Below are 57,671 nucleotides of genomic sequence, written 5' to 3'. Positions count from 1 at the left end.
GGCAGAGATAATTCAGACCGATAGCAATTGCTATCATCAGCACAGCAATAATAGTCTCATCAAAACGGTCGGCAACTGTCGGGTCTATTCCCCAATCTATCAGGATTTTGTTCATCCATTTTCCTAAATCTAGTACAAGCATAACTTCTATCCTTTTTTATTAATAACAGCAAAAGATTCATTTGGTTTAGAAAAAAAGACTGGCGTCCGATTCACAAGAAATCGGGACTGCCAGTCTTCACTGCTATTCTCTAAGCATATCTTTCAGCGATAACAATCCCATCAGGGAGTTGTTATCACTCCTATTTCATCCATTCCTACTTTCGCGGTTGTTGCGGTAGGTGTAGTAGCCTCCAACTTAATATAACACGCCTGTACTTTCTGGCCGAAAGTGACCGTTTGCGGCAGCGGGTTGTGCATGATATTACTGAACTCACCATTGGCAGGAACTTCTTTCCAGTGCTTTCCGTCCATGCTCACAAAGAATTTATAACGGAAAGCCATCGTCGGTTTCGCTTCCGCTTTCGAAGGGGCATAAGTAAAGCTGGCTAATGTCACCGATTTGCCCAAGTCAATCGTCAATGGAGAATCAGCGACTTGTTTCCAGCCGGCACGAGGCAGATTATTCCAATCTTCACCCTGAACCACTTCCTGCAAAGGAGCTGCATAATAAGCGGCCACTTGGTTAATATGAGCAGTCAGACGACATTCGTCAATCTTCACCCGTAACTGACTGGCTTTCACGACCGGGAAACGCAGCATACGTTTATATCCGATTGTCGTACCCTTGCCTACTTCTTTCCAACCGTTATCAGTCAAAGCCTCTACAACGAAAGACTCCACTCTCTGTCCTTTTGTGATATCTTCCTGAAGCATCACTAAGTTAATTTCCGAACCCGGTTCCAAAGAATAAACGGCTTCACTGCCCGAAATGGCATTCCAGTAGTTTCTCCCTTTCTTCACCCGGTTATCGGCAAATATCTGTTCACGGTAAGCTGCAAATTCCTCCAGACGATTCACGTCCGCTTCATTAATCAAGCCTTTGCGGTCGGGCGGTATATTCAATAAAAGCACGGAGTTATATCCTACCGACTGGAAATAAATATCCGATAAATGTTTCAAAGACTTCACTTTACCATCTTCCTCCGCATGATAGAACCATCCCGGACGGATAGATACATCCACTTCAGAAGGATACCAGAATAATTCCGTAGCTTTCTCCAATATCTTACGACTTCCCAAATCCTCTGCTTTACCGAAAACACCCAAGCGTTTGTTATTCTCTTGCGAACGGGTGTATATACCGGGAGTAAGCACAGTTGCAGTCCATTCCGTTTCGCGTCCCAGCCCTCTTTCATTTCCTACCCAACGGACATCGTCTCCCATAATCGCCATTACTGCTTTCGGTTGAAGGCGTTGGATGGTTTTATAGAAAGCGTCCCAGTCATACACTTGTTTTTTTCCGTTCGGGCCTTCCCCATTCGCTCCGTCGAACCATACCTCGTGCACTTCACCATAATTGGTGAGCAATTCTGTCAATTGACGGACAAAAAATTCATTGTAACGGGGAGAGTCTCCATAACATTCCGCATTCCGATCCCACGGAGAAAGATAGACGCCGAACTTCATATCATATTTATCGCAGGCTTTCCGAAGTTCTTTTACGACATCCCCCTGTCCGTTCTTCCAAGGAGAAGAGGCTACAGAATGTTTCGTTGTAGCTGTAGGCCACAGGCAGAAACCGTCGTGATGCTTTGCGGTCAGAATAACCATTTTGAAACCTGCATTTTTCAAACTCTTCACCCATTGTCCAGCATCGAGTTCTGAAGGATTAAAGAGTGCAGGGTCTTCTTTTCCGTCTCCCCATTCACGTCCGGTAAAAGTGTTGATGCCAAAATGAAGGAAAGCGGTCAGTTCCATTTGTTGCCAGGCATATTGTTGCGGAGTGGGTACCAACCGCGCTGCCATATCGACTTTCTGTTCGAGCGTTGCATCTTGAGGAAATTCAACATGCTTCACGTAGTAGTTTTCTTTTTTCTGTGCCTGCACTCCACCGATGAGGGTAGAAGACAATAAGAGAGAGAGTAGTAGTTTATTCATAGCCTATAAATTATTGCAGTTTTACAAAAATAAAATAAAGGTACGGATTTCACGATTCTCTTGGAATACTTTCTTACGATATTCCATTCAATCAGTGTAACCCCCACCTTTATATATAATCTAAATGACCTATTAATTTAGTATCTATTTCACCGGATAAAGGGTAAATTCAAAACTCTGTTTCTTTAATGTAACCAAGTATTGCGGTAACACTCCGGGACCACAAGTAGCCGTTCCCACGCCTGCCTGTTCGGCATCCAGATGCACTGTCAGCAATCCATCACGTTCCAGTTCATTGATATGGCGGGCCTTCTCTAATAATACATCCGAGAAAGGAATCATACTAAACTGGAAAGCACGATTTGATTCTACAAAGAGGCCTTCGCCGGAAGTATTTGCCAACTTCGCCCAACGTACATCGGTGCGGTTGCCCGTAGATTGCGGAGCAACATAATAATGAAACATCCGTTCCGGTGTGGTCTGATATACACCGATTTTGCCGGACTGATTGCGGTCAATGTATGTTTCATTCTCTCCACGTCCGAGGTAAGAAACCTGATCGTAGGTGTTCGATACACGGAATGTCAGTCCCAGGCGTGCCATTGATTTCACGATGGTCGTGTCGGGCTGGAAAGTAGTAAGAACTTTCAGCGCACCGTTTTTATCCAATGAATAAACAAAGTCGGCAGTTCCTATCTTTTGCGCTTTCGCATTTAGAATTTCCACCCGGGCAGTGGTCGAAGTCTTGCCCTCTTTCAGTGAAACGACCTTTTGGGTCAGATTATCCAATCCTGCATTACGCCACAGGCGTGCACCGTTCTTATCCCGGTTGTCATTATCCGTTGCCGGGCGGAAAAGGCTCAATGTCAGCGGAGCAGCTAATAATTCTTTGCCATTCAGGTTCAATGAAGTCAGCGCCCCTGTTTGCTTGTCAACAGTGAAAGTCGTTTCACCTGCTTTTTGCGGACGGTAGCCTGTGTAATTCTTATTACCGGCAAACACGAACTGATCGTATGCCACTTCCCAGTCCTTATCGATCATTGAAGATGCTTCACGACGCATCCAGCTGATATTCAGATAAGCCTCACGAATTGTATTCGGAAGTTTGACAGCGCCTAAAGCTACATCTACGGTAGCGTGCGGTGCACAATCAATCGTTTTCGTACCTTCTGCCAAGATCTTGCCATTGTCTGCCGTCACATTCCAGTTCAGTACATACTCATTCAGATTAGAGAAGTCATACCAGTTCTTGACACGAATAGTCAGATTCTTTTGATCTGCCAAAGTCGCTTTTATATTCTGATATACTTTCTTTACCTCAAGCAAATGCGGATGCGGTTCACGATTGGCGCCTACCAAACCGTTACAGCAGAAGTTACCGAAACTTGGAATTCCTTCCGGCCCGTAATCACCGCCATACGTCCAATACCATTTACCGTTTTTATCTATTTCGCGGAATGACTGGTCCACCCAGTCCCAAACGCAGCCACCTTGTGCCATCGGATTGTTTTCAAATACATCCCAGTATTCTTTCAGTCCGCCGCAACTGTTGCCCATCGCGTGCAGGTATTCACAAAGAATAAAAGGACGGTAGATGTCTTTCTTCACAAGATATGCTTTGATGTCGTCCACACTGCGGTACATACGGCAGTAAATATCCGTATTATAGTTCAATTCGGCACGTTCGTATTGCACAGGACGAGTGTTTTCTACCGATTTCAGCCAGTCGTAGGTACGCTCGAAGTTGATTCCGTTGCCGGCTTCATTTCCCAACGACCAGATAACGATAGCGGGATGATTCTTGGAACGTTCGTACATCCGGTGGGTGCGGTCCATGTGCGCGGTCAGCCAGGTAGTGTCTTTGGCAAGAGAAGCAGCCCCATATCCCATGCCGTGGGATTCGATATTTGCCTCATCAATCATGTATAATCCGTAGCGGTCGCAAAGCTGATACCAGTAAGGGTGAGTCGGATAATGCGAGTTACGCACCATGTTGATATTGTGCTGTTTCATCAGTTTGATGTCCAGTTCCATCAGTTCCTTGCTCACGGTACGTCCCAGCTGGGAGTGTTCGTGGCGGTTGGTTCCTTTCACCAATACCGGAACACCGTTGATGCAGAAACGTCCGTCTTTGATTTCCGATGTACGGAAGCCGACTTCGCAACCCGTCAGTTCGGTGACCTTGCCTTGTTCATCTTTCAGTTCGAGTATCAATGTGTAAAGATGAGGATGCTCTGCACTCCAAGCCTTTACATCAGGTAGATTCTTTTCATCAAACGTGATAAGATTGCTCAATCCACGGGATTTTATCCGGATGGCATCCTGCAGGACAGCTTTGCCTTCGGCGTCTTTCAGGGTGTAAGCAATAGAAGTGGCTCCAGGTGTAATAGAAGGTCCCTCTACGGTCACTTCAAGTCCGAAAATTCCATCTTTGTATTTCTCTTTGTCCAAAGATGCATTCAGTTTGTAGTCGGCAATGTACTGTTTAGGGGTGCTGTAAAGATACACATCACGTTCGATACCACTCAAACGCCACATATCCTGACATTCCAGATAAGCACCCGCACTCCATCGGTACACTTCCAAAGCAACCACATTTTCGCCTTCATTGAGGACATCAGTAATATCCCATTCGGCAGCTGTCTTTGATCCCTGATTGTATCCAAGCAATTTTCCATTCACCCATACATAATAGAAAGAGATGACCCCTTCACAACAAAGTACTACCCGGCGTCCTTTCCAGTCGGCAGGCACTTTGAAGGTACGGCGGTATGAGCCGACTTCATTTTCCGCATGCGGTACCAGTGGCGGATTCTTCTTGAAGTTGAACATTTTATCGTCAAATTCATACGTTTCGTTGACATAGATAGCTGTGCCATAACCCTGACATTCCCAGTTGCCGGGCACATTGATGTCCGCCCATCCTCCTGTGTAATAAGAAGATTGGTAAAAGTCCTTCGGACGATTATCGGGATTCTTCACCCAATGAAATTTCCACTTTCCGTTCAGACTCATATAAAAAGGAGACTGTTCATACCCTCCCGGCTTTTCAATGTCGGAAGCGTTGGCATAAGGCCATACGTATGTGTGAGGAGCGAGTTTGTTCAGTCCCACCGCATACTGGCTCTGCCATTCGGGTAACGGTTGTTGCTGCGCTAACGTGAAAGTAGTGGCAGCCAGTACTGCTGATAAGATTAAAGAAGTTCGTTTCTTAAAGCTAATGTTCATAAGCATGTCATCATAATTAGTTTATACAAGATTGTTTTACAAAGCACCTAATTGCTATTTTTAACTACTTGATTACTATTCTATAATCACTTCATCAAAATAGACTCTCGCTTCCTGACCGGGGCGGACATGCTCGTCGGGACATACCCCTGCACCTTCTGCCGTCACCCGGACATAACGAGCAGATACTCCGCCCATGTCTATCGAATAGTCATTTCTGAAAGTTCCTTCCTGATAGATTTCTTCCGGAGAAAAATTCAATTCTCCTATGGCATGGTAGGTACGATTATCATCAGAAACTTCTACGCGAATCATTTTCGGTTTGTGCGCTCCCATTCCATAATTCGTAATGCAACCAATGGTTAATTTATTCAGTTTTTCCTGACTCTGCAAATCTATTGTGAAAGAGATAGAATCATTCCGGATCCAGTTACACCATTCAAAATCAGTATATTTCAGGCTTCCCCGCAATCCATTGACTAATAACATTTCGTTCTTCTTATTGTCAAGCAAAGGTTTTGCCGTAGCTTTGTTCCATGTGAGTGGCAACTCTAAGGTTTCTCCCATTTGCTTGCCGTTCATAAAGGTAGCGGCTTTCACCATTTGCGTTTTCGTCACACAGATAGGTCCGTCGTAACGATGAGAAGACATTGCCGGATTACTCCCATTCAGTGTATAATAAATTTCCACATCCGGACGGATACATTCCAAACTCACTTCCAGATGTCCGTCCACTGGTGTCACCGTCTGTTGTATGTTATACATTGAGCGGGCATAAACAATTCCTTTTTCTGCAATATGCGAATTGTATACATCCATTCGTTTCAAAAATCCAGTCCAGTCCTTCGTTCCTGCAGCTGTCCAAGCCACTTCTGCCAAGGCAGCCAGACGAGGGAACAAAAGATAATCCACATCTTCCGGTTTATTACAGAATTCCGTCCACATACAGGCCTGTATCCCCATTAGCAATGATTCGTATTCCGGTTTCCAGTCTTTTTGTACAGGTTCGTAATCAAAAACATCTTTTAGGGTATTGTTACCAAAATACGTTACCGGTTCAAACCATTGCGGTCCCTGATAGCGAATCAGGTACATGATACGCGCCGGAGTCATGATGAAACGATGTCCTTTTTCAGCAGCTTTCAGGGCAGCCGTTCCCATTCCCTGCCAACCGAGAATAATGGACTCTTCGGGAAGAAAAGAGCTGTTTGTCAATTCATCCCAGCCAATCACCTCGCGTCCTTTCTTACGCAGATAATCACTGATACGCTTCATGAAATAACCTTGCAAGTCTTCCTCATTGGCTAAATGCTGCTTTCTCATCCGTTTCTGACAAAGCGGACATTTTTCCCAGTTCGTCTTTCGCGCTTCATCTCCTCCGACATGAATATAGCGGGAAGGGAAAAGTGCCAGAATTTCGTCAAAGACATCCTGCAAGAATGTAAATACGCTATCATTTCCCGCACAGTAGATAATCTCGGAATTTCGTCCTCCCAAGCCGGGAAGTACACCGATAAAGTCTTTCACAACCGGACAAGCAAACTGGGGATAAGCAGCCAAAGCAGCGTTACTGTGTGCCGGTACATCTATTTCCGGAATGACTTCTATTTGTCTGTCGGCAGCATAAGCTACAATTTCCCGAATCTCCTCCTGTGTATAGAAACCACCTATCGGAGTAAGCTCTCCACGCTTCGGGTTACGGCGTGAGTGAAAAGGTACATCTGTACGGTCTACTCTCCACGCTCCTACTTCCGTCAAACGAGGATATTTCTTTATTTCAATCCGCCAGCCGTTATCGTCCGTCAGATGAAAATGAAGTTTGTTTATTTTCAACATCGCCATACAGTCGATGATTCGCAGTACGTTCTCTTTGGGAATAAAGCAACGTACCGGGTCCAAAAGTAATCCTCTGAAACCAAAACGGGGCTCATCCCGAACTATCATTGCGGGAACGTTCCAAGCGATATTCTGTACCGGTTGCTCTGATTCTATGGCAGCAGGCAGGAGTTGGCGGATAGATTGCAGGGCATAGAAGAAACCCTTTGTATCCGAAGCTTTAATGAGTATCTGTTGCGGTGTAATCTCCAACAGATATGCTTCGGGTTTAAAAGAAGAATCCGTCACGAAACGGACTTGTCCTTCTTTGCTGCCGACATTCAAAGCCGGAGTTATTCCGGCAGCACGGGTAAACAAGTCGATAAAATTGCGGGCAATCGCAGCTTGCCCCTGATTTTCTACCGCAAATGCCGTTTTTGCAGAAAAGGTGAAGTTACCACTACCCGGCACAATCTGTGTCGGGCGTGGTACTATTGAAATTAAAGGGGATGTTAAGTTATCAGCCTGCAAGAACACTGTCAGTGGAGAAAGCAGTATGAGAATGATTAAGATGTATCTTTTCATGGTGTATATACGTTGCTGTTATTCCTTGTCTCTTTCCGGTGAGAAGCGGACAGGGTCATTGTATTGCTCCTGAAGTTTCAGCATTTCTTCTTTCAGTTCTTTCACTACCGGTTCGTATTCTGGTTGTCCGTAGAGGTTGTGCATTTCCGACGGGTCTGCCTGCAAGTCGTAGAGTTCCCACCAGTTGATATCATTATAGAAATGAATCAATTTATAGCGGTCTGTACGTACCCCGTAATGGCGTTTTACCATGTGTTCGGCAGGATATTCGTAGAAATGATAGTAGAGAGCTTTCCGCCAGTCTTTCGGATGTTCGTCTTTCAGTAAAGGAACGAGGGATACACCTTGGATATCAGAAGGAATCTCTGCTCCTGCCAATTCGAGGAAGGTGGGTGCATAGTCTATATTCTGTACCATTTCTGTGATATCACCCCTGCGGTCGAATCCTTTCGGCAGACGCATGATAAGCGGTGTACGCATGGATTCTTCGTACATGAAGCGTTTATCAAACCAACCGTGTTCGCCCATGTAGAATCCTTGGTCGGAAGTATAGACGACAAGTGTGTTATCCAGCAAGCCTTTCTCTTTCAGATAGTCGAGTACACGACCAACATTGTCGTCCAGTGATTTTACGGTCTTCATATAGTCACGCATGTAACGCTGGAATTTCCAATTGGCAAGTTCCTTGCCTTGCAGGTTCTGCCTGTAGAAATCATCTATAATCGGCGTGTAGAATTTGTCCCATGCAGCACGTTGACCTTCGTCCATACGTCCGATATACTTCTCATATAAGGATTTCAGACGGGTGTTTTTATCAGGACGAAGCATTTTGAGGTCATAAATCATGTCCATGTCCTTCACAATGCTCATCTCTTGCGCGGCAGCGGCGGGACGTCCTTCATAATCGTCAAAGAAATTATCCGGTAGCGGAAAGGTTTTATCTTCGTACAAAGCCAGATTGCAAGTATCCGCCAACCAATTACGGTGAATTGCCTTGTGGTGAATCAAAAGGCAGAAAGGTTTTTCCGGATTGCGTTTGTTTTCTATCCAGTCAATGGCGTCATCGGTAATAAGATTCGTGATGTATCCATGTTTTTGAATAGTGTCATTGTTTTGTGTGATGAAATCCGGGTTGTAGTAGTCTCCTTGTCCGGGAACAATCTGCCAGTAATCAAAGCCGGAAGGCAAGCTTTCAAGATGCCATTTACCCACCAATGCTGTCTGATAACCGATTTTCTGCAACAGTTTCGGAAAAGTTTGTTGCGAACTGTCGAATACGCAAGTGGTATTATCATAGAATTTATTGGCACAACTATGTTTGCCCGTTATCATGCAGGCACGGCTGGGGCCGCTTAAAGAATTGGCAACAAAGCTTTGAGTAAAACGTACACCGTCAGCAGCAATGCGGTCGAGGTTGGGGGTTTCCATGTAGCGTGTGTCGTAACAGCTCATCATTTGAGCTGTGTGGTCGTCTGTCATAATGTAGACGATATTCAAAGGGAGTTGCTCCGCAGGCCTTTGCTTGTTTGAGCAGGAAGCAAGGGAAGCTACGGCAGCTATTCCTGCTAAAGGAAAGAATAAGTTTGATTGCAGTTTTTCCATAAAACAACTTTATATTAGATTGTAGTGACAAAGGTAGAGACCTGTCAACAAAATCCATGTTCACAAATAACCAATTAATTTCCAATATTCTCCATTTTTGTCTGTTTCAGAAGGAAAAATGGCAAAAACACTATTTACAACTCATTTCCAATCCAGCAAATCCAAGAAAATATATACAATGATTTCTATTTATATAAAGAAAACCCGAATGAAAAGCAGAAACACTCCTCCTCTGCATTCGGGAAAAAACAACTTGTTATAACTACTATTTTTAATAGCCGAAGTTATTTTTTGTAATAGCTATATTAGTATTCATTTCATCACGCGGAATAGGGAACAACAAATTCTTTTTCAAGAAAGTCTCATCATTCAAATTTCCATTATTGTAAATACGTTCACCCCAGACTCCCGTTGCATTGGGATTATTCTCCTGCCACTTTTTAGTTATTGAGTGATTATTATTCACAGTAAGTGCTTTTTTCAAATATTCAGTTCCACGCAAGCGCATCATTTGATACATTTCAGTTTCACCGGCACCTTCAAAAAGTCTTTCAAAGAATATCTTTTCACGTACTTGATCTTTTGTTAATGTTGACTCCCATTTGGCTGGTTGTGTCGAAACCTTAGCTCCCGACTTACGTGCACGCGCCAACACGAGATCTACTGTATTAATTGCATCGTCTTTTCTATCCAATTCATTATAGACATCAGCCAACATCAATAATAAATCTGCATAACGATATAAAATTAGATTTTTATGACTGGCAATACCTGCCATATTCATATCAAAAGCTTTTGCAAAATGAGGCCATGCCGCTCTTTCTCCTGTCCTACCCGCCGCAGTACATACATTCAAAAAATCTTTCAATCCTTTACGATATTTCTCATCAAATTTGGTTTCATCATTCGTGATAGCCAAAATTTCATCCGCGCTCGGATTCTCTTTATTAGTCAATAACTCATAAGGAATTCTACCAACTAACAACTTGTTATTTTTCCAACCGGCAGGTTTTATACCGCTATCATAAGTGAAATAAGGATATTCATAGGTAGAGTCACGGGCAGACGGCACAGGCTCTACTTGAGCTACAGGTCCGATATTGTTTGTACATTTTCTCCATTTTGCCATAAATGTAGTCTCAATACGAGGATCTCCCCAATAGGTTCCCGCAAAGAAATCATAAAAAGCTTTCGTACACTTCACTCTATGGAAACTTTTACCATAAGATGATGCAGCAGGATTAAAAACCCAAGATCCCCTATTAAAAGAAGACAACTCACCATTCACCTGAAATCCCAGTTGAAATATAGATTCTTTAGAACCTTTAATCTTATCAACAAATAAATTAGAAAATTTCGATTCCAAATCATATTTACCTTTCACTCCTTCAAAATAGGTCTTTGCTTTTTCCCAAGCTGTAGCATCACCCAAACAACCTAAAGTATGATACAACTTACCTAAATATGCTTCTGCAGTCCATTTCGTTGGAAATCCATCAGAATTCGTTTCCGGCAAATATTTTGAAGCAAATTCCAAGTCACTTCGTACAACATCCAACACCTCTAAACGCGAGGAACGAGGTACAGCTACGCCGTCATGAGAAGAAGGAGTTGTCTTCAAGGGTACATCTCCCCAACATATTGCAAGGTTATAATAAGACAAGGCACGCAAGAAATGAGCCTCTGCAGCCATTTCGTCTTTATCCTCCAAAGAAGTACTTTCTACGTTGGCTATAAATGCATTCGTTTCATTAATTACTTTATACATTACATACCATGCATTTGTCAACAGATCATCTGTATAGTCACATTGCAGCCATCCACACATATCATTTGTACCCCCATTAGTCTGTGCCCATCCGAAACCACTATATCGTACCGGAATTTCTTGCCAATGCTGACCATATCCTCCACTAGTCAATGCAAAATAACCATAGCATCCATATAATGCTGCACGTGCCTTTTCAGAAGTAGAAAACTGAATTTGTGTATTCAAAGTATATTGCGGGTCTTCATCTAACCACGATTCACAAGAAGCCAATAATAAGCAGCTTGCTAATAAAAATATATAGGTAAATTTCTTCATTTTCATAATCATTTATTGTAAATTAAAAGGTTACATTCAAGCCAAACACAAAAGAACGCATATTTGGAAAAGCATTCATATCAATACCCCGACGCAGGCCATCAAATGCAAAGCTATTTACCTCCGGATCATATCCACTATAATTGGTTATAACAAATGCATTCTTTACTGAAGCAAAAATACTGGTATTCTGGAACCCAATCTTAGTCATCCACGCTTTAGGCAAAATATAATTCAGCGTAATATCTGAACAACGCAAATAACTTCCATCTTCTACATAACGATCATAAACAACACCTTTTACATTTGAAGTAGACGACGGATATAAATTAGAACGATTCTCCGGAGTCCAGGCATTATAATAAGCATCTTTTCTCAAGTTTCCGGCCTGCCTGGAAGGAGTCTGTTCGTAACGGATATTTGTATTCAGAATATCATTACCATAAACACCTGTAAAAGAAGCAGAAAGAGATATATTCTTCCATTCCAAACGTGTCTGGAAACCATAGGTGAAATCAGGATTCGGATCACCTATCACAACCATGTCATTAGGATCTACTATACCATCTTCATTCACATCCACACATTTAATATTACCAGCTGCCATATCATTTCCAACAGATGAAGTGTAATATTTGGTAGAACCATCTGATGAGATATATCCTACTTTGCCATCAACAACATCTTCTTCCTGAATAATTCCCTGTGTCTTATAACCGAAAAATAGTCCCGGAGCCTCACCCTCAATAAAAACATTTGCAGGTCCAAAATGATCGCCAATCGTCTTACCTAAATAACCACGTACTCCTTTCAAGGAACCTATATCAGAAACTTCCAAACCTAAATTCTCAATCGTAGTCTTGTTGAAACCAATATTTCCGCCTACATTCCACTTCCACCCGTTACTGCGAATAATATCAGCATTTAAACTAAACTCAAAACCTTTATTCAACAACGAGCCTTCATTTATCATCACTGTTGCAAATCCACTGGAATATGGCAGAGCACGCTCAACCAACAAATCTTTTGTGTTTTTACGGTAATAATCAAATGCACCATTCAGGCGACCATTAAAGAAACCAAAGTCAAGACCAACATTCCACGAAGAAGTACGTTCCCACTTCAAACCCTCATTTTGCAGACTTTTGATTTGCATAGACGTCAGTTTATTCCCATCTCCATCAGCATAGTCCACCTTATTTTCATAAATAGATAGAGACTGATATGGATCAATACCCTGATTACCTGTCTCACCATAACCAACACGTACCTTCAACTGACTTAGCCAATCAATGCTCTTCATATAAGCTTCCTGTTCCATACGCCATGCTAATGAGAAAGACGGGAAATATGCCCAACGATTACCCTTTTTAAATTTACTGGATCCGTCAGCACGCAATGAAGCCGTCAACAAGTACTTATCATAAGCAGATAAATTAACACGTCCTAAATATGAAAGTAATTGATAATCTTTTTGTATAGGCTGTTTTACATCCACTTTTCCTGCATTAGACAATCCTTTAGTACGTAAGTCATAGATAGAAAAAGTATTGCCTGAAACATTCTCTGTCAGAAAATGATATTCATCATAAGTGATACCCGCTGTTGCCGACAGACGAAAATCCTTAGTCAAGTCCATATTAAAGTTTAACAGGTTTTCCACTGTATAATTAGACTTATTGACATTACTGATTGCCAGTAAACCCTTCACATTTTCTCCCGGAGGTAACTGAATCCCATACCAACGTTTACGGTCATTGACAATTATATTCCCCCCTGCACGCAGACTATACGAGAAATATTTATTAATGTTCCAATTCAGATTCAAGCTTCCATTAAATGTCTTATTATTAGTAATATCATCATAATCATTTACCCAACTAAATACATTCATTTTTGATTCCAAAGCACCCGGATCATCATCAGGAACAATATAAGGAGCTGTATCAAGAACCGTACGAGCCAAAGATCCGGCAACGCCTCCGGTTGTATTACCGCCCGTCATCATATCATTCTGCTTTAATGAACCGCTCAATATCAAATTTAAAGTTACTTTTTTAGATAATTCAGCAGTTAAATTAGCACGCAAGTCACCCTGTTTTATTCCTGTATTTTCTACGATACCATTAATATCCTTAAAGTTACCGGAGATATAATATTTCATACCGGCAGTTCCTCCACTGACAGAAGCCGAGTAGACCTGTGAGAAAGCTGATGTATATGCTTCTTTTTGCCAGTTGCGATAGGTAATAACCTTATATAATTCCGGATTATTCGGATCTGCCTGATAAGCGGATTCATTACCACTAAATACGTAACGCATTTCACCATTAGGTTGCAGATAATATCGCGGTTGGTCTAATTTAGAATTAGTGTAATCGGCATACTCTTCCAAATTTAACATATCGTGCAAGTTACGTGCATTAGCTATCGTAAAGTTCGCTGTGACATTTACTTTTGCCTTTCCGGCCTTTCCCTTTTTAGTTGTAATAAGAATTACGCCATTGGCACCACGAGAACCATAAATCGCAGTAGCAGAAGCATCTTTCAAGACGGTAATATCCTCAATATCATTAGGATTTATTGCACTCAACGGATCTTGAGCTATTTGGAAGTCACCACCTCCCACAGCAGACTCGGCAAACTCACCAGTAGATGCTTGCGGCACATTATCAATCACATATAACGGCTGATTATCTCCACGTAATGAGTTAGCACCACGAATAGTGACAGAAGAAGCAGCACCCGGAGTAGACATTGAAGCTGTTACATTTAAACCTGCAATCTTACCTTGCAATAGCCCGTCAATAGATACAGCTTTTGAAGCATCATTCGCATCAGGACGAAGACTGGCTGTAGCGCCTGTTAAATCGCTCTTTTTAGCCGTTCCATAACCAACAACAACTACTTCATCCAAATTTTGTGCATCCTCTTTTAATTGAACGTTAATTTTAGTCTGATTTCCAACCACTATTTCTTGTTTGGAATAACCGATAAAAGTAAAGACCAACACTGATTTTGAGTTTGGAACGGAAATGGAGAATTTTCCATCAATGTTGGTAATTGTCCCATTAGTAGTACCTTTTACTTGTACATTGACACCAGGCATACTTTCATTTAGAGCATCCACTACCTGACCGGTAATGTTTTTTCCTTGTCCCATAGATTGCGCTGCAAACGCAAACAATGTGATGAAACATAGCAGAAAAACTTTTGATAGGTTCTTCATAGAAGTCATTTTTATAAATTATTAAATTTAAAGATTAAAAAGCTTATTCCAGATTTTTTGCTGAAATCCATACGCAAATATAGACGTGGTTACTGAATATGCATGTTCTATTTTAGCTACTATTTTTCCAATTTTGTCTAAAATCATCCATTTCATCGATATATCTAACCATCATAGACATTGTTGAACATCTTACGAATCAAAAAAAGAAAGCGGAAGTATCCATTCCTGAATATTCCCGCCTACTTTATATTTTATCCTAATATAACTACAACAATTTTCCTATGAAGATATATTATAGATTTTCTATATCAGAAGATTGAAGACCCGTATATTTGATAATTATATCAATGGATATTCCGTCCTCTCTCATCTTCCGAGCAATTTCAATTTGCTTCTTTTGCTCTCCTTTCTCCAACCCTTCCTTCATCCCTTCTTTTATTCCCTCTTTTATTCCCTCTTTTATTCCCTCTTTTATTCCCTCTAGCCTTCCTTTTTTCACTCCTTTTTCCAACCCGGCCTTCATCCCTTCCTTTAACCCTTCTTCAGCCGCTTTTCTCCGCATCTCTTCGTTTTTACGCCGTTCATCCTCCTCTACAATTTGGTTGACCCTATACCGATCTAATGCCTTATCATAAGCGATACGGTTTTCTTCCGAAAGATCGGCAACTGCTGCCAATCTCGCCAGATGTTCAAACACTTGTTCTTTCAAAGCATCCGGCATTCTATTCCAATTGCTCATATTCTTCAGTGCATAAATTAATTTATCATATAATGTATGGCAGTCCGACAAATCCTTTGTAAAATAAGGAAATTGCAAATAAATCTGCCGGAGATGCGGATTAACAATCTTCCCTGTATCACGGTCGGAAAGAACCGTATCCGTACGGAATTTAGCCTCTAAATTTTCCTCTTTGAAATTCATCAGGAAAATTCCATATATAGTAGGTAGTCTATACTGCTTTCCATAAGAGACAAGTGGTTCTCTTGCAGTCATCGGATCTTCAGGGACAGGGACTTCTTTTGAAGAAGGAGATTCTATCTGCCGACTCACAGCACGACAAACATAATAAAGTGTACGATCTAAAAAATTACTGTGCCAACGATTCTGCATCTCCACGATAATATACTCACCACTTGCTGTACGGCAATAAAGATCATAAATGATACCTTTATCACTCACATTGTCTGCATGATCTTCCTTATCCAGAAAAGTAAGTTCTGTAATATGATGTTCACCTGCAAGTAATTCGTTCAACAAAGTGATGAGCAAATTCTTACTGGCCGGTTGACCAAAAATAATTTTAAATCCTATATCAGTAAAAGGATTGACGTATTTGGACATGATATTCTATTTTTAGCAAAGGTAACTATTTAAATCCATAAACATAAAAAACAATCCCAAACTTTACGGATTTATAGCCTTTTATAGTAAGCTGTCTCCCTTTCAATTCCTCCAAACAAACAAGAGAAATGTTCTATTTTTCAGATTAAGAAAGAAAACAAAACTATTGAAGATGGTAATCCGGAATTAAAAGCATCCATATTACCACATATATATGCATATTACCACCACAATACAGCATATATTTTCAGATGATATGCGTTTTCTTTAAAGAAATAAATGATTTTCCTCGGTGAGCAATAAGCCATTCCTCGGTGAGGAACACATCCTTCCTCACCGAGAAAGCCTTCCATACTCACCGACCAAGTTATAAAAGCCCTCGGAAAAGCCTGTTTATAGGCTAGTTCATCATCATATACGCACCAAAAAAGAATGATAAAACAAACTACATACGGGCAAACAGTAAGCATATAGATAGCAATACAGAGGAATTATTTATTTTTAGACAGGAATTATCCAGGATAACAAACAATCCTACATTCTTTCATCCAAAATGCAGAGCGTTTTTTCCTTCACCACAAACAAGTGACTGATATATTAAAAACAGAAAGAATAGAATATACCCTTTTTCAGATCAGCACATTTCTAATCCCATCCTTTCAACAACCATACTCTTTCAGAGTCTGCATCAACTTCGCGCCATTGATCGGCTTCACCAGATAATCATCACAACCGGCTTTCAACGCAGCTACCCGGTCAGCATCAAAGGCATGAGCAGTCAGGGCGATAATTGGAATTTCAGCATTGAACTTCCGGATCTCCGAGGTTGCAGTACGTCCGTCCATAACAGGCATCTTCATATCCATCAGTACCAAATCCACCGGTTGGGTACGGACAATCTCAACTGCCTCCAGTCCATTCGGTGCGTGTAACAACTGGCATTTGTTTTTCAAGATAGAAGATACCAAAAAGAAGTTACTTTGAATATCTTCAACGACCAGCACTCTTTTAGGTACTTTCTTTGTTTCTTCGGAGTCAAGAACGTTTTCATTATCTGCATCCTTCTCATTATTCCGACGTGAAGAAGTCGGCTCGCTGTCAACCGAATCGAACTGGCATGGCAAAACCGCCCAAAATAAAGACCCTTTATCAAATTCCGACTCAAAGCCTATCTCTCCCCTGCAAGCCTCAACGATGGCTTTACAAATAGACAGTCCCAGTCCGGTTCCCTGTGCAAATTCATCCAGTTTCTCAAAACGATGGAATACCTTGTCTTTTTTATCTTCCGGTATACCAATACCTGTATCGCGAACGTAAAGACGAATATCTCCGTCTATCTTTTCATACCCCATTTCAATAGTTCCTTTGGAGGTATATTTGATAGCATTAGTTACAAAGTTAGTGAGAATCTGCGCTAACCGGTTTTTATCCAAACGAACGGTACAGGTTTCATAAGGATTCACGGGAACTAACCGAACCTGCGGATTTACTACACGACGATGCATCGAAGCAGCTAATTCGTTGAAATAAACAGCCAAATCAAAATCTTCGTATTTCAGTTCTACCGAGCCGGCTTCTATTTTCGAAAGATCCAGTATGTCGTTAATCAGTTTCAAAAGCAACTCATTGTTGGCATTGATAATCTGAATAAATTCTTCTTTTTCTTCTTGATCTTCCGTCACCATCAATAAATCGGAAAAACCAACGATAGCATTTAACGGTGTACGGATTTCGTGGCTCATATTTGCCAGAAAGGCGGATTTCAACTTATCGGATTGTTCAGCACGACTTCTTGCCGTTTCAAGTTCACCTATCATGTGCTGTCGCTCGGTAACATCATCTACGCGAATCACGACACCGTCAACATCTCCCTGTTCATTAAATATGGGAGTAGCAAAAACTTCTATGACATGCTTGTTATCCAGATTAAACAAGATAGACTCTACCTGACCGGATCTCCGGGCACGTTGTATCACACAGTTCTCACAAGGAGTGGTGCGATTATGGGCCGTCAGATAGCAAAGCTCCCCTTTTTTGTAAGCCTCATAAGAAAGGCTTTTACTACAAAGCGAGATATTCTCCCATTGTACGATATAATCGTTCGCAATATATGCCAATCCCGAATTAATATTGTTCAATACCAACTCATTCTGACGAATCAATTGGATCATTCTTTGTTCGCTCTCAAGGAGTTCTTTTTTTGAGCGCACCGCTTCTTCGTAAAGATTATCATATTTGTTTTGCCACAGAACACGTTCGGTGACATCCTGACTAATCACCATATAATTCGTAATTTCCGACTTTTCATTATGTACGAAAGAAACAGTAATCTCGAAGAATTTTATACCGGACAGATTAGTAGGAAAAAGATGACGCACGTCATCAAAATTATATTTTGCCATGAAACGCACTGTTTCTCCTTTTCTGACCTGTTCTTTGATTTCATCAGAGAAACTAGTGTAATTAAATAGATTATAGCCCAGAATATCCTTCTTGTCTTTTATCCCCATTGATCTCAACCGCGAATAATTGACATCTATCATGAGACCGTCCTTATCATACAACTCCAAGCCTACAGACAGGTCATTAAAGATGTTGTGCAATAAGTTGTCAGCTATCCCATTTTCCAAAGTCTGTTCCATGCAGCAAAATTTGTATAGTATTACAATATTGATTGTTTATCCAAGCAAAGTTACTTAAATATTTTGTTACATAGCAAGAAAGAGGCTTTTTAGCCTCTTTCAGTATCTTTATTTCGCATTTTGGTATAAGAAGTCTGTTGCTTTCGCTAATGTTTCCGGTTTGCCTATATCAATCAGGTGTAACTTTTCTTTCAAATAACCACCATAGTTTACTTGCCGGCAAGTGGCAAGATAGAAATCCATAATAGAGAATTTACCCTCCCAACGGGGAGAGGTCATCCATTGAAAAATGGCGGGCGAAAGTACATGGATACCACTGAATGCATATTCCCGATAAAGAGAAGGATCATACTGAAAACCTTCCGGTTTCACTTGTCCCGTGTCCTTGTTTATCCATCCGCAAAGTCTCTTGCCTGTATCAAAAAGAAGATAGCGGGAGGTTTTACGTTGGCTGGCCAGCAAAGTGGCAACAGCACCGCTTTGTAGATGGTAGTCATATAAATCTTTCAAATTCACGTCCGAAAGAATATCTACATTGTGTATCAGGAAAGGTTCATCAGAGTTTTCAAAGAAAGAACGAGCTTTCTTAACTCCCCCACCGGTGTCGAGCAACAGGTCGCGTTCGTCGGAAATATGTATGATGAGTCCAAAATTCTCATTGGCTTTCAGGAAGTCAAGTATCTGTTCGCCAAAATGGTGGATGTTAATCACTATTTCTGTGAATCCGGCAGCTTTCAGTTTTAAGATCACATGTTCCAACATCGGACGTCCGGCTATGGGAACCAAAGCCTTCGGCATGGTATCGGTGAGTGGCTTCAGCCGGCTACCCAAACCGGCTGCAAATATCATTGCTTTCATTCTTTCGGTCACTTTCTTCTTTATATTTACTCTTCTTAGATTGTTGCCTCAAACGTATGTTCAATGTTCTGTTCCCGATGCACCAGTTCGACTTTCACACCAAACTTCTGATTCAGGTGCTCTGCCAGGTGCTGGGCAGAATAAACAGAACGATGCTGTCCGCCGGTGCAACCGAAGCAGACGGACAAATTGCTGAATCCGCGTTCCATATAACGTTTCACGGAGGCATCTACCAAAGCATAGACATGATCGAGGAAACGGAGTATTTCACCATCTTCTTCCAAAAAAGTGATTACAGGTTCATCCAGTCCGGTGAAAGGTTTGTAACGCTCATACTTGCCAGGATTATTCACGGCGCGGCAGTCGAATACATAACCTCCTCCATTGCCGGTAGAGTCATCAGGAATTCCTTTCTTATAGGCAAAGCTCATTACTTTGACGGTTAGCTGCCGCTTTTTCAGGTCGTCCGTAAATTGTTTCAGTCCGGTAAGCTCCCGCAAAACGTTACAGAGATACGGATATTCCGGATATTCTTCTTTTAACAATTCACGCAGGTTTTCGATGGCATAAGGAACGCTTTGGATAAAATGCGGTTTTTTTTCAAAGTAACCACGGAAACCGTAGGCCCCCAGCACTTGCAGCGTACGGAAAAGGACAAAGTGGCGAAGCTGGCTATAAAAATAGGATTCGTCAATCGGTTGGTATTTGCGAAGAGCTTCCATATATTCTTGCAGCAGTTCTTTACGGAGGCTATCGGGATATTTCGCTTTCGCCTGCCACAGGAAAGAGGCTATGTCATAATAGAACGGGCCTTTGCGTCCGCCCTGAAAGTCGATAAACCACGGTTCCCCGTCTTTTATCATCACATTACGGCTTTGAAAATCACGATACATGAAAGTAGCGGAAGAACTGCGGAGCAAGACATCGCTCATTTTTTGGAAATCATCTTCCAGTTTGTCTTCCTGAAACTCCATGCCGGTAGCTTTCAGGAAGCAATATTTGAAGTAATTCAAATCCCACAGAATAGAGCGTTGGTTGAACTCCGGTTGAGGATAACAGCGGGAAAAATCAAATCCATCCGCCCCGGCAAATTGAATAGCAGGAAGCAGACGAATCGTTTTGCGAAGCAACTCTTTTTCCTCTTCGGAAAAGACACTGGTAGCACGTCCTTTCTCTATGGCATGGAACAACAGAGTATCGCCCAAATCTTCCTGCAAATAATAGGTTTTATCTTCCGAGGCAATGCGCACTTCGGGAACAGGCAGTCCACATTTGCGGAAGTGTCCTGCCATATAAAGAAATGCCTCATTCTCATCAATAGAAGCCCCGTAGACTCCAATCAATGTTTCTATACCCGTCAGCCGAAAATAACGGCGGTTGGAACCGGAAGACGGTAATTCTGTTATGTTTTCAGCGGGAACGCCCGTATATGACTGATAAAGTTTCTGTAGTTCTTCGGTAATCATAGTCGTATATTTTCGAGCAAAGATAAGCATAAAAACTAAAAAATAAGAGAGGGGATTTAACTAATATTCATCCGAATACACTATCTTTGTTTCAGTTTAACTGACCTGATCTCATGAGAACAAAAACCTTTTTACTACTATGCATTGCATTTATCACACTGTTTATCGGCGTTTCCACTCTTCAAGCCGGTCATTATTACTATAAGCAAATCTCCCTAAAAGATGGTCTTCCCTCTACCGTGAGATGTATTTTAACGGACAAACAAGGATTTGTATGGATAGGAACCCGTTCCGGATTAGGGAGATATGACGGACACGAACTTAAAAAATATATTCATCAGGCAAATAACCCTCATTCCATTCCTCACAATTTAATCTACCAGATGATAGAAGACGAACAAAACAATATCTGGATTCTGACAGACAAAGGAGTGACACGTTATCAGAGGCAAAGCGATGACTTTTTTATACCGACTGATGAGACAGGAAATAATATCATCGCCTATTCCGCCTGCCTGACTGATAACGGAGTGTTATTCGGTTCGAAAAATAAAATCTTTTTCTATAATTATCAGGATACCTCTTTACGCCTCCTACAAACATTTGACTTAGAACCCAATTATAATGTGACTCTACTAAATCTATGGGATAAACACACATTACTCTGTTGCAGCCGGTGGCAAGGACTACTCCTGCTCGACCTGAATACCGGAAAATGCCGACGTCCTCCTTTCGATTGCGGAAAAGAAATCATGAATGTACTCATAGACTCACAAGAAAGAATCTGGGTAGCTCCCTACAATGGAGGGCTGAACTGTCTGACACGCGACGGTAAACTACTGGCTACATATACTACCCACAACTCCTCTTTAAGCAACAATGTCATACTAAGTCTCGCCGAACGGGAAGGAGAAATCTGGATTGGAACAGACGGAGGAGGCATTAATATTCTCGACCCGGAAACAAGACGTTTTTCGCTGTTGGAGCATATGCCCGGAAGTGACAACTACTCACTCCCCGCTAACTCTATTTTATGTCTGTACAACGACTGCAACAATAATATGTGGGCAGGTAGCATCCGTAACGGACTAATCAGCATCCGGGAAGTTTCCATGAAAACGTATACAGATGTACCTCCCGGCAACGACCGCGGACTAAGCAACAATACCGTTCTAAGTCTTTTCCAAGAATCCCAAGACCAAATTTGGGTCGGTACAGACGGAGGAGGCATCAACAGCTTTAACCCACTCACAGAGAAATTTATCCATTACCCTTCCACCTGGGAAGACAAAGTAGCCTCTATCTGCCAGTTTACTCCCGGCAAATTATTAATTTCTCTTTTCTCACAGGGAGTATTTATTTTCAACCCGGCAACAGGAGAAAAACAGCCTTTCACCATTGTTGACGCTAAAACGACAGCACTCTTGTGCAATCGAGGCAAGGCTGTAAATCTACTTCGGAACACTCATCACAATATTCTGTTCCTTGGAGAACATATCTATATATATGATTTGAATACACGCACTTTCAGTACCGTTATAGAACAAGAAGAGCAGGAAATTATCGGTGCTCTCTTACCGATCGACAATTATAAGAATATCACTTATCTAAATGATACGAAGCACATATATGAACTGGACAACCATACCAACCGACTGAAAGCCCTGTACAGATGTTGGAAAGATACAACGATCAACTCTGTTGCACGAGACGAAGAGGGAAATTTCTGGATTGGAAACAACTACGGATTGGTACACTACAATCCTGCCACCCAAATACAGACACCGATCCCGACCTCTCTATTTAGTGAAATCACATTGATTGCATGCGACCAGCAAGGAAAAGTATGGATAGGAGCCGACAGTATGCTTTTCGCCTGGCTCATCAAAGAGAAAAAATTCGTTCTATTCGGTGAATCAGACGGTGTAATCCAAAACGAATATCTTTCCAAACCTCGTCTATTAAGTATGCGGGGAGACATCTACATGGGTGGAGTGAAAGGGTTACTGCATATTAACAGCAAAATACCATTAACCACTTCCGAACTTCCCCAACTCCAATTATCAGATGTCATCATTAATGGAGAGTCAGTAAATAACGAATTAACGAATCATCCAGCAGGGATTTCTGCTCCCTGGAATAGTAATATCACTATTCGAATCATGTCGAAAGAGAAAGATATTTTTCGACAGAAAGTGTACAGATACCAAATAGAGGGGCTGAATGACCAGCAAATCGAATCATACAATCCCGAACTGGCCATACGTTCACTTCCTCCGGGAAGTTATAAAATCATGGCGTCCTGTACCGCCAAGGATGGCAATTGGATTCCCAGTCAGGAAGTACTGGAATTGACCATCCTTCCTCCCTGGTATCGGACATGGTGGTTTATTCTTTGTTGCGCCGTTTTTATTGCTGCCGCTATTATCGAAGCTTTCCGAAGAGCATGGAAACGTAAAGAAGAGAAGTTAAAGTGGGCAATGAAAGAACATGAACAACAGGTCTATGAAGAAAAGGTACGCTTCCTTATTAATATCAGTCATGAGTTGCGTACACCTTTAACGTTAATATACGCACCACTTAACCGGATGTTGAAATCCCTTTCTACCGAAGATACACAGTATTTGCCAATAAAAGCGATCTACCGTCAAGCGCAGCGAATGAAAAACCTTATTAATATGGTACTCGATGTACGCAAGATGGAGGTTGGAGAAAGCAAATTGCAGATACAACCGTATGCTCTCAATCAATGGATTGAACATGTATCCCAAGATTTTATCAGCGAAGGGGAAGCAAAGAACGTCCATATCCGTTATCAGCTTGATCCACATATCGATACTGTAAGTTTTGATAAAGATAAGTGTGAGATTATTCTAAGTAATCTGCTTATCAATGCCTTGAAACACAGTCCGCAGGATGCAGAAATAACAATTATGTCGGAGTTGCTTTCCGAAAGAAATAGCGTACGTATCTCCATCATTGACCGGGGAAACGGATTGAAACAAGTAAATACACAGAAACTCTTCACCCGTTTCTATCAGGGTACAGGAGAGCAGAGCGGCACAGGGATCGGACTGTCTTATTCCAAGATTCTGGTAGAACTACACGGAGGTTCCATTGGTGCACAAGATAATCAGGATGCCGGTGCGACATTCTTCTTTGAACTGCCCTTAAGACAACAATCGGAAGAGATCGTCTGTCAGCCGAAGGCATATCTGAACGAATTGATGAACGATGATAGCAAAGAACAGTTACCGGAGGAAAATACGTTCGATACGAGTCCTTACAGTATTCTAGTGGTGGATGACAATCCGGATTTGACGGATTTTCTGAAAAAGTCACTGGGAGAATATTTCAAACGGGTAGTGATTGCTTCCGATGGTGTGGAAGCCCTTCAACTGACCAGAAATCATGCTCCGGATATTATCGTCAGTGACGTGATGATGCCGAGAATGAATGGATATGAACTTTGCAAAAATATAAAGGAAGATATTACGATCAGTCACATTCCTATCATTCTGCTGACAGCAAGAAATGATAAACAAAGTCAGTTGAGTGGCTACAAGAATGGGGCGGACGCTTATCTGACTAAGCCCTTTGAGATAGAAATGCTAATGGAAATCATTCGCAACCGATTGAAAAACCGCGAATCTATCAAGAAAAGATATTTGAATACAGGATTAGTCCCTGCGCCGGAAGAGAGCACTTTCAGCCAGGCAGATGAAACATTTCTGCTGAAACTGAATAAAATTATTCAGGAACATCTGGATAGCAGCAATCTGGACGTCACTTTTATCTGTAAGGAGATAGGTATGAGCCGGGCTTCCCTTTACAATAAGCTAAAAGCTCTGACCGATATGGGAGCCAATGATTACATTAATAAATTCCGGATGGAGAAAGCGATCACATTAATCACCAGTACGGACATGTCGTTCACGGAAATTGCCGAGAAGGTCGGCTTCACTACTTCACGCTATTTCAGTACGGCTTTCAAACAATATACAGGAGAAACGCCAACTCAATATAAGGAGAAGAGAAAACAGGAACGGAAAAAAGAGTAATGAGCAGCTACCCGAAAAAACAAATATTCTTTAGGCACGGAATTCTAAGACCTGAGCAAATAATCCGTGCCTGAAAATTTTAATATACTGCAAGTTTCATTACTTACTTAACCATTGACTTTCTTATAGTCTTCCAGAAACTTCTTCAATCCCGAATCCGTCAACGGATGATTCAATAAACCCTTGATAGCACTCAACGGACAAGTAGCAACGTCCGCTCCCACTTCCACACATTCGATAATATGTTTCGTATTGCGGATAGAAGCAGCGAGCACTTGTGTCTTGTAATCATAGGTACGATACATACGTACAATATCTCCCACAAGCCCTACTCCATCTTCACAAATATCGTCCAGACGACCGACAAAAGGCGAAACATAGGTAGCTCCGGCTTTAGCTGCCAGTAATGCCTGTCCTACTGAAAAGACTAATGTACAGTTAGTACGGATTCCCTTTTCCGTGAAATGTTTGATCGCTTTAATGCCATCGGCAATACAGGGGACTTTTACTACAATATGCGGATTGAGCGCGGCAAGTTCTTCACCTTCACGAATCATTCCTTCATAATCGGTTGCTATCACTTCGGCACTGACATCTCCGTTGACAATCTTACATATCTTGATATAATGTTCACGCTGATTCTGCGTTCCTTTGATACCTTCTTTCGCCATCAGCGAAGGGTTGGTAGTCACTCCGTCAAGTACTCCGAGGTCATAAGCCTCCTGAATTTGCTCCAAATTAGCTGTGTCAATAAAAAATTTCATACTCTTAATTTTTAATGGTTAACGATCTAATAGTCAAAGATAATAATTTATTTCCATTCATCTCTGATTATGCAATCGTTATTGACGAATCAAGATATACATCCTGAATAGTATTCAATAATTCCACCCCTTCGTTCATTGGTTTCTGGAACGCTTTACGTCCGCTAATCAATCCCATACCTCCTGCACGTTTGTTGACTACAGCTGTAATGACGGCATCACGCAAATCGGAAGAACCGTGAGATTCTCCACCGGAGTTAATCAAACCAACGCGTCCCATATAGCCGTTGGCTACCTGGTAGCGGCAAAGGTCAATCGGATGTTCGGAAGCAAGTTCGGTATACATACGCTCGTCGATCTTTCCGAAACCGATAGCTTTGAAGCCACCATTATTAGTCGGAAGTTTCTGTTTCACAATATCAGCTTTGATAGTCACTCCCAAACGGTCGGCCTGTCCTGTCAGGTCGGCGGCAGCATGATAATCGACAGCACCTTTCTTGAAATCATTATTGCGCAGGTAACACCAAAGAATGGTTGCCATCCCCAGTTCGTGAGCATATTCAAAAGCTTCGGCTATCTCCACGAGCTGACGGCGACTCTGTTCCGAACCGAAATAGATAGTGGCGCCTACCGCTACTGCTCCCATATTCCAGGCTTCTTTAACGGTACCAAACAATACTTGGTCGAAACTGTTAGGATAAGAAAGTAATTCATTGTGATTCAACTTAACGATAAAAGGTATTTTATGGGCATATTTACGTGCTACGGATCCAAGAATCCCAAAGGTAGAAGCTACTCCATTACAGCCTCCTTCAATAGCCAGTTTTACGATATTTTCCGGATCGAAATAGATCGGATTGGGGGCAAACGATGCTCCGGCAGTATGTTCGATGTCCTGATCGACAGGAAGTATAGACACATAACCGGTATTTGCCAGGCGGCCATGTCCCAACAACGTTTGCAGACTGTTCAATACTCTGATGCTCCGGTCCGAATCAATCCAGATTTTATCTATTGTATCGGGAGACGGAACATGAATCAATGATTTATCAATGGTTTCGCAAGTGTGGTCCAGGTAATAACAGGCCTTATCTCTTAATAATTCTACTACTTTACTCATAACTTCTTTTTTTAATGTGTAACTTTTCTATTTTTTCTTTCCCTGATTGGCTACTGCTTCCATCAGTTTTTTGATCTCTTCCGGGTTTCCCAGGAAATAGTCATTAGCAACGTTCAGGTTTTCATCAAACTCAAATACGTAAGGCACAGCCGTAGGTAGATTCAGCTTGACAATATCTTCATCGGAGATGTTTTTTAGATGCTTGATGATGCCTCTCAAACTATTGCCATGAGCGACCACCAACAGCGTATGAGCTGTTTTCAGACTAGGAAATATATCACTTTCCCAATAAGGCATAATACGTTCAATGGTATCTTTCAACGATTCAGTACGAGGCAACTCCGCATCGGGTACTTCATGATAACGGTAATCAAAACGGGGATTTCTCAAATCACTTTCTGAAAGAGGATGGGGAGCTATATCATAGCTACGACGCCACACTAGCACTTGTTCTTCTCCATATTTCTCGGCAGTCTCGGCTTTATTCAATCCCTGCAATTCACCATAATGCTTTTCATTCAAGCGCCAGCTTTTCTCTACAGGTATCCAGTCCAGATTCATCTTATCGAGAACACAGTTCAAGGTTTTCACCGCACGCTTCAAATAGGAAGTATAAGCCTTATCAAAATTGAAACCATATTCTTTCAATGTCTCTCCGGCTTTTTCAGCTTCGGCAACTCCCTTTTCTGTCAGATCTACATCTGTCCAGCCCGTAAAACGATTTTCTTTATTCCATGCACTCTCTCCGTGACGAAGTAATACTATCTTTTTCATTTCTAAAATTCTCCTTTCTTCTTTTTATATATACAACAGATTGTTTCTTCACAAAGTTCACTAGAAAATAAATAGTTGTCAATACCCAGAAATAATGATTCTTTCTACAAAGAAGCGGGATGCAGTAATCAGGGATATAAAAAAATACCCTCCTCTAATTCTAAGCTTGCATTATGGATGATGATTCATCAAAGCAAGGTTATCATTAGAGAAGAGTAAGTCTGTAAAAGTAAAAAGAGAGAGTTTATATATACAAGAAAATCTGTTCTACTTTTCTATTTTTTTCTATTCTTCGTTTTCCTCAAAGCTATTTATCAGAAGACCGCGTATCAGCATCTTTTCCATAATATCCTTCTTTTATTTTCTGAACGTTGCGCAGCAATACTGCATAATGCCGGTAATTGAGATCTCCCTCCTTAGAAGCAGCAAGTTGCTCTTTTACTGACTCTTCAATCTTATCTAAATGCTGTTCTACAAAAAGCTGAATATCAGAACGGCTGATTGCCAGATTTGCATTGGCACCATCTTTGCTACTAGGTTTAATCATTCCTTCGACAAACCCCAGATAAGTCCGGTGCAACTGACGGCGGAAATTATTCTCCAGTTCATTGGGATCATTCAACGGTTTCCATATTGCAGTAAATACATCGTTCAAATAATCATCGAGTGCATACGATTCCGAAGAACACAATGAGGTTGAGTAAATATTATACAACATTCCCGGTGCAAGTAGCAAAGCTACAACAGAGCTTTGGCGGTCACGAATCTCATCCACCGGTTTGACTCCGGTACGACTCACCACTTCATCAGGGTAGAGCCAGAGTGGAGCTACAAACAAATTGCGTCCCAACCATTCAACAGCTTCTTTCTGCAAACTGCGTGGCAGATAATCATGCACTTTGAGATCCGGCAAATTATTGGTATAGCGTCCTCCTATGTTCTTCTGCACTTGCAGGGTATACTTCAGATGTTGGGCACGAACCGAATTATAAATGGTGGTTAAGTCAGTGTACTCTCCGTCAGGCTGTGCTGTCCAGGTCAGTATGTTTTCCATCACTCTTTTCAGGTTCTTTATACCGTATTCATTGGCTTTCATATTATTGTCGCCCAAGTCCTCACTCTGGCTACGGGGATCAAATCCCTTTCCTTCATCACCAACAAACCACAAGCGATGATCTCCCCGCAGTTTTTTGGTTACTTCGGCACGTAATACGTCTTTTTCTTTATAAGGATCCTTAAATTCCGGACGATAGCGATATCCCCATTGGATAGCCCATTTGTCATAAACACCGATACGAGGGAACAATCCTTTTTCGGAAATCCGATCTTCCGGTTGGGCTACATAATTAAACCGCGCATAATCCATGATCGATACCGTATGACCATTGGCTTCTACCCAAGCTTTATCACGCAGTTTCTCTACCGGAGTAGCCGAACTGGCTGCCATATTGTGCCGTAAGCCGATACTATGCCCCACTTCATGTGAAGAGACAAACTGAATCAGACTGCCCATTAATTTGTCGTCAAAAGTCATCGTGCGTGCGCGCTTATCCAGTGGCCCGCACTGCACCATATACCACTTTTTGAGTAAGTTCATTACGTTGTGATACCAACAAATATGACTTTCCATAATTTCTCCACTACGCGGATCGACAATACGCGGACCGTAAGCATTCTCCGTTTCGGAGGGTAGATAACGTATCACACTATAACGCGCATCGTCCAAACTCATATTGGGATCGTTCGGCCATTCTTTAGCTATTATAGCGTTCTTGAATCCGGCAGCTTCAAATGCTGTATTCCAGTCTTCGACACCTGCTTTAAGATAAGGTATCCACTTCTTCGGTGTTGCCGGATCAATGTAGTAGATAATGGGATTTTTCGGTTCGGAGAGTTGTCCCCGACGGTAACGTTCCGGATCTTTCGGTTCCAACCGATAGCGCTGGATGATGGCTCCACGATCGGTAGTCTGCTGGTCGTCCGAAAATTCGGTCAACGAGTTTTGGAAAAATCCCACCCGGTCATCGGCAAACCGTGGCTGCATCGGTTCTTTGGGTAACATCACGATGCTTGTATTCAGTTTCACAGTCACCGAACCAGTCTGTGCAGCCGGTAGTCTACCAGCACTAATACTATAAGTACGCAAAGTCACTGCCTCCACGTTGATAGGATAGGTTTTTATCGTATCCATAAATGTGCGGTCCTGGGCTAAAGTACCAATGCCAAGAATGGAACGGTCGCTTGAGGTAAAGCCACACAATTTATTATCACCTAAAAAGAGTTTTGATACATCAATGAGCTGTGCCTGAGTCTCCGGATTTCTACCGATTACATCAAATTTATAGATTACAGGATCTACAGTCGATTGTTTCAATGCCTCGGCAATGTTATCACCCGGACGGGCAAACTGTGATTGCACATATTCGCGTAAAAAGAGAGTCTTATCATCATGCTGTTCCCAATAAACAACACTCCGGTTCACCTCTTCTCCGCTAAGCATTTTGAAACCCTGTGGCACTGCTTTAAACCGGGTCACAGCCAACAACAACCGTCCTAAAAGAGTATCCGGCACTTCAAAATACCAGTTATCTTTGATGTGGCGTACCGTAAACATACCCTCACATTCACTTCCTCCATCTTTCAACAGTTTTTCATAAGCCGTTACTTTCTTAACAGTGTCTTTCTTGACCGTATCTTCCTGTGCTACCAGTTTCTTCTTTCCACTTTCCAGAAGAGATATACCACTGGTACGAGCTCCCACACCTTGCAAGGACAGGAACGCCAACACAGCCATCATCAAAATCTTTCGCATAGTTTTCTCTTTATTTTTTTTATTCGTTAGTGTTCATTGTCAGGTTCGGATTTTTTTCACGGGCAGCCAACGGGAATGGAATGATATACAACCGTGAATCCGGCTTCAACGTATATGTCTTTTTCTCGACATCCGTAGATACCAGCGGGAAAGTACGGGTGATTGTCTTTGCGTAATCAGCTTCCGTATTGTATCGTTTCAAATCCCAGAAGCGACTAAATCCGGAGATTAACTCCTTACGGCGCTCATCAATGACTGCCTGCACCATCGCACGTTCGGTAGCAGGTTCCGGCAATACAGCTTCGGCTCTCTTGATTCGTTTTTCACGCAACTGATTCAATGTTTGGACAGCTCCCGGTATATCTTTCAGCCGTGCTTTCGCTTCTGCCAGAATCAGGTAAACTTCGGCAGTACGCATTCCCACAGACATAGGCTGAAACTTAGAATAAGTAATCGAAGTATTCCACAAAGCAGCTCCTGAACCTTCGTCAAAGTAGTATATACTGTTGTCACTCGTTTTAAAGAATTGGTTCAAACGTTCATCATTCTGCCCGAAAAGTTGTACCATCTCCGGGCTAAGCATACCATAACAAAAGGCCAAAACTTCAGTAGGACCACCCATATAAGCATAGTTCAGCACTTCCGGGTTACCGCCTTTGGCATAAGTAGTAACCTTAGTCGGACCTCCTTTAGCTCCCAAATCAATATAATCAATCAGGGTATTATTCAACTTCAATGATTCTTCGGCAGCTTCTTTCGCTTTTTTCCAATCTCGATGGAACAGATAAACACGGGCAGCCAACGCATATCCAAAAGCTTTTGACGGATGATATACATTCACCGGCTCTTCCTGTAAATAAGGAAGCGCTTCTTCTATATCCTTAATAATAAAATCGTATACTTGAGCAACCGTAGATTTGGTTGGAGTAGCCTCCAAATCATATTTATCAATGATAGCAACTCCACCGTCAGTGGCTGCAGTTTCCGGATTATATGCTTTCGCAAATGTATTTATCAGAATAAAGTGATCCCAGGCACGCATGATCTTTGCTTCCGCTTTTGCCAATTCCTTAACATCTTTATCACCCAGACTAGCATCAACCAATGAAATTACGATATTTGACCGTAGGATATATGTATAACAATTTTCATATAAATTGTTATCACTTAGCTCTTTCCGGTTAGCTGCCTCATTAAAAGTCATGTTAATACCATCCCATGAAATAAATTCATTACCTATGATATTCGATTCTTTCGACCAGACATTATCGCTCAACAAGGCAAAAGCTGCCGGATGGTAGGCCCGGTTGGGCAGGGCTATCAATTCATAATAAGTATCAGTAGAATCCACCGTTTTCTTGCCTGTAGGAGTAATATCCACATAGTTTTCACAGGCTGCAAAACCCAATATGAGAATAACTGGCAATATATAAAGTAATTTACGCATATCTTATATCTTTTAAATGGTTAGAAACTTGTTGATAATCCGATGGAGTAAGTCTTGGGAGAAGCGATGCCACGTGTACCGTCATTCATTCCATAGCTTTCCGGATCAATATCACTTCCTGCCTTACACCAGGTAAACAGATTATTTACCTGCACTTTCACTTTCAGAGAAGAGAGGCGGAGGTGTTGGCAAACCGTAAACGGTAAGTTATACCCTACACTCAAGCTACGCAATTTTACATAACCTGCATCTTTCACATTGATGTCACCGTATTGCCACCAATCTTGGAAAGTGCTGGCATAAGTTTTCACCTGTGCCGGTATATCGAGGTACATACGTACCTGTGCATTCGAATCATCCGCAGTCCAACGGTTGGCAATTCCTTTCAAGGTTTGAGTACCTAACTGGTCATCCATTTTTAATACACTGTTACGCAGCTTATTACCACCAGCATACACAAAGAATGCATTCAAATCAAAATTCTTATAGTTGAATCTTAACCCCACTGACCCGCTGAATTTCGGAGTCAGCGAACCAAGGTTCACCAAGTCATCAGTACCTTTGAGCGAAGAACCAGAAGTGATACTGGCTACCGTGCCGTCTTCATTAAATTTCACCAGATCATTTCCATCTTTATCCACTGCTACCGGATATCCATTCTCGATACGATGTATACGGTAAGCCCATAACGTATTATAACTAGTACCTTCCATAAAATAGTTCAGCGGACTCTTTATAAAGAGGCTCGCATTGTCGGATTCACTATGATCCACCTTCAACATTTTGTTCTTATTATGGTCAAAGTTAAAATCTACAGCGAAGTTCCAGTCTTTCTTACGTATGATATTGGCTGAAAGGGAAAGCTCTACACCACGATTACGCATCTCACCATTATTTACTACACGTGAGCCAGCTCCTAAAGTCGGATCCATATATCGGCGTACCAACAAATCAGATGAGTGACGATTATAATACTCCAGAGTACCACTTATCAGATTCTTGAAAAGACGGAAATCTAATCCTATATTGTAAGTAGCCGTTTTCTCCCAGCGAAGCTTCGGATTCGGCAGATCATCATCCTCGTAAGTCAGATAAGTCGTTTTGATGGGATTGCTCTGTGTTTTTTTCTTTACAACAAAATAGGTAGTCGAAGCTTGATCTACATTACCGTTAATACCGTACGTCATACGTAGTTTAAGGTAATCCAGCCAGGAAATCTCTTTCATGAATGATTCTTCCGACAGAATCCAAGACGCACCGACTGACCACAAAGGATGGCGCTGATTACGTATATCGAGCCCGAACAAATCGGCTTGATCCCAACGAATACTTCCGGAAAGATTATAACGTGACAGATAAGAGTATCCTGCATTTGCATAAAAAGACGCATAACGATGGCGTGACTCGTGCAAAGTAGCAGACAGCCCCGATAAAGTAATCGTTCTGTCAGAAAGAGCACTGGTTCCTACACCGTCACGATAGGCTTGCCAATTCATAAAATCAGAAGTTAATGTTTGCGGATCGTAGCCATACAACAATTGGCGGGCAGGTGTCGGAATCTTATTTTCACGAAATTCCAGACCGGCAATGGCAGTTACTGCATGGTCCTTCCAAGTTTTATCAAAGTCTATTTGGTTTCGTACCGTGTAACGCTTACTTTCAACTTCTGTCTGAGAAAAACGTCCCCCTTGCGGCAATTGTGCTTTTCCATTTGTATCAACCATACTGTTATGTAGCATACGCATTGCATAAGTATTTTCCGACTCAAATAGTTCACTCTTACCTTTATTCCATTCATATTGATACATGAAGTTGTATTTGAACATTTTCAGGAAACGAACCTGTAAACTTACAAACGGACGAATACTAACATCATGTGACTTTGTTATGCTTTCCTCCAATGCATCAAGTACATTGAAACCAAACGTTCTATAAGGTGAGACACCTTCAGCTTTTCTTACAACACTCCCATTATAGGAAGGATATGCACCTACATTCACATAAGGAGAAGTATAATGGTTACCGTCGGCATCCAATATCCGCTCATATCGTTGTTGCAGGGTATAGCTGGTATAACTGCTATTCGGAGTATGACTACGTCCCATACGTACGTCCACTCCGGCATTCAGATTCAACCAGTTTGTGACCGCATAATTCGATTTATAGTACAAAGAAATTTTATTGCTTTTACCGCTAATAACGCGCTGACTATCCTTTTCATAATTGAAAGAAAGGAAATGATTGCTATTTCCGGCTTTCTGTGATACAGTTACATTATAGCGCTGGGTTATAGCCGTACGCCAAGCATTATCACGATATTCCTTATAATAATCATTATTACGCCATTGTCCCAACGTAGCATTTACTTCACTACTGGTAATATCTCCATTGGCCTGATCCAGATAGAGTTGGAACAAGGGATTATAATAATTGTACTGAAAAGAAGATAAAAAATTCGCCGCACTTCCTTTTTCCGCTACATTAGCATCAAAAACAGCTGTTTGATAATCAATAATATCACTTGTTGAAGCTAAGTTCAAGCTCTTGAAACTTGGTTTGGTAGTGATAAACCAGTCTGCATTAATACTCACGTGCGCACCTTCTTTCTGAGCTTGTTTCGTGGTCACTACAATAACACCATTGGCTGCCAAAGCACCATAAATACTAGCAGCGGCAGCATCTTTCAAGACTGTGATACTTTCCACATTATAAGGATTTGTCTCGCTCAAGCTTAAATTGGTTGGCATATCGTCCACAACGATCAGCGGATTTGTTCCTACGTCATCCGAGAACGTACCTACTCCACGAAGAATAGGACTCATATCACCCGTATTCGGATTAATATTCATACGCAAACCTGCTATCTGCCCTTCCAGAGATGAGGCCAGGTCACTGTGCATTTGTCTGTTCAGTTGTTCGGAATCAACGAAACCGAAAGCTGCAGTAGAACGTTCACGGCTAATACGCTGATAGCCCGTCACCACAACATCCCCCAATTGTTGCTTGTCCTCATGCATTATCACCCGGACATTGTTACGGTCTTTAACAGAAACCTTTTCCGACTGCATACCGACGAAAGACACTTCCAATGTATGTACATCCACCGGAACTTTACAAATAAAGTTTCCCTCTGCATCTGCAATAGCACCAAAAGGACTATTGAGCACTTTGATATTTGCTCCCGGCAAAGGATTACCACCCTCATCCACTACCTGTCCCCCAACATTTCTGAACTTACCTGAAGCAGTTGTCGAGGTAGCTTTCACTTTACGGACAGTGATGAAATTTTGTTTCACATCATACTCAAAAGGCTTTCCTTCCAGAATCTTCTGAAGTGCTGCAAAAGGAGCCATCTGATATATACTCACAGTTACACGATAGGGTGCAACGTCTTCACTGGGAAAATTCACCTTATAACCAGATACATTGCTGAACTGTTTCAAGGCCGAACCGAGCGGTTCGTTTTTCATCTCTAAAGAAATCTGCCTGTTTTCTGCATTCTGCGCCCATCCTTGCAAGGCTGTTGCTGTAAACACCAGCAATAGAAAGGCAGTTCTCATCCACACAAGCTTTTTTTTAGTTCTTTTTTCTAATAATGTAATTTGTTGCTTTTTCATAAGAGTTGTATTTGTATAGTTAAATCTGCTTGATTGTAATGGTCCCGTCCTGATAGTCCACCTGCACTTTCTCCAACTTATTCAACAGTTCCAATGCTTCATCCAAATGGGTATTTTTATTAGCCCAGAAGTTCAACCTGATATGGTACAGTTCGCACCGCTCAAAATCGATATTCACATTATACCATCTTCCCAAAGCACCCATGATTTCTTCCAACGGCACATCCTCAAAGTAGAACATTCCCTCTGTCCAAGCTGTATATGTAGCGATATTCACTTCTGATACTTTTTCCTCTCCGGTTTCCGTATAGGTCAAATCCTGTCCCGGACGTAATGTTACCGACTTATTGTTAACTGTGTTTGTGACCTGCACCTTACCATTCACCAAAGTTACATGACGATCTTCAACACTATAGGAACGCACGTTGAATTTAGTTCCCAGCACCATGGTATTCATGCCATTAGCACATACAATAAACGGATGTTCGGCATCTTTTGCCACTTCAAAGCAAGCCTCCCCTTCTAGTTCCACACGTCGTTCTTTTCCATGAAATGCCACAGGGTAGCGCAAACGACTTTCAGCATTGAGCCATACCTTAGTCCCATCAGCCAGTACCAGCAGAAAATCTTTTCCACGTGGTGTAGTCAAAGTCTGACAGCATACAGTGTCTGCCGAGACAGTTTTCCAGTCTTTCACATCCATCACACTGTCTGTCAATAACTGCTGTTCACTACGACCATCCATTTGTAGGACCACATGTTCATCATTGTTGTTCGCAGCAAAAAAACGTATCGGCTGTTCTGCAGGTAAAGAAGTGGAAGGAAGCAAAGAAGGAATCAGAAAAGCCAGTATCAAGACAGCTGCAGCAGAAGAAGCAATTGCCAAGATACGCATTTTCTTTCTGTACTTGCGTTTCCGTTGCAGATTCTCACGTATCACAGCTTCCTTACAAGCCATTAATTCCAAGAAAAGTTCTTTATTTTCAGGTATACCTATCCACTGAAGAAATTCATCAGTTTCTCTTAATTGTGGATGTTGTATGGCACGAAGTGCATAATCTAATTTTTTATCTGAATGGTCTATCATAGTGTCAATAGTTTCATTAAACACGTAAAGGTTACTGAAACTGATGACACCCCGATAGGATTTTTTTAAAAAAAGATGGTTAATTGTTTTCGGAGTATCTTTAAAGCTCTGGCAATGTGCGTTCTAACGGTATTATCACTAATACGTAACTTTTCACTGATTTCCGCACATTTCTTTTCATTTAAGAAGAATTCTTCCACTACGGTTCGCATTTGTGGAGCCATCTGGCGAATACTCTCCTGCATCCGGTTTATCTTGTCTTCATACTCACGGTATTCTTTCACAGTCCAGCCACTGTAAAGTTCTTCCAGATATCTTTCCGCATTTTTATGCACCACGTTCTGATGACGTATTTGGTCAATACAACGATTTCGCACCATGACGAAGAATAACGGCAGCAGATCCTCTTCCGTTGTCAACCGTTCGTTGCTCTCAAGCACCGAACAAAAGACATCGTTCACCACATCTTTTGCGCTTTCCTCATCATTCAGCAGATTATATGCATGAATATAGAGTTTTTGCCAATGTTCCCTGTATATAACAGTTATAGCATTTTGACTATTATTCATGTATTTATAGTTACTTTTTGCGTTTCATAGAGCGCAAAGATAACCAATTGGAGCAAAAAACACTCTATTTATTAAAAAAGATTATAATTCATATAAATACATTTGTTGTTATAGACATATTCTATTCCCATCGTCTGACTCTTAATATTTTGACACTATGTTTCTCTCCAGAAAGATACGATTCACAACTATATCCAGCCGTTTCCATTCATCTGGACATTGATTTAATCTTCGCTTTATCTTTACGCGTACAGAATGCTTCGATTACTTTTTTTACACGAAGATAATTTATTGATACTCTGCTCATATATGCCCATTTTCTTTGTAATACATACTTTCCTTGTGATACAATCATACTATCTTTTACTTTTTTAAGGTGGAATTCAACAAAAATGATTATTTTTACGAGCAAATTATTGTCTAACTACCTGATAATACAGACATACCTTGAAAATAAACGAACAAAACGAAAGCGAATTCCTACAAAAGCTTATGAACAAAGCGAATATAGGATGGTGGGAAGCTGACTTGAAAGCAGAGACTTACAAGTGTTCGGAACTTATCTCCCAACTACTCGGAATAGGAGAAGACGGGCTCATCAGTTTCGAAGATTTCAACAAGCGTATTCTAAAAGAAGATCAGGGATACGCAACTTTTCCATCTTTTGACAAAGTACAACAGACTGTAGAAGAAATATACTTGTTTGATACTCCCAAAGGTCATGTATGGATTCGTAGCAAGGCATGCTTCCAGGAAACAGACGAAAATGGTAACACCAAAGTATATGGAATTGCCGAAACCCAAGAGGGAATTCATATAGCATCTGCACACCAGGCTCTACAAAATAGCGAGCGGATCCTTCATAATATATATAAGAATCTTCCGGTAGGCATCGAATTATATGATAAGGACGGTCAAATGGTCGACCTGAATAAAAAAGATATGGAAATGTTCCGTATTTCCAATAAAGAAGATATTTTGGGAGTCAACATTTTCGAGAATCCTATATTGCCGGAAGAGATAAAACAGAAAATAAAAGACAATGAGAACGCAGATTTTACATTCCGGTATGACTTTTCCAAAATCAACAAATATTATCAGCCTAACAGTACAACCGGTTTCATTGACTTAACAACCAAAGTCACCACTCTATACGATCACAATCACGAACCTATCAACTACCTCTTAATTAATGTAGACAAGACCGAAGATACAATTGCTTATAATAAGATTCAGGAATTCGAGAGTTTTTTCGACCTGGTAGGAGATTATGCCAAAGTAGGTTACGCGCACTTCGATGCTTTGAGTCGGGATGGGTATGCTTTGAGAAGCTGGTACAGGAATGTAGGTGAAGAAGAGGGTACCCCATTGCCGGAAATCATCGGCATTCATTCCCATTTCCATCCAGAAGATCGAGCTGTGATGATCGACTTCCTGGATAAAGTGATAAAAGGAGAAAGTTCCAAGCTATCCCGCGATGTCCGGATTCGCAGAGCAGATGAAAATTACACTTGGACACGGGTTAACGTATTAGTAAGGAATTACCAGCCCCAGGACAATATCATCGAAATGCTGTGTATCAACTTTGATATTACCGAACTGAAAGAGACAGAGCGGATGCTGATTGGCGCCAAAGAGAAAGCTGAAGAAGCCGACCGGCTAAAATCTGCTTTTCTTGCGAATATGAGTCATGAGATACGTACCCCGCTCAATGCGATAGTAGGCTTTTCCAGTTTGCTTGAGGAAGCGGAGGATGCAGAAGAAAAACATCTGTATGCAACGATTATTGAAGAAAACAACAAGCTCTTGTTACAACTGATCTCGGATATTCTTGACTTGTCAAAGATTGAGGCAGGGACTTTCGACATTATCCCAGAACAAGTGGATGCACAACAACTTTGCAACGAACTGCTACAATCTATGCAGGTAAGGGCTACAGAGCAAGTAGAGATTCTCTTAGCACCGGAACTGCCCGAGCTTACTTTTACCAGCGACAAAAACAGGTTGTATCAGGTATTGCTGAATTTTGTAACGAATGCTCTGAAATTTACTTCCGAGGGCAGTATTGTTATTGATTACCGAATCAACGGAAATGAAGTCAGATTCTCGGTTCAAGATACGGGAATGGGCATCGAACCGGAAAAGCAGGAAGCTATCTTTACCCGATTCGTGAAATTGAATAATTTTATTGCCGGCACAGGGCTGGGACTCCCTATCTGTCAAAGTATCGTCACACAGTTAGGCGGCAAAATCGGAGTGGAATCAGAACCGGGGAAAGGTTCTTGTTTCTGGTTTACGCATCCGATTAACTAAAATCTAAATTCAAAATAAATATCAGAAAACAATGTTTACCGGTTTCTCTTTAAGAAAATACGATCTGTTATAGTGTTGGGAAGTTCCGATTCATAATGTGTCACCATAATCATCGTCTTATCTTTGCGTCGGCAGAAAGCCTCAATCACTTTCTTTACCCGTCGACGATTATAAGTATCCAAGCCATGAAGCGGTTCATCCAGAATCAGCAGTTCCGGGTCTTTGACGAAAGCTCTTGCCAACAAGGACAAACGTTGTTCTCCACTGGATAGTTGCAGGAATGGTTTATCTTTCAAATCTGCAATGCCAAATATATCCATCCACCACTCACAGATAGCCATCTGTTCCGGTTGAGGACGTTTATACAGACCGATACTGTCATGCAAACCACTGGCTACAATCTCAATAGCGGGCAGATTTTTAAGATAAGCACGGTGCATCTCCGGACTTACGTAACCAATATGTTTCTTGATTTCCCAAATACTTTCTCCCGTCCCTCTTTTCCGTCCGAAGAGACTGATGTCACAGGCATACGATTGCGGATTGTCTGCACAGACAAGGCTCAACAGAGTCGATTTCCCAGCACCGTTCTCACCACTCAACGCCCACTTCTCACCACGACGGACTGTCCAGTCCAGTTCTTTCAGAATAGTTCGGTCGCCATAACGGATACTGACCTTATTAAGTTTTACTACTTCCTCCGAATCGTAATTGTTGCCATCAGATGGCAAATCTATAATCCGTTGCTGCAAATCATCCAAAGAGGTAACCACATCTCTACTGCGGAAAGCTTCCAGATAGGCTTCACGTTCCATTTTAGGAAAGACCTCCATTTTGTCCACAGGAATGACATGAGTGATGAATGAAGGTATATCATCGAGCATGGAAAGTACCAGAATGATCTGTACGGACGACATTTTTGTCAGACGTTCGAGCAAAGAAAACAACAGTTCACGCGTAGGAGCATCCAGTCCGATAAACGGATTATCCATAATCAACACGCGGGGAGCAGTCAACAGGGTTTTGGTTAGCTGGAATTTACGTAATTCACCGCTGGAAAGGAGAATAATTTTCTTGTCGAGCAACGGTTCGATACGGAAGAGTTCAAACAGTTCGCGTTGTAGTTGCTCGTCCTTGATTTCTCCCAACATCTCACGAACATCAGGAGCTTCATCCTGATCGTGAGCATTCCAACGCTGCTGGTAGTAGTAATTGGCATCGGCAGCTCCATAGGTATCACGGAAAGCAATGTATTTCACATTATCATAAAGAGTCTGGGTGGCAGAGGGGGAAAAATCATATTGTACGGTTCCTTCACGCAATGGATATTTTCCGATCAGGGTATCTACAAAAAGACTTTTACCGCCACCATTGGGACCTACAATAGCTATGTGTTCATTCGCTCCGATAGTTGCCGTGATGGGTTTGGCTAAACGCACAAGCGGGTTGCGTGCTACGCCCCCCGCCATGCAGAATGTATTTTGGTTCATATTCTTTTATTCTGTTTTATTATTGCCCGCAAAGGTAACAATTTTATCATAAAAGACGCCAAATTGCAAACATATTCTTATTCGTTCCGTAGAAGGAATATCTTTATTTACTTACTAAACCCATAAGGTGGACATTCAAAATTGGTAATATCCAATTTGTATTCCATCATATCTTTCAACTCGTGTATGGGACGTTCCAATTCGTAAGGTATCGATTGTCTGCTGAATTGCTGGAAGTAAAGCAAACAAGCATCCCGCCACCAGACAGCATCCCGTGCCTGAATCTTCAGGCGGTGTTGCACATCACGAAAACGTTCGGAATCAATATACGGTTCCATCCTGTCCCACACTTTTTGAAAGTTTCTCACTTCGTTTACACCACGATCATACGTGTAGCACAGTTCTGCCCAAAGTGTACGTCCGCTCTTCATCTGATGATTCCAAGGGACATGGTGAAACCAAAGGAGCAGATTCTCCGGACAAGTATTCACATTGTCCAGTTGCTCGCATAATGGAGAATGGTATTGTCCGGTAGCATTACTTCCTGTACTGCTGCGGTCGAAACCTATTCCCATGTTGTCGGCACGGTGGTAATAAGGAGGCAGCCAATCCGGGCGGGCATCGGGAATATCACACCAGGGTTCCGGTCCGTAATGATGTCCCCATGCAAAGATATGATGCAAGCCGAGAGGCATCATGTAGTCTACTACTGCTTCTCTCGATTTCTGAAGCACTTGGAAGTTGAGAAGGGAGAGTTCAGCGTCGATCTGCTCTTTTTGAATGACTTCTCCTGCCGGAGTATCGGTTTGCGCACCGGTAACGGGAAGAAAAGTTTGTTTCAACCATTCTTCTCCTATCTGTTCGGAAGAGAGCGAATGTTTCCATGCCAATCGTCCGAAAGCATACCAGTTGGCTTGAGCAAAAGGATGTCCACACCAATTAGTATCATCACCGATGTTTGCCACTCCGGAAATAGCCGTGAGCGGATGAAAGAATAAAGAACCATCTGTCACACGGGCAACGGTAGAGCCTTTACCTTGCAGATAAGTATCACTGTCTAAACACTCTTTCCACATAGGAGCAAGGAATGCAAGATGATTGGAAAAACCAAGATACTCTTGTGTGATTTGAAATTCGGGCATAACTGCCGTCTTTTTCATGGCTCCGAACAGCGGGCTGAATGGTTCACGGGGTTGGAAATCTATCGGACCGTTCTTGATCTGCACAATAACATTATCCCGAAACTTATCATCCAAAGGTTCAAATTCAAGATAGGCTTGTTTGGCACGGTCGCTGTCGGTAGGAGAATAAACGAAAGCGCGCCACATCACAATGCCATGATAGGACCTCAACACATCGGCAAGCATATTGGCTCCTTCGGCATGAGTCCGTCCGTAATCACACGGACCGGGCTGCCCTTCGGAATTCGCTTTCACCAGAAAACCTCCGAAATCGGGAATCAGAGAATAAATCTCTTTGGCTTTCTGCTTCCACCAGTTTATCACTTCTTTATTCAACGGATCGGAAGTGGATAAACCGCCTAAAGCTGCGGGAGAAGAGAAATTGATAGAAAGATATATTTTCAAGCCATAAGGGCGGAAAACGTCGGCCAAGACTTTGACTTTCTGCAAATAATCATTAGATAGTATCTTAGGACTTGCATTGACATTGTTTATTACAGTGGCATTAATGCCGATAGAAGCATTGGCACGAGCGTAGGCTTCATAACGGGGAGAGACAACAGACGGAAGTTCGTCCCATTTCCAAAGTGAATGTCCGGCATATCCGCGTTCGATTGTACCATCCAAGTTATCCCAATGATTCAGGATACGAATTCGATAATCAGGTCGTTCGGAGATATTGAGGGATTGCAAAGCTGATTCCGGTAGTTGTCCGGTAGCTTGCAGACGGAGTAAATGATACGTTCCATAAAGTACTCCTTGTTCACCGGAAGAAGCTATCGTTATTTGACTGCCACCTTTGGAGGTCTGAATCGTATATCCCTCATTTCCAAGTGCACGAAGTTCTTTATTGTTCCGGACCTCCAAAGTAACCGGGATTCCTCCCTGCCAGAAGTTCTGTAATTCGGAAACCGCAATACGTAATGTAGGTGATTGTTTCTTGCTGGTAATTTCCGCTTTCGCTCCCGATGCATAACGAAGCCACAAGGCACTTCCATCTTCTGCCCAAATAGAAGAAAAGCAAAAAAGGATAGTGAATATCAATGCAAATATATTTCTAGGCATATTTTTCAGATAGAAGCGGTTGTTTTAATGTATTCTATTATTCATCTTTTCCCTCAATAGTAATGATTCGCCCGTCTGCATCATACTGAAGTTCACAGACTTTTAAGCTACGGAGCCAAGTCTTTCCCTCTGATGGTACACAATCGTGATGAAACAGATACCACTTACCTTTAAACTCTACAATAGCATGGTGAGTAGTCCATCCTACCACCGGAGTCAGAATGACTCCCTGATAAGTAAACGGACCATAAGGGTTATCACCTGTTGCATAGCAGAGCAAATGAGTGTCTCCCGTAGAATAGGAAAAATAGTATTTACCATTATATTTATGCATCCACGAAGCTTCGAAGAAACGGCGTTCCGTATCCCCTGCTGTCAATGGCTTACCGTCTTCATCCAGAATTACCACTGCACGGGGTTCTTCGGCAAACTCCATCATGTCTTCACTCAAACGAGCAACACGCGACGGGATTGCCTCCTCCTCTCCTTCCGGCAAAATGGCAGATTCCAAGGCTTTATTATTACGGTAACGTTGAAGTTGTCCACCCCACAATCCACCGAAATATATATAATAGTTACCATCTCCGTCATCCCATACAGCCGGATCGATGCTGTAACTTCCTTTCATCGGATTAGCTTCCGGTATAAAAGGACCATAAGGTTTATCACTCACAGCTACCCCGATACGAAATATATCATTCTGATCTTTCAATGGAAAATACATATAGTACTTACCATCTTTACAAACCACATCACAATCCCATAGTTGACGGCCCGCCCAAGGAATATCCTCTGTGGAAAGCACCACTCCATGATCTTTTATTTCACCGTTCATCACATCATCCATAGAATACACGTGATAATCTTTCATATTGAAATGATCGCCATTATCATTTTCAGCAATACCACTTTCCCAATCGTGCGAGGGATAAATATACAGTTTGCCATCAAATACATGTACGGCAGGGTCAGCCATATAATCACCGGGAACTAAATATCTTTTTTCTGTTTTCATGCTTTTTCGGTTTTTCTGTTAGAAACTTATTTTGTTTTTTCAGCCTCTTTGATAATCAGGTCGACTACCGGCTTCGGCTGATAATTGCGATCAAAAAGTAACGGATAATCCGTGCGGCCTCTCATCGGCCAGTCATTACGCCAAGAGTTCTGATCGGCTACTCCCCAAAGAGTAACCCTGGTGATGAGGTTATGATGTTTCAGGAACAGACGGAAAAAGTCATTCATTCTTTCAGTCCATGCTTTCGATACCTCTTCCGGTAATCCATCCGGATAAGGATTCATCTCTTTCTTATATTCAAAGGAAGCGGAAACTTCTGCACCTACATTGGGATTCGGTGATGGTATCACCGTCAAATCCAGTTCTGTTATCATTATCTTCACTCCTGTTCCGGCAAAAGCCAGCATACTCTTCTCAAATTCACTGATTTTCGGATAGTCCATACCGATATGACCTTGCATACCTACGGCATCAATACGGATTCCACGTCTTTTCAAATCGTTCACCATCTTCACGACAGCTTCTCTTCTGCCCGGTTGGGCCATTGAGTAGTCATTGTAGTAAAGTTCGGCATCCGGATCAGCCTCGTGTGCATACTGGAAAGCCAATGGAATATATTCTTCCCCCAGAATCTCATAAAACTTTGTCTTGCGATATGCTCCATTATCTTCAATCGCTTCATTTACTACATCCCAGCCTTTGATACGGCCTTTATAGCGTTTCACGATGGTAGTGATATGGTCTTTCATCCGTTTCTTCAGGACTTCCGGAGAAACATTATTCCCGTCCTTATCTACGCAAAACCAAGGAGCCAATTGTGAATGCCAAATCAGGCAGTGACCAATGATAGCCATTTGATTGCTCTCACCAAAACTGACAAATTCATCTGCCTGCGCAAAATTATACTTATTTTCTTTCGGATGAATGACAGAAGACTTCATGCAGTTTTCCGCCACGATGGAATTAAAATTCTTCTTTACAATTTCAACAGCTGCGACATCCTTACCGGAACTTTGATGTGTGTTCACTGACACGCCAATCAAAAACTTGTTTTTCAAAGCCTTTTTCAGCGAATTTCCATCTTTCGCAAAAACTTCTCCATAAGAAAAAGAAAACATCACTGTCAATAATAACAGAATTATTCGTTTGAGTTTCATACGTTATATTTTTGAGTAATAAACATTCTACTATCTTATCTATTCGCCTTTTTTACAGCGCGATTCTATCTCCTCATTTATATTGTCAATCACATTATCTTCCAATTCATATTTAGAAATAATGAACATAGCGACCAAAAGCAACAACGCCGGAATAACGGCTACGAGCCACAGTATTCCCTGTTCGGCAAAAGGTGATTGTGACACTTCATTTGTCTGGTCGAATCCGACAAAAGCCATAACAAGTCCCGGTACAACTCCTCCAAGAGCCATTCCCGCTTTATAGAAAATACCAGTCAAAGCATTGACTATACCCGAAATACGTTTACCATGAGTATATTCGCCATACGAAATTACTTCGGGAACCAAAGCCCACATATACCCTGTCGCAATAATGACTCCCGTCGATTTTATGAACTGCGCCACAAAGACCAACCATATCTGCGTTTTGAGTACCGGAACCACAGAAATAATATACAGCAATGCCATACCCAATATAGCGACTGAAAGGAATACATAAAACATTTGCTTTTTTCCAATGGCACGTTTAATGGCAGGTACCATCGGCATGAAAATGAATGCGGGTATCGAGCCCAAGGCCATGAAATAAGGTAACATCTCCGGTGCACGTACATTATAAATCATATAATATGAACCGGCAGAATTACCAATCGCCATCATTGCAAAAGCAGTAATGAAAAAGAACGCCAAAATACGCAAAGGTTTATTTCTACAAAATTCTACCCACAAGTCGGACACTTTTACTTTAGATGTCTCCTCCTGATCCATAACCACACGCTCCTTCGTCTGGTTAAAGCAGAACATCAATAACGCCAATCCGATAACAGCATAAATAGTCATCGTAATAAACCATGCGTTAGCAGATGCAGTAGTATTGATTTTACCATCGGGAGACAACACCTTCACCAGTATCGGAATACCGTATGCCACAGCCAAACCACCCAAATTGGCAAGAAACATACGCACTGACGTCAACACCGTGATTTCATTCGTATCGCGGGTAAGTGACGCATTCAGTGCTCCATAAGGCACATTAATCAATGTATAACACATGGATAATCCAACGTAAGTGAAATAGGCATAGAACAGTGAACCCGAAAAGCCGTTCCAAAAACAAAGAATAGCAAAACCAGTCAGCGGAGTTCCTCCCCAAATAAGATATGAACGGTATTTACCTAGTTTAGGATTGTGTTTATCGACGAAAGCACCCACCAGAGGATCCCAAAGGACATCCACTATCCTGACAATAAGAAACATCACGGCTGCCACTTCCGGTTTAAGTCCATATACATTGGTATAAAAAATCAGCAGATACATACATACGGTCTGGTAAATAAGGTTTTGCGCCAAATCACCGGAACCGAATCCTATACGTTGAAGCCAAGAGAGTTTATAGAAACCTTTCGCTTCATTGGTCTTTATTGTATTCTCCATAAAATAGATAAATTGGTCATTTTCTGTTTTTCGTATTCATTTCTATCAAGATAGCTGCTGCCACTCGTTGCCCTAGCGTCTTTTTATCCAATGGATGAATATCATTCCATTCTCCTAAATCACTATTTTTAATCAGAGTAACATTTTTATTTGTATCGGCTACTTCCGCCTGCGCTTTCCGGAATTCCGCCCAGGCAGTGCGTCCTCCTTTATCTGTGGGTGAAAGGAAATCCGCCAGCTCAATGATATAGAAAGGCATATCCGACTTATTCCATCGTTGTCTCCAATCGCTAATCATAGCCGTCAACAAGTCTTTATATTCATTTCTGCGTGAGACATTCGATTCTCCCTGATACCAGATAACACCAGATACCGTATAGTTCAGCAAAGGAGCAATCATTGCATTATACAGTCCTGTGGGTTTATAATGAAAAGCCGTTTGTCCCGGAGCAGCGGGCATAGGAGCACCGAGATGATATTTCCAACTCCCCTCCAAATTGATCTCCGATTCTCCTTTTTCCGGCTGACCTTTTCCGAAAAGGATTTTATAAGGCTTTTCCTTTACAAATTGAGGACGACCGCCATAACTGAAAAGGCGTATGGTTATTGTATTTTTTCCGGCTTTCAACAATCCGGCAGGAATGGTGTAGATACGGGGAGGATACTGATAAGAGACAGTCCCCACAAATGTGCCATTTACATAGACCGAATCTGCATCTACGATGCATCCCAAACGAAGAGTCGCTTTCTCTCCCGCCTGTTGTGCAGACACCTGAAAGTCTTTACGGAACCAGTGGGAGCCATTGACGGTATTCAGTCCGTTTGTTGCCCAGCCGGAAGTAAACAAATCTGTTTCTGTCCAATTGCTATCATCATAATCGGCAGCATACCAAGGGGTAGCCTCATGCATCCCTTTATCTCCCTGAAACAACGCCACATTCCAGGCATGACTTTTCTTCCTCTCCTCTTTTTTCATCGACTCCATCAAATCGTCTGACTCATAGATACGCTTTTCATTCAAATAAAATGGAAAAGGCTTCAACCCTCCCTCACTGATCCACGCTTCTACCGGTGAACCTCCGACACTGGAATTTATGATTCCTACCGGAACCTTTGTCTTTTGATAGACATCTTTAGCGAAGAAATAGGCCAAAGCAGAGAAAGGCATCACATTTTCAGGAGTCATCGCTTGCCAGGAAATTCCCGGAATATCTGCCTGCGGAGCATGAAAATTATAGAGCAGAGGTGTTTTTATATAGCGTACCATCGGATAGTTACTGTCCGTAGATATTTCATCGCGAAAACGATCTGTAACCCGTGAAACAGGCAATTCCATATTCGACTGTCCCGAACATACCCAAACATCACCAATAAGAATATCCTTTAATTCGATATCATTAATGGCCATCGTATAAGGTCCGCCAGCTTTCAATATAGGCAAAGTCACTTTCCAGTTACCTTGTACATCAGCAACAGTCTTATATTTCTTTTTCAGGAAAGTTATATCAACGGTTTCATCAGGATCAGCCGTTCCCCAGATATTGACAGGTTCCCCACGCTGAAGTACCATTCCGTCGGAAACAAGAGTCGGAAGTTTAACCTTTGCTCCGCCCAACAAGGCGAAGCAAAGGAACACAACTACTAACCCTACCTTATAAAACCAATACTTATTCATTCTGTCTTTTCTTTTATATGTCTTTATTTCATGATAATTTAGCAAGAGAAGAAATCCATCGGGATTCCACTTTGCAAACTTAGGAAGTTTCTTCCCACTTACCCAGAAATTCTGATTCAAATCATTACTCGCTTGTTACATCATCGTTTACGTATGTTACAAAAACTTGTTGCAATGTTACATTCAAGCTGAAACCACCGATGAACAGGAGGAAAACGAAAGTTTTAGAAAGAGCGGATTACAGTAGTTATTGTTATTCATTCGATCCGCTCCAGGATGATAACAACTACTGTAACCCTCACTCTCCCCCTCTTTAATTATTATAAAATCATTTATTCCAAATCTCCGGTAAAGTCTTCGCTGACATCCTTACCAGCCAAACCATCGGCTACTCCCTTATAAGCATGTTTACGTGCATAATTAGCATCCCAAAGGTTCGGAGCGTCATTCGGTATCCAATTCACATGTTCTTTTTCATTGTCCGATACTCCCCAGATGGTAATACCATATTGTTTATCCACCGGAATATACTTCTTGTACATATCAATAACATACTGATACATTTCTGCCTGTTGTGCCAGATTTTCAGTAGTAGGCGACGAGGTGTTAACCTTAATATCCAACTCGGATACTTTAATCAACTTGCCGGTAGCACCCAGTTTCTGGAACATTTGAGCAATATTGTCTTTATTGGAATCAATAGCAATATGCATTTGTGTACCAATACCATCCACTATGGCCCCTTTGCTTTCGATGTATTCCACATATTTAATCAGACCGTCACACTTATTGAGGTTATATTCCAGATTATAATCATTGATGAATAGTTTATCATCCGGATTTCCATACTGACGGGCAAGTTTGAAAGCTTCTACTGCATAGTCTTTCGGAGTCAGGAAATAATCTTGCCAGTAGAATTCATCAGAAGCCAGATCAGTTTTGCCTTTACCAGTCTTAATGTCTGATGTTTTTCCGTCATCCATTGGTTCATTGACTACGTCCCATGCATGAACATAAGGTTTGCAATGGGTAACCATCTTTGAAATCCAGTCTTCCATAGCATCTCTGATAATCTCGGCTTTTTCTTCGTCGGTCTTCTCAATGATAGTAGGACCGGAAGCGCGAGTGACTGCACGTGTCTCCACCACTTTCTCCGACAATACGATATTATCTATATAATAATCGCCTGCACTAACTCCGAAATTGATACAGAATCGATTCATATCCTCTTTAGACACTGTAAATTCTTTCTTAAATTCTGTCCAAGTCGTACTCACATTTCCATCTACATAGCATTCACCTGCATAACTCGTTGAGTTCTGAATTTGAATTTGGAAAGTAGTTGAGACACTTGCTTTAATCATAGCAGAGAACTCATAGGTCTTGCCGACTTCCAAAGGAGTATCAAAGCCATATCCAGCCTGTGCCTTATATGCATTGCCCGCCCCTCCGTCAACAGAACTAGTCAGCTTCATCGAATATGAACTTCCATATCCTTCACCTTCTTCCGAAATCGCGGCTTTTCCACTACTCCAAGCTCCCCAAGGAGTAATAGCTTTGCTTTCAAAATCTCCGTTAGAAATCAGATTAACCACAGTAGGATCGGCATCTTTGTCTGTCACAACAATATTATCTACATAATAAGTCACATCCGGCAAATAACCAAATTCAAATGCAATCTGAAATGTAGTACTAACAAAATCATTCACTGTGATCTTCACCTGCTGCCATTGAGACGTTGTCTCAAAAGCTTCCGTCCAACTGCCACCTGTAGCATACCAGTCTTTATATGGATAATTATTTCCTAACCCAGCGAAAGTCAACCGGGCTTTACCAGCTTTATCCGAACGGACAAAAAATGAAATTTCATAATTATGCCCACTTACTGCTGAAATGTCAGGAGTATATAATTGCACAGAATGAGCAGCCGTTACAGAAGATCCTACTGTAAATTTCAATGCTTTGGAAGTAGTTGTCAGTCCTTCCCCTTCCACAATGGACATCGCATCACTTCCATTTTTACGATTCCAGCCATCAAAGGTTCCATCTTCAATGCCTGACAGATCCAACAAATTACTGCCCGCCGGTCCCGGAATAACTTCCGGTGCAATCAGACTATTCAGATAACTCGCATTCTGATTAGTGTGCCAAATCAGACAGTGTCCATAAATGCTTATACCCGCTTCTGTAGTCTTTGTAAACAATTGATCTACCTTATCAAATTTCAAATTCCCTTTAGAATCGACCATAGGACCGTGCTTCATGGCATATCCTATCGTCAGATCATTAAAGTTCTCATTCACAATGGTAGTCGTTGTCTCGTCACCAAGATATTCATCCATCCCCACTCCGATACCCAACTTAAAGTTGGGATCGGATAAATATTCTTTCAACGGCTTGTAACGGGAAATCTTTTCAGCCAACTGTAAAGGCAGTTCGGAAGAAGTAACCGCTCCATGTGTAGGGTCTTTATACCACTCCATCTTATTATCGTCACACGATGTCAATATCAGCACCGACAAGGCAACAAACGGAAGCATATTTCTGTATTTCATAATCTTTTCAATTTAAAGTCATTATTATTCTGCATCCTCTTCTTCATCCGGGAAATCGGTATATTCCGGCTTCGTCAAAGGTACGACACGCCAGTTATCAATATAAATCTTCACGGAAGTTGTTTTGGATAGAAACTCTGTTTCTTTATCCGAGCTCGCACCTGTGATCTTATCCAATGTAATATCAGAGTTCTCAAAATAGAAACCGAAGTTGGCATAAGAAGCAGATGCACGGGTAGCGGCCACATCGGCAAAAGTGGTCCAAGCTCCGCTGGATGCTTTCGATTTGTAGAATTCACTGAACGGAACAGTTACAGTCTGCCAACCGGTTGTCTGGAAAGGAACGATCTTTCCGCCTACAAGCCACGGTACGTAATTATAACAGTCTCTCTCCCATTCTCCACCATTGAATCCGTTCTGACCACAAATCTTCAGGAATCCGGATTCAGACCAAGGTTCGGGCACATAAATTTCAAACTGAATAGCACATTCGGCAACAGGAGTTTCAGCAGGGACACCCAGCGTCAACCAGTCAGGATCAGTGCCATTACCAGCTGTCCAAACTTCAGCACAACGATTCTTCGCTGCTGCCACCGGCAACTGTCTTTCTAATGGCAAACGACAGTAAGCACCTTGCGACACATTACCTTCACCAATCGAAGCAGATTCCAGTTCGGTTGTTTGAATCATACTTTCAGAATCGCCCCATGCTCCTTGTGCACCCACTCCGTCGAAGTTCAACAACAAGCCTTTCTTATAATTGAAATAGGCAGGAGAATAAGCACCACCATTCGAACCTTCTACGAAAATAGAACCGCCCTCTTCAGAAACTCCGGCAGGCATATCCACCATAAAATATTCACCGTCAAGATCAGAAATAATACCTTCTGTCACCACCACATTTCCGGGGAAAACGACTTTTGCTATTTCCGTCAATCCACTTCCGTAAACAATGATAGGTTCACCTATATTCGGCATACAGTTGGAGATTTTCGTTATAGACGGTGCAGCAGCACGAATCTGGAAATCATAAACGTATTCACCGCCATCTTTTACCAAACGAATTGTATTACGTACATTCTCGTCTGCTTCTGTAGTCGGAACTTTACTGTTCACACTAACCAGAAAAGATTTATTCGAAACAAATACCGGATTAAAATAACAGTTATATCCATTAATATACACTTTCTTCAATCCGTTGAATCCTTCACCTTCAATTCGGATCAGTTGTCCCAAACGGGCAAAATCAACCAAACGGTCAGGAACATTCGACTTCGCGTCTTCCAGATAGATCCCTGTTATGTTCATCACAGAACTTCCGCCATTATCGTCATCGTCGTCACACGAAACAAATGAACAAGAGCAGATGAGCAGGCTCACCAATAAGCCAAATGCTTTCATACTATTTTTATATATCAAGCTTTTCATTCGTATTCTCGTTTTTAATTAAACAAATCAGTTATTCTGTCTTCCTTAAATGCATAAGGCACAGGATCTGCTTTCAACAAAGGATTTTGCACAGTCTCCGATTCCGGATAAGGAAGAAGGAATATACTGGAATCGACGTCACCTATGGCACGCTTCGTTTCATCCGAATCCTCGTCTCTCTTCAAAGTCTGTGTATCCGCATCCCATACTACAGGAATAGCAGTACCCCTATCCTGTCCGGTGATATAATTGAGTACTTCCTGTTGTTTATAATAAGCTCTACGTACCAAGTCATACCAATACTGTCCTTCCAGACAAAGTTCCAGTCTACGCTCACGACGAATATCTTCGTAAGTAATCGAATTTTGGGGTTCCAAACCGGCACGCTTGCGCACTTTGTTAAAGTATTCCATTGCATCGGCATCATCTGTTGAAGGATTATTTCCCAATATAGCTTCTGCATAAATCAGATATACTTCTGCCAGACGCAACATGTAAGTATTGATAGGAGTACTTCCGGAAGTGATCTTCGCATTATCTTTGCTAGAACCACAAACATATTTCTTACAATAAATTCCGGAAACAGTACCCGATGCTTTCTTCTCACAAGTATATCCTCCGTTTGCTTTCTGTATTTCAGGATAATGATCGCCATAAGCCATCCAAGTCGGCTGACGCCGTTTATCTCCTTTTTCATACTCCCAAATCACGTCCGGTTGTGCAAAAACATAACCGCCCCATGCACGGTCATTACCGGTAATAGCCGACTCACAAGCAAAATAGTCCTGTATCGTATTACATTCCCCATACGTACCATTACTAACCCATTGTAAAGCAAATAGTGTTTCCGAGTTGTTATTTTTATCAATCATAAACAAATCGGCATAATCAGTCATCAGTTCAAAATTTCTGTTTTCTATCACTTTTAAAGCCGCTTTCTTTGCCAAATCCAGATAGTCCTGATTACGGGTCGCACTATTAGGGTTACTACTATAACCGGCATACGTCAGATAAACACGCGACAACATGCCAAAGGCACTGTATTTATTGACACGTCCGGCAGCAGAAGAAACCTCCGGCAAATATTTTGCCGCAAATTCCAAGTCACGCATCGCAAATTCATAGACATCACTTACCGGGCTAGTATTGACAATTGGATTAGCCACCAGTTCATCCGTATCCTCATTTATAATAACATTTCCCCATAACATCGCCAGATAGGAATAAGCAACTCCACGCATGAACCGTGCTTCAGCAATATATGGGTTCTTCACTTCTTCGCTATTGGATGAGTTACCTTTGATCCCGTTAATAATCTTATTAGTTTGCTGTACTATATTGTATAATGAGCCCCAAGCCGAAACTAACGGCCCCGTCAATCCGGTTTCGGTCAAATCGGCAAAAGGATAGATATAATTAGAGGTTGTCGCACAAAGGTTGAATCCGCGTCCATCACCCAGTCCATAATAGAACTTATCGTTAAAGTCGAACCACACCTTATTATACAAAGGAGCTGTTGCTGCCCGGAAATCATCTTCCGTTTGATAAAAGTTATCTCCTGCGATATTGGAGTTATCTTCAGAATCGAGGAAGTCACTGCATCCTGCAAACGCCAAAGCTACAGCCAACATGAAAGAGTATATATATTTACTTGTTTTCATATTTAGTCACTTTAAATGATTAAAAGGTTAAATTCAGACCGAATGTATAAATTCGCGGAGAAGGATAACGATAGTTATCAAAGCCTGTAAGCAAAGCGTCCTGATTGGCAGAACCTATTTCCGGGTCCATCCCTTTGTATTTTGTGAATGTATATACATTCTGCAGGTTACAATAAAGTTTCAGATTCTGAATACCAATCGGTGCCAACCATTTACGCGGGAACGTATAGCCGAAAGAGATAGACTGAATACGCAGGAAAGAACCATCTTCCACAAAGCGGTCACTGAAACGATAATTGGAATCATCTGTCCCTTTGGCAATAGCCATACGGCAAGCATAAGGGTCACCGCCTACAATCTGTATATTCCGATAATCATCCGGACCATTCGGATCAATCAAAGCCAGTTGTGCATAATCCAACGCCGATTTCAGGATATTATTATTGCCCCGTGGATTTTCAAGTTCACGACGCCCCCAGTTTACAACTTCATTTCCCACCGATCCGGTCAGGTTAATGCTCAAGTCGAAGCCTTTATAAGAGAAAGAGTTACCGAAGCCGAAAGTAAAGTCCGGTTCAGGATTACCGATATAAGTACGGTCCTGTTCATTGATAACACCGTCTTTGTTTACATCTTCAAAAATATAATCACCAATCCAGATACTATTCTTGGAAATCGACATACCTTCAGGCAATGCTACCGGCTTAATTGCTCCGGAAGCATCTTTATAGTAAAAGTCAGTAGCCTTTTCAAAGCGGCCAATCACTTTATAACCATAAAACTGTCCGATAGGGTTTCCTACTGATGTACGTGTCAGTACGGTTATTGTTTCGCCTGTCTGATTACTCTTATCTATCAGGCTGGTTGCCGTATCCAGCGATTTTACTTTATTACGGTTCATAGAGAATACCACGTTACTTCTCCATTGAAATCCGCCTTTATCAATATTCACTGTATTTAAAGTCAACTCAAGTCCTTTATTCTCCAAAGAACCCACATTCTTCCAGGGTGCGGAAGTAGAGCCCTGACCTGAAGTTCCCACGTAAGCAGGAAGAGGCACTTGCAACAACAAATCATTTGTTTTCTTATAATAAATATCGGCTATCAATTCAATCCTGTTCTGGAAAAGATTAATATCAAGTCCCAGATTACTTGAATAAGTAGACTCCCATTTCAATTCGGGATTCGGAGTATTGCCAGCCAGCAATCCTGTTCCCCAAACGGTAGCAACAGATGAATAAATGGCTTTATATGCATTATTAGGCACATTCTGATTACCTACAACACCCCATCCTAAACGCAATTTCAGATTATTAATAATATTGTTGTCTTTCAAAAAAGATTCATTGGAAACCTTCCAAGCCAAAGCAGCCGACGGGAACCATCCCCAACGATTATCTTTGTAGAATTTGGAAGAACCGTCGCGACGAAGAGTAAATGTCAACAGATATTTGTCATCGTATGAATAGAACAGACGGCCGAAATAAGATAAAATCGAACTTTCTCCACTATTACCATTATTCTTGGCTGTTGCGGCATCTCCCAATGTCAGGTCGGTTGCAGCATTGGACAAATATCCCATACGGCTTCCCATCAGATATTCCCATTTGCTCTCCTGCATTTCCTGGCCAATCATTGCATTCACATTGTGCACTCCAAAAGTTTTCATGTAATTCACGATATTTCTCCAACTCCAGAACTTATTATATGATTTGGAGAAAGTCCCCTGACGGTCCGTATTTTCAATCGCACCAAAAGTATATGAGGGATCAAATTTATAAGTATTAGTTACCCCATAATCGAAAGACAATTCCGTTTTAAACGTCAGTCCGTCAATGATAGTAGCTTCAGCATAGGTGTTTGCCCGAATACCCATTTTCTCGTTGCGGTTATCCTTAATCATGGCAAGACCCACCGGATTCGTTTGTACCCATTCGTCCGTATCCGGTCCGTCAAATGTGCCTTCAGCATTACGAACAGCCACACTCGGACTCTGCAATAAAGCAGTTCTAATCAACGACTCGTCAGATACAGTCAATTTCTGACGGGAATTACTAAACGCAAAGTTAATACCCATTTTTAAATAGCTCTTCACCTGGGCATCAAAACTACCTCGTAAGTTCAGACGCCTGAACCCTGAACCAACAGCAATACCATCCTGATTGAGGTAACCTGCTCCCAATGCATAGTTACTTTTATCAGTACCTCCGGTCACAGAAAGATTATGACTGGTCATCATAGCTTTAGAGAACATCTCATCCTGCCAGTCTGTACCCTCACCTAGTAAATCCGGACGAACAAAGTTATTATCCTTGTTCACTATTCCCCAATCATTTCCCGAATAGTCTTTTCCTGAACGAACATTCTTATGCTCCGCATATTCACGCAGATTCAGCATATCCAGTTTTTTAGGCATTTCCTGCCATCCTATATATCCGTCATAAGTTATTTGCGCCTCACCCTTCTGTCCACGTTTGGTAGTAATCATAATCACACCGTTTGCAGCTCGCGCACCATAAATAGCAGTGGCGGAAGCATCCTTTAATACGTCCATAGAGACGATGTCCGAAGGATTGATAGATGCCAGTGCATTATCACTTCCCGAACCTGTGGAACCGTCGATGATAACACCGTCAATGACAAAGATAGGTTCATTGGAGGCATTCAAAGAGTTGATACCACGAATACGGATGGAAGAACTACCACCGGGCATACCGCTATTAGCCTGTACCTGCACACCAGCAGCACGTCCTTGCAGTACCTGGTCAACGGAAGTCACTACAGATTTCTTAATGGCTTCATCGTTGACCGATACAACAGAACCGGTCAGGTCACTACGTTTCATCTGACCATATCCAACTACAACTACTTCGTCTAATACTTTTGCATCTTCTTTGAGGGTAATATCAAACTGCTTTTTCCCGGCTACAGGAATCGTTTGTGTCTGATATCCGATAAAAGAAATCTTCAAGCTACCTTTGGCTGATACATTCAACTTAAAATTACCATCCAAATCGGTAACTATACCATTGGTAGTGCCAGCTTCTACTACACTGGCTCCGATAATCGGTTCGCCCGATGCATCTTTGACCATCCCCGTCACGGAAACAGTCTGTGCCAATACCCATACAGGGAAGAGGCAGAAAAGAATGATAAGACCTAACGGTCGAAAATAATGATTTGTGCTTTCCATAAAATCATTTTTTTAATCCTTAATTCCGCAACACTATAATTTAACTTTATTTATAAGTTCCTGAGCAACAAAAAGTTGCTCAGGATTTTGCCATGTCAGATTTTTCACTTATCTTAGTGTTGCAATTCAAAACAAGCGTAAATCGTAACAAGACATGGCAAAGGTACAAATAAAATCTGAAAAACTCACACCTTTTGGAGGAATTTTTTCAATCATGGAGCAATTTGACTCCATGCTTTCACCTATTATCGACCAGACACTTGGTCAGAGATGCAG

At 41.7% G+C, this 57,671-nt stretch carries 31 protein-coding genes (1 of these 31 cut by a window edge); 2 read left to right on the top strand and 29 right to left on the bottom strand.

Translation table 11 applies throughout. From position 1 onward, the window contains the following. The 11 genes from HMPREF0106_RS07535 to HMPREF0106_RS07590 form a co-directional block, all read right to left on the bottom strand. Positions 1-142, bottom strand: partial view of a mechanosensitive ion channel family protein gene (locus tag HMPREF0106_RS07535; protein ID WP_008017581.1) — the 5' portion only. Its footprint begins 1,034 nt before the window's first position; 142 of the gene's 1,176 nt are visible here — the first part of the coding sequence; it begins with the start codon at positions 140-142; its stop codon lies off the left edge, out of view. Between the two features lie 140 nt (positions 143-282). Beyond that, positions 283-2,100: an alpha-L-fucosidase gene (locus HMPREF0106_RS07540; RefSeq protein WP_009040557.1), complete on the bottom strand. Its 1,818-nt coding sequence runs from the start codon at positions 2,098-2,100 to the stop codon at positions 283-285. 144 nt (positions 2,101-2,244) lie between these two features. Continuing rightward, positions 2,245-5,334 (bottom strand): glycoside hydrolase family 2 TIM barrel-domain containing protein, encoded by a 3,090-nt coding sequence (locus HMPREF0106_RS07545; protein ID WP_009040556.1) that lies wholly within the window; start codon positions 5,332-5,334, stop codon positions 2,245-2,247. A 69-nt stretch (positions 5,335-5,403) separates the two neighbouring features. Then, positions 5,404-7,728: a glycoside hydrolase family 20 protein gene (locus HMPREF0106_RS07550; protein WP_009040555.1), complete on the bottom strand. Its 2,325-nt coding sequence runs from the start codon at positions 7,726-7,728 to the stop codon at positions 5,404-5,406. 18 nt (positions 7,729-7,746) lie between these two features. After that, positions 7,747-9,330 carry a sulfatase gene (locus HMPREF0106_RS07555; protein WP_009040554.1) on the bottom strand — a complete coding sequence of 528 codons (1,584 nt, stop codon included), beginning with the start codon at positions 9,328-9,330 and terminating at the stop codon, positions 7,747-7,749. Positions 9,331-9,601: 271 nt separating this feature from the next. Continuing rightward, positions 9,602-11,416, bottom strand: a complete 1,815-nt coding sequence (locus HMPREF0106_RS07560; RefSeq protein WP_008026069.1) for a RagB/SusD family nutrient uptake outer membrane protein — start codon at positions 11,414-11,416, stop codon at positions 9,602-9,604. Positions 11,417-11,438: 22 nt separating this feature from the next. Beyond that, entirely contained in the window at positions 11,439-14,645 is a 3,207-nt protein-coding gene (locus HMPREF0106_RS07565; RefSeq protein ID WP_032851522.1) for a SusC/RagA family TonB-linked outer membrane protein, read from the bottom strand. Positions 14,646-14,940: 295 nt separating this feature from the next. After that, on the bottom strand, positions 14,941-15,990 hold the full coding sequence (locus HMPREF0106_RS07570) for a PD-(D/E)XK nuclease family transposase (RefSeq protein ID WP_009040552.1): 1,050 nt from the start codon (positions 15,988-15,990) through the stop codon (positions 14,941-14,943). Between the two features lie 659 nt (positions 15,991-16,649). Beyond that, positions 16,650-18,632 (bottom strand): response regulator, encoded by a 1,983-nt coding sequence (locus tag HMPREF0106_RS07580; RefSeq protein WP_009040550.1) that lies wholly within the window; start codon positions 18,630-18,632, stop codon positions 16,650-16,652. A gap of 108 nt (positions 18,633-18,740) precedes the next feature. Next, positions 18,741-19,490 carry a nucleotidyltransferase family protein gene (locus HMPREF0106_RS07585; protein WP_008645811.1) on the bottom strand — a complete coding sequence of 250 codons (750 nt, stop codon included), beginning with the start codon at positions 19,488-19,490 and terminating at the stop codon, positions 18,741-18,743. A 35-nt stretch (positions 19,491-19,525) separates the two neighbouring features. After that, positions 19,526-20,956, bottom strand: coding sequence for a phosphotransferase (locus HMPREF0106_RS07590; RefSeq protein WP_008026060.1), 1,431 nt, complete (start codon positions 20,954-20,956; stop codon positions 19,526-19,528). Between the two features lie 113 nt (positions 20,957-21,069). Between HMPREF0106_RS07590 and HMPREF0106_RS07595 the strand changes: the two genes are divergently transcribed. Beyond that, positions 21,070-25,017, top strand: coding sequence for a response regulator (locus HMPREF0106_RS07595; RefSeq protein ID WP_009040547.1), 3,948 nt, complete (start codon positions 21,070-21,072; stop codon positions 25,015-25,017). A 107-nt stretch (positions 25,018-25,124) separates the two neighbouring features. Here the strand turns inward: HMPREF0106_RS07595 and fsa are convergent, their stop codons facing one another. The 8 genes from fsa to HMPREF0106_RS07635 all read right to left on the bottom strand — a co-directional run bounded on the left by fsa (position 25,125) and on the right by HMPREF0106_RS07635 (position 37,207). Beyond that, entirely contained in the window at positions 25,125-25,781 is a 657-nt protein-coding gene (fsa, locus tag HMPREF0106_RS07600) for a fructose-6-phosphate aldolase (protein ID WP_004300824.1), read from the bottom strand. Between the two features lie 67 nt (positions 25,782-25,848). After that, positions 25,849-26,901, bottom strand: a complete 1,053-nt coding sequence (locus HMPREF0106_RS07605; RefSeq protein WP_004300825.1) for a class I fructose-bisphosphate aldolase — start codon at positions 26,899-26,901, stop codon at positions 25,849-25,851. A gap of 27 nt (positions 26,902-26,928) precedes the next feature. Beyond that, a complete protein-coding gene (gpmA, locus tag HMPREF0106_RS07610) occupies positions 26,929-27,675 on the bottom strand; it encodes a 2,3-diphosphoglycerate-dependent phosphoglycerate mutase (RefSeq protein ID WP_004300826.1) in 747 nt (248 codons plus the stop codon). A 307-nt stretch (positions 27,676-27,982) separates the two neighbouring features. After that, positions 27,983-30,487 (bottom strand): zinc-dependent metalloprotease, encoded by a 2,505-nt coding sequence (locus tag HMPREF0106_RS07615; protein ID WP_032851520.1) that lies wholly within the window; start codon positions 30,485-30,487, stop codon positions 27,983-27,985. Between the two features lie 19 nt (positions 30,488-30,506). After that, positions 30,507-31,934 (bottom strand): RagB/SusD family nutrient uptake outer membrane protein, encoded by a 1,428-nt coding sequence (locus HMPREF0106_RS07620; protein ID WP_009040545.1) that lies wholly within the window; start codon positions 31,932-31,934, stop codon positions 30,507-30,509. Between the two features lie 20 nt (positions 31,935-31,954). After that, positions 31,955-35,551: a SusC/RagA family TonB-linked outer membrane protein gene (locus HMPREF0106_RS07625; protein ID WP_009040544.1), complete on the bottom strand. Its 3,597-nt coding sequence runs from the start codon at positions 35,549-35,551 to the stop codon at positions 31,955-31,957. Positions 35,552-35,570: 19 nt separating this feature from the next. Continuing rightward, positions 35,571-36,638, bottom strand: coding sequence for a FecR family protein (locus HMPREF0106_RS07630; RefSeq protein ID WP_009040543.1), 1,068 nt, complete (start codon positions 36,636-36,638; stop codon positions 35,571-35,573). Positions 36,639-36,703: 65 nt separating this feature from the next. Further along, the gene (locus tag HMPREF0106_RS07635; protein WP_004300832.1) at positions 36,704-37,207 is read right to left on the bottom strand and encodes an RNA polymerase sigma factor; all 504 of its coding nucleotides are present in this window, start codon (positions 37,205-37,207) and stop codon (positions 36,704-36,706) included. Between the two features lie 492 nt (positions 37,208-37,699). Between HMPREF0106_RS07635 and HMPREF0106_RS07640 the strand changes: the two genes are divergently transcribed. Further along, on the top strand, positions 37,700-39,520 hold the full coding sequence (locus HMPREF0106_RS07640; protein WP_083787922.1) for a PAS domain-containing sensor histidine kinase: 1,821 nt from the start codon (positions 37,700-37,702) through the stop codon (positions 39,518-39,520). Between the two features lie 35 nt (positions 39,521-39,555). Here the strand turns inward: HMPREF0106_RS07640 and HMPREF0106_RS07645 are convergent, their stop codons facing one another. From HMPREF0106_RS07645 to HMPREF0106_RS07690, 10 genes are all read right to left on the bottom strand, one after another. Further along, positions 39,556-41,010: an ATP-binding cassette domain-containing protein gene (locus tag HMPREF0106_RS07645; RefSeq protein WP_008774775.1), complete on the bottom strand. Its 1,455-nt coding sequence runs from the start codon at positions 41,008-41,010 to the stop codon at positions 39,556-39,558. Positions 41,011-41,117: 107 nt separating this feature from the next. Continuing rightward, positions 41,118-43,256, bottom strand: coding sequence for an alpha-glucuronidase family glycosyl hydrolase (locus HMPREF0106_RS07650; RefSeq protein ID WP_004304376.1), 2,139 nt, complete (start codon positions 43,254-43,256; stop codon positions 41,118-41,120). 37 nt (positions 43,257-43,293) lie between these two features. After that, on the bottom strand, positions 43,294-44,271 hold the full coding sequence (locus tag HMPREF0106_RS07655; RefSeq protein ID WP_004300838.1) for a glycoside hydrolase family 43 protein: 978 nt from the start codon (positions 44,269-44,271) through the stop codon (positions 43,294-43,296). Between the two features lie 26 nt (positions 44,272-44,297). Continuing rightward, positions 44,298-45,428 carry an endo-1,4-beta-xylanase gene (locus HMPREF0106_RS07660; RefSeq protein ID WP_004304377.1) on the bottom strand — a complete coding sequence of 377 codons (1,131 nt, stop codon included), beginning with the start codon at positions 45,426-45,428 and terminating at the stop codon, positions 44,298-44,300. Positions 45,429-45,467: 39 nt separating this feature from the next. Continuing rightward, positions 45,468-46,883, bottom strand: coding sequence for an MFS transporter (locus tag HMPREF0106_RS07665; protein ID WP_004304378.1), 1,416 nt, complete (start codon positions 46,881-46,883; stop codon positions 45,468-45,470). 16 nt (positions 46,884-46,899) lie between these two features. Continuing rightward, positions 46,900-48,558 carry a sialate O-acetylesterase gene (locus HMPREF0106_RS07670; RefSeq protein ID WP_004304379.1) on the bottom strand — a complete coding sequence of 553 codons (1,659 nt, stop codon included), beginning with the start codon at positions 48,556-48,558 and terminating at the stop codon, positions 46,900-46,902. Between the two features lie 332 nt (positions 48,559-48,890). Further along, entirely contained in the window at positions 48,891-51,113 is a 2,223-nt protein-coding gene (locus HMPREF0106_RS07675; RefSeq protein WP_009040541.1) for an endo-1,4-beta-xylanase, read from the bottom strand. 24 nt (positions 51,114-51,137) lie between these two features. Beyond that, the gene (locus HMPREF0106_RS07680) at positions 51,138-52,541 is read right to left on the bottom strand and encodes a glycan-binding surface protein (RefSeq protein WP_008774778.1); all 1,404 of its coding nucleotides are present in this window, start codon (positions 52,539-52,541) and stop codon (positions 51,138-51,140) included. A 14-nt stretch (positions 52,542-52,555) separates the two neighbouring features. Then, a complete protein-coding gene (locus tag HMPREF0106_RS07685) occupies positions 52,556-54,202 on the bottom strand; it encodes a RagB/SusD family nutrient uptake outer membrane protein (protein WP_008774779.1) in 1,647 nt (548 codons plus the stop codon). A gap of 19 nt (positions 54,203-54,221) precedes the next feature. Beyond that, positions 54,222-57,395: a SusC/RagA family TonB-linked outer membrane protein gene (locus HMPREF0106_RS07690; protein ID WP_004311414.1), complete on the bottom strand. Its 3,174-nt coding sequence runs from the start codon at positions 57,393-57,395 to the stop codon at positions 54,222-54,224. Positions 57,396-57,671: the final 276 nt, after the last annotated feature.

This window comes from Bacteroides sp. D22, from assembly GCF_000163675.1.
GTDB lineage: Bacteria > Bacteroidota > Bacteroidia > Bacteroidales > Bacteroidaceae > Bacteroides > Bacteroides xylanisolvens.
Note: the sequence above shows the minus strand (reverse complement) of the source record. Positions and strands in the feature narration are given on the sequence as shown.

Excerpts from the sequence above, each read along its gene's own strand:
- HMPREF0106_RS07640 (WP_083787922.1), top strand. The coding sequence starts at position 37,700 with ATGAACAAAGCGAATATAGGATGGTGGGAAGCTGACTTGAAAGCAGAG.
- HMPREF0106_RS07615 (WP_032851520.1), bottom strand. The coding sequence starts at position 30,487 with ATGCGAAAGATTTTGATGATGGCTGTGTTGGCGTTCCTGTCCTTGCAA.
- HMPREF0106_RS07580 (WP_009040550.1), bottom strand. The coding sequence starts at position 18,632 with ATGGAACAGACTTTGGAAAATGGGATAGCTGACAACTTATTGCACAAC.
- HMPREF0106_RS07565 (WP_032851522.1), bottom strand. The coding sequence starts at position 14,645 with ATGAAGAACCTATCAAAAGTTTTTCTGCTATGTTTCATCACATTGTTT.
- HMPREF0106_RS07555 (WP_009040554.1), bottom strand. The coding sequence starts at position 9,330 with ATGGAAAAACTGCAATCAAACTTATTCTTTCCTTTAGCAGGAATAGCT.
- HMPREF0106_RS07680 (WP_008774778.1), bottom strand. The coding sequence starts at position 52,541 with ATGAAAAGCTTGATATATAAAAATAGTATGAAAGCATTTGGCTTATTG.
- HMPREF0106_RS07645 (WP_008774775.1), bottom strand. The coding sequence starts at position 41,010 with ATGAACCAAAATACATTCTGCATGGCGGGGGGCGTAGCACGCAACCCG.
- gpmA (WP_004300826.1), bottom strand. The coding sequence starts at position 27,675 with ATGAAAAAGATAGTATTACTTCGTCACGGAGAGAGTGCATGGAATAAA.
- HMPREF0106_RS07660 (WP_004304377.1), bottom strand. The coding sequence starts at position 45,428 with ATGAAACTCAAACGAATAATTCTGTTATTATTGACAGTGATGTTTTCT.
- HMPREF0106_RS07665 (WP_004304378.1), bottom strand. The coding sequence starts at position 46,883 with ATGGAGAATACAATAAAGACCAATGAAGCGAAAGGTTTCTATAAACTC.
- HMPREF0106_RS07650 (WP_004304376.1), bottom strand. The coding sequence starts at position 43,256 with ATGCCTAGAAATATATTTGCATTGATATTCACTATCCTTTTTTGCTTT.
- HMPREF0106_RS07585 (WP_008645811.1), bottom strand. The coding sequence starts at position 19,490 with ATGAAAGCAATGATATTTGCAGCCGGTTTGGGTAGCCGGCTGAAGCCA.
- HMPREF0106_RS07685 (WP_008774779.1), bottom strand. The coding sequence starts at position 54,202 with ATGAAAACAAGTAAATATATATACTCTTTCATGTTGGCTGTAGCTTTG.
- fsa (WP_004300824.1), bottom strand. The coding sequence starts at position 25,781 with ATGAAATTTTTTATTGACACAGCTAATTTGGAGCAAATTCAGGAGGCT.
- HMPREF0106_RS07620 (WP_009040545.1), bottom strand. The coding sequence starts at position 31,934 with ATGCGTAAATTACTTTATATATTGCCAGTTATTCTCATATTGGGTTTT.
- HMPREF0106_RS07675 (WP_009040541.1), bottom strand. The coding sequence starts at position 51,113 with ATGAAATACAGAAATATGCTTCCGTTTGTTGCCTTGTCGGTGCTGATA.
- HMPREF0106_RS07630 (WP_009040543.1), bottom strand. The coding sequence starts at position 36,638 with ATGATAGACCATTCAGATAAAAAATTAGATTATGCACTTCGTGCCATA.
- HMPREF0106_RS07670 (WP_004304379.1), bottom strand. The coding sequence starts at position 48,558 with ATGAATAAGTATTGGTTTTATAAGGTAGGGTTAGTAGTTGTGTTCCTT.
- HMPREF0106_RS07655 (WP_004300838.1), bottom strand. The coding sequence starts at position 44,271 with ATGAAAACAGAAAAAAGATATTTAGTTCCCGGTGATTATATGGCTGAC.
- HMPREF0106_RS07635 (WP_004300832.1), bottom strand. The coding sequence starts at position 37,207 with ATGAATAATAGTCAAAATGCTATAACTGTTATATACAGGGAACATTGG.
- HMPREF0106_RS07570 (WP_009040552.1), bottom strand. The coding sequence starts at position 15,990 with ATGTCCAAATACGTCAATCCTTTTACTGATATAGGATTTAAAATTATT.
- HMPREF0106_RS07540 (WP_009040557.1), bottom strand. The coding sequence starts at position 2,100 with ATGAATAAACTACTACTCTCTCTCTTATTGTCTTCTACCCTCATCGGT.
- HMPREF0106_RS07605 (WP_004300825.1), bottom strand. The coding sequence starts at position 26,901 with ATGAGTAAAGTAGTAGAATTATTAAGAGATAAGGCCTGTTATTACCTG.
- HMPREF0106_RS07550 (WP_009040555.1), bottom strand. The coding sequence starts at position 7,728 with ATGAAAAGATACATCTTAATCATTCTCATACTGCTTTCTCCACTGACA.
- HMPREF0106_RS07560 (WP_008026069.1), bottom strand. The coding sequence starts at position 11,416 with ATGAAGAAATTTACCTATATATTTTTATTAGCAAGCTGCTTATTATTG.
- HMPREF0106_RS07545 (WP_009040556.1), bottom strand. The coding sequence starts at position 5,334 with ATGCTTATGAACATTAGCTTTAAGAAACGAACTTCTTTAATCTTATCA.
- HMPREF0106_RS07690 (WP_004311414.1), bottom strand. The coding sequence starts at position 57,395 with ATGGAAAGCACAAATCATTATTTTCGACCGTTAGGTCTTATCATTCTT.
- HMPREF0106_RS07590 (WP_008026060.1), bottom strand. The coding sequence starts at position 20,956 with ATGATTACCGAAGAACTACAGAAACTTTATCAGTCATATACGGGCGTT.
- HMPREF0106_RS07595 (WP_009040547.1), top strand. The coding sequence starts at position 21,070 with ATGAGAACAAAAACCTTTTTACTACTATGCATTGCATTTATCACACTG.
- HMPREF0106_RS07625 (WP_009040544.1), bottom strand. The coding sequence starts at position 35,551 with ATGAAAAAGCAACAAATTACATTATTAGAAAAAAGAACTAAAAAAAAG.